Consider the following 54909-nt stretch of genomic DNA (forward strand, 5'->3'; position numbering starts at 1 on the left):
CCCGCTCCCACATCTGGATTGTGCTCACTTGAGAAAAATGATTATTTCATGCTGGTAAAGGCCAGTTTCACCCCGATGGCAATCAACACCGCGCCCATGGTCCGATCAAACCAATGACCCATCTTTGCAAACCCGGCGCGCACGCGCTGCTGGCTGAACAACATGGCCACCAGGCAAAACCACAACGCAGTCGCCACCGCCAGGTACACCCCATAACCGGCCTGCACTGCCAGCGGCGTGTGCGGGTTGATCACTACGGTGAACAGCGACAGAAAGAACAGCGTGGCCTTGGGGTTCAAGCCATTGGTCACAAAACCTGCGGTAAACGCGCCGCGTGGGGTGCGCTCGCCCGCTTCACGGTGCAACTCGCCCTCGGCCGCAGGCTTGGCCGGCTGGGCGCGCAGGGCCTTGAAGCCAATGTAAAGCAGGTACGCGGCTGCGGCCCACTTCAACGCATTGAACAACACAATGGACTGGGACACGATCAAGCCGATACCCAGCAACGAGTAACCCACATGCAGGAAAATCGCCGAACCGACGCCCAAGGCCGTCCATGTGCCAGCACGGCGGCCATGGGTCACGCTTTCACGCACCACCACGGCGAAATCCGGGCCGGGGCTCGCCACTGCCAACAAGTGAATCAAGGCTACGGTCAAAAACTCGGCGACGTACATGCTCACTCCATTAAGTAACTGATTATTTCATCTGATAGGCTCGGCAGATTACGCCTTCGAACCTCGTCGCAAAAGGTACAGTTGATCATGAACAATCGTCGCGCCGTCTTCCTCGACCACCCTTCCCTGGACTTGGGCGACCTCGACCTCAGCGGTTTGCATGAGTGCTTCAGCCAGTTGCAGTTGTTTGAACAGACCACGCCCGAGAATGTGCTGGAGCGCTTGCAGGGCGCCCAAGTCGCCATCAGCAACAAAATCCCGCTCACGGCGCAAACCCTGGCGGCCTGCCCCGAGCTCAAGCTGATCCTGGTGTCGGCCACCGGCACCAACAATATCGACCTTGAAGCGGCCCGCGCCCAGGGGATTACCGTGAGCAACTGCCAGGGTTACGGCACGCCGTCGGTGGCGCAACATACGATCATGCTGTTGCTCAACCTCGCCACGCGCTTGAAGGATTACCAACAGGATGTGGCCGCTGGCAAATGGCAGCATGCCAAACAGTTTTGCCTGCTGGACCATCCGATCGTCGAACTGGAAGGCAAAACCCTCGGCCTGCTCGGCCATGGTGAATTGGGCAGTGCCGTGGCACGCCTGGCCGAAGCGTTCGGCATGCGCGTGATGCTCGGCGCGATACCTGGGCGCCCTGCCCGCGCCGACCGTGTGCCGCTGGACGAATTGCTGACCCAGGTCGATGCGCTGACCCTGCATTGCCCACTCAATGAACACACCCGCGACTTTATCGGCGCCCGTGAACTGGCCTTGCTCAAGCCCGGCGCATTTGTGGTCAATACTGCGCGCGGTGGTTTGATCAATGAACAGGCCCTGGCCGACGCGCTGCGAAGTGGTCACCTTGGCGGCGCGGCGACTGATGTGCTGAGTGTCGAGCCGCCAGTCAATGACAACCCGCTGCTGGCTGGAGACATTCCACGCTTGATCGTCACGCCCCACAACGCCTGGGGCAGTCGCGAAGCACGGCAGCGCATCGTCGGCCAGCTCACGGAAAACGCCCAGGGCTTTTTCAACGGCGCCCCACTGCGCGTCGTCAGTTGATAAACTGCGCTCCTTTTCAAGGAGCAGACTATGGATCCGCGCAGTGAAGTACTGCTTCGCCAGGCCGAACTTTTTCAAGGCAACCTGCTGCTCGTAGGTTTGCCTGCCGACGATTTGCTTGGGCGCCTGCCCAATGCCCACGGCTGGTGCTGGCATGCCGGTGACCAGGCGGCGCTCGATGCGCGCTTCGCCGAACGCAGCCAGTTTGGCGTGACAGTGCCCGAGCGCGCCTTTGATGCGGCGGTGATTTTCCTGCCCAAGTCCAAAGACCTCACCGACTACCTGCTCAACGCCGTGGCCGCGCGCCTGCCTGGCGCCGAGCTGTTTCTGGTGGGCGAGAAAAAGGGGGGTATCGAAAGTGCCGCCAAGCAGATGGTTCCGTTCGGCAAACCGCGCAAGCTCGATAGCGCACGGCATTGCCAACTATGGCAGGTCACTGTCGCTAACGCGCCGCAAGCCGTGGAGCTTGAGAGCCTGGCGCAGGTCTTCGACGTACCCCTGGCCGAAGGTCCGCTGAAGGTGGTGAGCTTGCCAGGGGTGTTCAGCCATGGCCGCCTGGACCGCGGCACCGAGTTGTTGCTGGAGCACTTGGACAAGCTGCCCAGCGGCAACCTGCTCGATTTCGGTTGCGGCGCTGGCGTACTGGGGGCTGCGGTCAAGCGCCGCTACCCGCATAACACCGTGACGATGCTGGATGTGGATGCCTTCGCCGCTGCCAGCAGTCGCCTGACACTGGCAGCGAACGGCCTGGAAGCCGACGTGTTGACCGGCGACGGAATCGACGCGGCGCCCATGGGTTTGAACGCGATTTTGAGCAACCCGCCGTTCCATGTCGGCGTGCATACCGATTATTTCGCCACGGAGAACCTGCTGCGAAAAGCAGCGAAACATCTGGCAAAAGGTGGCGAACTTCGCCTGGTTGCCAATAGCTTCCTGAAGTACCAGCCACTGATCGAAGAGCATTTGGGCATCTGCGCAATCAAGGCCGAAGGCAATGGTTTTCGCATTTACCGCGCCAAGCGCCCCTGACGGACGTTTGAAAAAGAACGCTTGCCGAATGGATTTTGCCTAGGCAGAATCCGCAGCGTCCTAGGGGAGTAGTCTCCCACGAGCCCATGCTCGTCCGGCATACGTCAACATACTTGGTCAGCAGACCATGGCGTATGCGACCCAGGAGTCCGCACAGACGGACCGGGGTTTGACAAGACCTATGACACGCACACCTTACCCGGGGCGGGAAGGCTGTACGTGTCATAGCCGTGTCGACCCGCCCCTGGAAACTACCTGATGCTGGATTCACTACTCGTTCCTACCGCAATCGTTGCCTTGGCCGAAATCGGCGACAAGACGCAACTGCTCGCACTCATCCTTGCTGCTCGCTTTCGCAAGCCCTGGCCGATCATCGCCGGCATCGTTGCCGCGACCCTGGCCAACCATGCGGCGGCCGGTGCCGTGGGCGCCTGGTTCGGGAGTTTCTTCTCGGATGCGGTGCTGCACTGGATCCTCGCCGCGAGCTTCTGCGCCACGGCGCTTTGGACCCTGGTGCCGGACAAACTCGATGATGACGAAGCCAGTACCACCCGTAAGTTCGGGCCCTTCCTGACCACCTTGATTGCGTTCTTCCTCGCCGAAATCGGTGACAAAACCCAGATCGCCACGGTGATGCTGGCGGCGCAATACCCGGAACTGTGGCTGGTGATTATCGGTACCACCCTGGGCATGTTGATTGCCAACGTGCCGGTGGTGCTGGCGGGGAATTTTGCCGCGGAGAAACTGCCGCTGACCTTGATTCGTCGCTTGGCGGCTACGGCGTTCTTCGTGCTGGCGATTATTGCAGTGTACAAGGCCATGCAGAGCAGCGGCTGGATCTAAGGCAAACACGGAAGATGGTTTGCCCTGATGCCTGTAGGAGCGAGCTTGCTCGCGAAAAACTCACCGGCGCCGCGTTTATTCAGGCAAGACGCGTTATCGTTGACGTTTTTCGCGAGCGAGCTCGCTCCTACACGGCGTCGATCAGGACTTCTTGGCCTGCTGGTAGAGCGGCATCACCTTCGGAATCGCCGCCTGCAAGGACGCGATGCGGCTGTCCGAAGCCGGGTGCGTGCTCATGAATTCCGGCGGTGCGCCTTCCGAAGCCTTGGCCATCTTGTTCCACAACGTGATGGCCGCGTTCGGGTTGTAGCCAGCGCGGGCGGCCAGCTCCAGGCCGATCAGGTCGGCTTCGTTTTCGTTGCTGCGGCTGTTGGGCAAGGTCATGCCGTAGTTGGCGACGGTATCGGCCAGTGCCAGGCTGTCCTGGCCGAGACCGAATATTGCCCCGGCGCCCTGCTTGGCCATCTGGATACCGTAGGCCTTGGACATCGCTTCGCGGCCGTGTTCACGCAGGGCGTGGGCGATTTCATGACCCATCACGGCAGCCAGCTCGTCATCGGTGAGCTTGAGGTTGTCGATCAAGCCGCTGTACACCAGGATCTTGCCGCCAGGCCCGCAGTTGGCGTTCATCTCATCGCTTTTGATCAGGTTCACGTCCCAGTTCCACTGGGCCGCATCCGCGCGGAAAGTCGGAGCCTGGGCGATCAGGCGCTTGGCAATGGCCTGCACGCGCTTGGCGTTGGCGCTGGTCTTGTCCAGCACCCCTTTGCTGCTGGCTTCACCCAGGGTCTGCTGATAAGACTGGGCATACATCTGGTCGACTTCCTGGCTCGACAGCATGCTGAACATGTACTGCTTGCGCTCTACCCCAACGGCGCCGCCGCTGGTGGTATTGACCGACTGGCAACCCGCCAGCAGCATTGCTGCAACCAAACCACTTACCACCAATGACTTCTTCATGAACACGCTCCCTGAAAACATGGCGCGTATCGTAGGCGGTCATTTGTATCTGCGCCAGATACCCTGGACGTTTAACCGCTGAATTTAAGATACATCCGAACGCGGCTCGACGGACAAAGCTCATGCCGGGGTCAGGCACTCCGGCCCATTGAGCTTCGGATCGTTGACCATATTGGCCAGCACCCGCTCGCGCAGCACGGCAGGCTCAGCCGCCAGCAGGCCCTGTAGCGCCTGCAGCGGAGTCTCGGGGTCGAGCCAGGCGGCCTGCCCTGCCGCGTCCAGGATCAATGGCCGCCGCTGACTTTGCGCCGCTTGGGTAACCACCGCCGTGCTCAGCCACACCTGCTCCTGCACCGGATACGCTTCCCACACTGCGGCAAAGAACAACGTGGAGCCCTCCCCCGGCGTGAGCCAGTACGGGCGCTTGCGCTGGGTGCCGCGCCACTCATAAAAGCCATTGGCGGGCAGCAGGCAACGGCGCAAGCGGAAGGCTTCACGAAACATCGGTTGTTCGGCCAGGGTTTCTGCGCGAGCGTGGGCCGGGGTGCGCGACAGGTCTGTCAGCCAGGGCGGTGTGAGGCCCCAACGGGCACGCGCCAGGGTGAGTTGGCCCTCGCTCAGGCGCTGGATCAGCACCGAATCATTCGGGGAGATGTTCCACTGGGCCTGCTGGTCGGCGGGGAAGCCGGGCAAGGCAGCAAAGGCAGGGTTCCAGCGAAACAGGGCATAACGTCCACACATGGGGCAACACGACTCTTGGGTAAACCGACCGACAGCCTAACAGACCAACACGTCAGGGAAGCTGTCGGGTTCGTCGCCGGGCAAGGGTTGGGCGCCGATATAGGCGGTGATCAGTTCGCGGGCGCAGGCGGCCTGGTCGTTGTCGACCTCCAGCCCCAGCAAGCCGAATATCGGCAACTCGCCCGTGCCGCCGAGCAAATGGCGCCCCACCAGGTGCGCCTCGATACCTTCACTGGCAAGCATCTGCTGCAACAACTCGCCCTCCATCAGATTTTCCGGTTCGTAGATTCGCTGCATGGGCGTACCTTTTTATTCGTTCTCGCTGCGCATTATTCATTTTCGCTGCGGGTTTCAAGCATCCACTCTTCACCATGAACTTGCAGGTCGAACGTGATCGGCCGGCAACACACTTGGCAGTCTTCTATATAGGTCTGGTCCCCGCCAGACAAATCCACCGTCGTCTCGACCGCTTCGCCACAATAAGGACAATCGTACAGCGCAGTTTCGAGCATCGCAGTCTCCTAGGTGACTTGTGCGTATAATCGCCGGTCTATTTACAGGGCTATTCTTGGCCGGCCCCTTATTCGGACCGCACCCTGACATTTCCTTTTACTTACCCTAGCCGTTTCTAACAAGAGAGCATGATGGGCGAATTCGATACCATCCGACCTTACAACGACAGCGAAGTCCCGGCAGTGCTGGCGCGCCTGTTCAGTGACAAGGCCTTTCTGGACATCCTGACCCACTTCCGCTTCCCGCGCTTTGCAGGCGCCCTGGGCTGGCTGCTCAAGCCAATGATTGCGCGCAAACTGCGCCGCGAGTTCGCTGGCGTCACCACCGTGGCCACGCTGCAGGACAAGGTCGAGTACTACGTTGACCACACCATTGACCGGGCGACCGACGGCGTGACCTATACCGGCGTCGAGCAACTGAAATCCGGCACTGCCTATCTGTTCCTGGCCAACCACCGCGACATCGTGATGGACCCGGCCTTCGTCAACTACGCCGTGTACCACGCCGGCCTGCCGACGCCGCGCATCGCCATCGGCGACAACCTGCTGCAAAAGCCGTTTGTCAGCGACCTGATGCGCCTGAACAAGAGCTTCATCGTGCACCGTTCGATTACCGGGCGAAAGGAGAAGATGGCGGCCTACAACCTGCTGTCGGCCTACATCAACCATTCGATCCGCAACGACTGCCAGTCGATCTGGATTGCCCAGGCTGAAGGCCGGGCCAAGGATGGTGATGACCGTACCGAATCGGCGATCCTCAAGATGTTCCACGTCAGCCGCAAGGACGAGCCATTTGCCGAGGTCATCCAGTCGTTGAACCTGACGCCTGTGTCCATCAGCTACGAGTACGACCCCTGCGATGCCGCCAAGGCCCGCGAGCTGTATATCCGCGCCACCACCGGCACCTACACCAAGGCACCGGGAGAGGATGATGTGAGCATTGCCTTGGGCATTACCGGCTATAAAGGCCGAGTGCACGTGAACTTTGCGCCGCCGATCACCGAGCGTTTCGAAGACACCAAGCTGCTGGCCGCGGAAATGGACCGGCAGATCCTCGGTGGCTACCGCTTGTTTCCGGTGCACTACCTGGCGTACGCGCAGTGGAGTGATGCCGACCCGCAATTGCAGGTGCCCAAGGCGGCGGACGTGTTCCCGGCCGATGAGCTGGCCAAGGCGAAGGCGGAATGGGAGCGGCGCTTGAACGAGTGCCCGGCGGAGCACCGGCCTTATCTGGTGGTGCAGTATGCGACGCCGGTACGCAACCAATACCGAGTCAAGGCTGGGATCCCCCTGTAATAGTGAGCCCACAGGGGATATGTGGCAGGCGCTGACTCTGCGGGCAGTACATGGCCAGTGTGGGAGCTGGCTTGCCTGCGATAGCGTTGGTTCAGTTAAAGATTCAGTGGCTGATACACCGCCTTCGCGGGCAAGCCCGCTCCCACATTTGGTTTCGCAGTGGAATTATAAGCGGGTGCTGAGCCAGGAGATGGCCAGGGCCAAGCCAAGGCAGGCGAACCCGACGCGGTACGCCAGGCGATGCGCCCGTTCGGTGCGTGTATCCAGAAACAGCATCGGTTGGTCGATAGCGCGCTCTTCGCTGCGCAGGGCCAGGTCAGCTATCGCACGCTGTGCATGCAGACGGGTGATGAACAGCACCCAGGCGCCCGAGCAGGCAACCAACAGGGCAACAATATTAATGAGCAGTGCGGGCAGCGCCATCGCAAACCTCGGTAAATCAATCTTCGGGTATCAGTCCAGATACACACCTGAACGACAGTCGCCTCCTGCGCATTTAATGCTCCTTCCCCATTGACGGCTAATGTATCCAGTAATTTACGCCGTCACCTGAACGTCACCTTAACAAGCCACTCTGTTGCCCTTCGACGCTTGAGGAGCTTGTCATGTTGCATGCGCAAAACCAGGATCGGCTGTATTTGATCGCCCAGAGCGAGGAACAGGAGGCGCTGATCGGCAGTCTCGCGTTCAACGTTCAGGACCGCCATTGGCTGGTGTATTGCGCCCTCGGCGGGCACCAGCATGCCGATCTGCCGGAGCTGGATCTGCTCACCGGTGTGAGCATGCTGGACTTTTATGTCGATACGGCCGCATGACAAAAACCACGGGCACAAAAAAACCGGGCTCAGCGATGAGCCCGGTTTTTTGTGAGCGGCTTATTGCGCGCTGAGCAGTTGACCGATGCTTGGGTCCTTGAACAGGCGGGTCAAGGCATCACTGAGCACGTCGCTGACCAGCTTGGTGTTGGTTTCCTGGTTGGGCGACATGCCGAACCGCTGGTTGAGCGAGGCTGCGTAGCGGCCACTGTAGCGGCGGGTACCGGCACTGACGTCAGACTTGAAGGTAGCGCCGATGGAAGCCTCGGTCACATACAGGCCGTCTTTGGGCGACTGGTATTTCAGCTCGGCCAGGGTCACGGTCAGTTGCGGCACGCCTGGCGAGTTGGTCGGCGTAAAGCCCAGCAAACGCACAGCGGCTTCAGCCTGGGCCTGCAACTTGGGCAGCACATCCTGGCCGTTCACCGAAATCAACGCGGTCTCAGGATACAGGCCGCCACGCGAACCCAGGGTTGGCGACGGGCGACCGTCAACCACGCGTACCGAAACCGGCTGGCCGTGGCCTACCGCCGCCAACTGCGCGGTGACTTTAGGTTGCGGGCTGAGTTGTTGCGGGCTGTTGGCGCAGCCGACAAGGGTCAAACTGGTCACAGTGATCAAACCGAACAACAGGCGTTGCAACATCGTATTTCTCCAGGACTAGGTGCAGACAGGTCGCCAGTATAACGGTGCACGCGCGCCACTCACCAGCGATCCTGAACGACGGCTGAAGCCCCGGTGCAAATTACAAATTCGCATAAATTCGTCACCCCAGTGTCATGCCACACTGGCAACCTTCAAGCATGTAACACACCAGGTACACAGCCATGCGCCTTCTCAAGACCCTGTTCATGTCCCACGCTCGTCATCGCCACTTTGCCCTGCTTGATGCCCACGGTCATTGTCTGGCCTTCAAGCAGTGCAGCCTGCCGCCCGTCGGTGAAGGCTGGGTGGAAGTGACCGAGACTCACCTGGGCTGGATGCACCGCCCACTGCCGGCCAGCGCCCGGGTCAGCCCAAAGGTTTTTCGCCCACGACACCGGCAAGCGTTGGCCTCCTGACCAGGCCCCTAATAAAAGTCATAAAACACGCCCATTTCACTGACGTTCTTCGCTACAATCTCCCCCCGATTATAAGGACGTCTCCTGATCGGGCCTCGCAGCATCGTTAATGCCCAGGCATTAGCCCCAAAATCGCCCACAGAGAGCCGCCCACACAGATCGAGTGAAGCTGGCGTGCTTGCTGTTTCCTTTGCAAACCACCCCGTCTTTTATCGAATCTGCCAGAGCTGCCATTGCGCTCGGCCACTTGAGTTGTTTGCCCGTTTTGCCGCGTGTCGGCAGAGGTTTACGGGCCAGGTGCCAGGCTGGGGCAGCCCTTTTTTGAGGTTCACGTCTTCAAAAGAGCGTGAAAAAACGGGTTTTCACAACTTCACAAGAGTGTGGCGAGCAAATGAATAGTTTGGCGTTTGTACAAGCACCATCAGCGTCTGGGTCAGCCCAATTACACAGGATCGAGCCTTCCTCAAAAACCGGAGCTTGAGCCTGTCCGCTACGGATTGGTTGCACGAATCGCACGCTTTGACCATAAGTCGAATTGCCACAGGCGCCCATGAATGCGTTCATAGGCAGATTAGCCCGGCAGGAAGCGTGTGCTGAAGTTGCAAAGAATTGCGAATCGGACATGGCGATCCTGGCCATGGGTAACCTGGGGCAACACGTGAACCGCCCCATCACTCCTGGCAGCCATGCCGTCAATTTGGTGCTGCAGATTTTGGAGACGCGTTAAATGGCGCATAACGAAGCAGTCGACGTAGTACTGGTAGGGGCCGGCATCATGAGTGCCACCCTGGCCGTACTGCTCAAAGAGCTCGACCCCGGCCTCACGCTGGAAGTCGTTGAGCTGATGGATTCGGGTGCCGCGGAGAGTTCCAACCCGTGGAACAACGCCGGTACCGGCCACGCCGGGCTGTGTGAGCTGAACTACACGCCGCAGGCCGCCGATGGCTCCATCGACATCAAGAAAGCCGTGCACATCAACACCCAGTTCGAGGTGTCGAAGCAGTTCTGGGCTTACCTGACCAAGAAGGGCACCTTTGGCTCGTCCAGGTCGTTCATCAGCCCGGTGCCCCACCTGAGCTTCGTGCAGGGCGACAAAGGCGTGTCCTTCCTCAAGAAGCGCTTTGAGACCCTCAGCCAGCACCACGCCTTTTCGGACATGCACTACACCGAAGACCGCAGCGAAATGGCCGAGTGGATGCCGCTGATGATGCCGGGCCGCCCGCTCGATGAAAAAATCGCCGCCACCCGTGTGATGAACGGCACAGACGTCAACTTTGGCGCCCTGACCAATCAGTTGCTCAGCCACCTGACCAGCTCGCCGGACGCCCAGGTCAAGTACTGCAAACGCGTGACCGGCCTCAAGCGCAACGGCGCGGGCTGGACCGTGAGCATCAAGGACGTCAATAGCGGTAACAGCCGCGACGTCGATGCCAAGTTCGTATTCCTCGGCGCTGGCGGTGCGGCGCTGCCATTGCTGCAGGCCTCGGGCATCGAAGAGAGCAAAGGCTTCGGCGGCTTCCCGGTGAGCGGCCAGTGGCTGCGTTGCGACAACCCGGAAGTGGTCAAGCAGCACCAGGCCAAGGTCTACAGCCAGGCTGCCGTGGGCTCGCCGCCGATGTCCGTGCCGCACCTGGACACCCGCGTAGTGGATGGCAAGAAATCCCTGCTGTTCGGGCCATACGCCGGTTTCACCACCAAGTTCCTCAAACACGGCTCGTTCCTTGACCTGCCGATGTCGATTCGCGCCGGCAACATCGGCCCGATGCTGGCCGTGGCCCGCGACAACATGGACCTGACCAAGTACCTGGTCAGCGAAGTGCGCCAGTCCATGGAACAGCGCCTGGAATCCCTGCGTCGCTTCTACCCCGAGGCGAAAGCCGAAGACTGGCGCCTGGAAGTGGCCGGCCAGCGCGTGCAAATCATCAAGAAAGATCCGAAGAAAGGCGGCGTGCTGCAGTTCGGCACCGAACTGGTTGCTGCCAAGGACGGTTCGCTTGCGGCGCTGCTGGGCGCGTCTCCTGGTGCTTCGGTCACCGTCTCGATCATGCTGGAGCTGATCGAGCGCTGCTTCCCGCAGAAAGCCGCCGGTGAATGGGCCACCAAGCTGCACGAGATCTTCCCGGCGCGCGAGAAAGTGCTGGAGACGGACGCCGAGCTGTATCGCAAGATCAACACGCAGAACAACATCAGCCTGGAGCTGGTGGAACCTGTAGGAGCGAGCTCGCTCGCGAAAAACGTCAACGATAACGCGGCGCAAGTGGATTAAGGCGCCGCTCTCAGGTTCTTCGCGAGCAAGCTCGCTCCTACCGTTAAAAGCAAAACGCCCCGGACTCTGAAGCCGGGGCGTTTTTTTTGCTCGGACAATCAGCCGCGGGCGTTGTCGATCAGTTCGATGTACTCGGCGGCGTTGCGCTGGTCCTTGATCAGGTCGACGAAGGTCTGGCCATGCTCGTCCTTACCGTCCAGGTCCAGGCCTGCTTCTTTGAAAAAGCCCAGGAAACGCTCGAAGTCGTCGATACGCAGGCCGCGATAGGCCTTGATCAGTTTGTGCAGGGACGGCGATGTCGCATCAACCGGCTCGAAGTCCAGGAACAACTTGATCTGGTCGTCACCGATTTCGTCGCCAATCACCTGTTTCTTATCTTTACGCATTACCGACTCCAGCCTGCAGACATTTACACGGGGTTTGAAGTCTACCTGCGCGACGCCGGATGTGGGAGGGGGCTCGCTCCTACAGACGCCCACATTTGGATGTCAGTGTTCAGTCGAACTGAGCAAGCATCCAGCGCTGGTAGTCAGCCACACCTGCATCACCTTCTCGCGGCGCCCAATCAGCCAGTTCGCCCTCACCCACCGGTCGATAAGGCCCGGCCTTGCATTCGAACATCACCGTGTCAGGCTCCAGCACCACCAGGCCATGAAACACTCCCGGTGGCAGATCGACGCCTGCGCACTCGCCACCCGCCTGCATCACGCGTTTGGCGATCACTTCACCCGCATCGGTGAATATCAGCAGACCGAGGCGCCCCTGAAGCACCAGCAAAGTCTCGGCCTTGTCGGCGCTCAGGTGCCGATGAGGCGGCACATAGGTACTCGGCTGCAGCGCCACCGCGAGGCGATGACACGGCTCCTCCATCTGGTGGAAATTATGGTGGTATCGGCCACGGGGGCTATCGCCCGCTTTCTCGGCCAACTCTGCAAATAAGGTCTGATCAAGAAAGCGGGCCATCGATTACATCCCTTTAACGGCGTAGATGCCATTGGCGTTACGCCAGTAGCCCTTGTAGTCCATGCCATACCCGAAGATATAACGGTCAACGCACGGCAATCCGACGAAATCGGCTTTGAGCTCAGGACGAGCCTTGCGGTCGTGGTCTTTGTCGATCAGTACGGCGGTGTGCACTTTGCGTGCGCCGGCATGTTTGCAGAAGTCGATGATCGCACCCAGGGTGTGACCCTCATCGAGAATGTCATCGATGATCAGCACATCACGGTCGATGAAAGACACTTCCGGCTTGGCCTTCCAGAACAAGTCGCCGCCGCTGGTTTCATTGCGATAGCGGGTGGCATGCAGGTAAGAGGCTTCCAATGGGAACTGCAGGTGAGTCAGCAATTTGCCGGCGAAGATCAGGCCACCGTTCATCACGCAGAAGACCACCGGGTTGGTGTCGGCCATTTCACGAGTAATGTGCGCGCCGACCTTGGCGATCGCTGCTTCGACTTGCGCTTCGGTGTACAGGCAGTCAGCCTCGTGCATGATTTGACGGATATGCTCGAGATCAGCAGACATGGCGCTCTCCAAGGGGGTGCTGTGGCAAGAAAAGCGGGCGAAGGTACGCTTCTCGTGCGCTCCAATCAAGCCTTTATGGACTAACGTACTTGATGTCTATAGGACAACACCCTCGGATAGATTAATCTAGGCCGGTTTTTTTGCCCGCCGCCGGAGCCTTTCCTATGCCCACTCGCGAGATCCGCCACCCGCTGATCCGACACAAACTCGGCCTTATGCGCCGTGCCGACATTAGCACGAAGAACTTCCGTGAGCTTGCTCAGGAAGTCGGAGCGTTGCTCACTTACGAAGCCACCAAGGATTTGCCCCTGGAAACCTACGAGATCCCCGGTTGGGCCGGTCCCGTACAGGTGGAGAAAATCGCCGGTAAGAAAATTACCGTGGTACCGATCCTGCGCGCCGGTATCGGCATGCTTGAAGGCGTACTCAGCCTGATTCCGGGCGCCAAGGTCAGCGCCGTGGGCGTGGCCCGCAATGAAGAAACGCTGCAGGCCCACACCTACCTGGAAAAACTCGTCCCGGAAATCAACGAGCGCCTGGCCATGATCATCGACCCGATGCTCGCCACCGGCAGTTCCATGGTCGCCACCATCGACCTGCTGAAAAAAGCCGGTTGCCGTGACATCCGCGCCATGGTGCTGGTGGCCGCGCCCGAAGGCATCGCAGCCGTCGAGAAGGCCCACCCGGACGTGCAGATCTACACCGCATCCATCGATGAGCGCCTGAATGAACACGGCTACATTATCCCGGGCCTGGGCGATGCCGGTGACAAGATCTTCGGCACCAAGCAGAAGGACGCGTGAACATGCAGGATGAATTCAACGACCCGCTTTGGCGCCAGATCCTGTCTGGCGCACAAATGCTCTTCGTAGCATTTGGCGCGTTGGTGTTGATGCCGCTGATCACAGGTCTTGATCCAAACGTCGCGCTGTTTACCGCAGGCCTTGGCACGTTGCTATTCCAGGTGGTGACAGGGCGGCAGGTGCCGGTATTTTTGGCATCGAGCTTCGCGTTCATCACCCCGATCATTCTCGCCAAGGGCCAGTTCGGCCTCGCAGCGACCATGGGTGGGGTGATGGCAGCAGGTTTCGTCTATACGTTCCTGGGCCTGGCCGTGAAGGTCAAGGGCACCGGTTTTATCGACCGGCTGCTGCCGCCCGTGGTGATCGGCCCGGTGATCATCTCGATCGGCCTGGCCATGGCGCCGATTGCCGCCAACATGGCCATGGGCAAGTCCGGCGACGGTGCAGAGCTGATCCACTACCAGACGGCGATGCTGATTTCGATGCCAGCGCTGCTCACCACCTTGATCGTGGCGGTGTTCGGCAAGGGCATTTTCCGCCTGGTGCCGATCATTTCCGGGGTGCTGGTGGGTTTTGCCATGTCGTTCTATTTTGGCGTGGTCGACACGGCGAAAATCGCCGCTGCGCCGTGGTTCGCCCTGCCCCACTTCACCGCGCCGGAGTTCAACTGGCAGGCGATCCTGTTTATCGTCCCGGTAGCACTGGCCCCGGCGATCGAGCATATCGGTGGTGTGATTGCGGTAGGCAGCGTGACTGGCCGCGATTACCTGAAAAAGCCTGGCCTGCATCGCACGCTGCTGGGTGACGGTATCGCCACCACGGCTGCCGGCATGTTTGGCGGCCCGCCGAACACCACCTACGCCGAAGTGACCGGCGCCGTGATGCTGACCAAGAACTACAACCCGAAAATCATGACCTGGGCGGCAGTGTTTGCCATCAGCCTGGCATTCATCGGCAAGTTCGGCGCGCTGCTGCAGAGCATCCCGGTGCCGGTGATGGGCGGGATTCTGTGCCTGCTGTTCGGCTCGATTGCCGCGGTGGGGATGAACACGCTGATTCGCCACAAGATCGACCTGGGCGAGGCGCGCAACCTGGTGATTGTGTCGGTAACGTTGGTGTTCGGGATTGGCGGTGTGCTGGTGGGTACCGGCACCGGCCCGGATGATTTCGGCCTCAAGGGCATCGCCCTGTGTGCTGTGGTGGCAATTGGTTTGAACTTGCTGCTACCGGGCAATGATGGCTGGAAGAACAAGAAGCCGGATGAGCCGCTGCTGTAACTGACTAAACGCAAATCAGTGTGGGAGCTGGCTTGCCTGCGATAGCNAGATAGGTCGACTGTTACACCGTCATCGCAGGCAAGCCAGCTCCCACATTTGATTTTCAACGTCTGTTAGAGCTCACCGAGCCCGTCGATCAGCGCCTGGTTCTGCTCCGGCGTCCCGATGCTGATGCGCAGGAACTGAGCAATCCGCTCCTGCTTGAAGTGCCGCACGATCACCCCTTGCTCACGCAACTTGGCGGCCAGCCCTGCAGCGTCATGCCGCGGGTGACGCGCAAAGATGAAGTTCGCTGCCGACGGCAACACCTCAAACCCCTTGCCCTGCAATTGCGCGACGACCTGGTTGCGGCTGTCGATCACCCACTGGCAGGTCTTCTCGAAGTATTCACGGTCGTCAAACGCGGCCGCCGCACCAACAATCGCCAACCGATCCAGCGGGTAGGAGTTGAAGCTGTTCTTGACCCGCTCCAGCGCTTCGATCAGGTCTGGGTGACCCACGGCCAGGCCCACACGCAAACCGGCCAGTGAGCGCGATTTGGAGAGAGTCTGGGTCACCAGCAGGTTCGGGTAACGGTCGACCAGGCTGATGGCAGTTTCGCCACCGAAGTCGATATAGGCTTCATCGACCACCACCACCGAATCCGGGCTGGCCTTGAGGATCTGCTCCACCGCGTCCAGCGCCAGTACGCAGCCGGTGGGCGCGTTAGGGTTGGGGAAGATGATCCCGCCGTTGGGCCTGGCATAGTCAGCGGCCCGAATCTGGAACTGTTCGTCCAGCGGCACCGCATCGAACGTGATGCCATACAGGCCGCAGTACACCGGGTAGAAGCTGTAGCTGATGTCCGGAAACAGCAGCGGCAGATCGTGCTGGAACAGACCATGGAAGATGTGCGCCAAGACTTCGTCGGAACCGTTGCCGAGGAACACCTTGCCGGCATCGATCCCGTAATACCTGGCCACGGCCTGCTTGAGCAGGTCGCTGTTGGGGTCCGGGTACAGGCGCAAGTTGTCGTTCAACTCGGCCTGCATTGCCGTCAGCGCCTTGGGCGATGGGCCGTAGGGGTTTTCGTTGGTGTTGAGCTTGACCAGCTTGGTCAGCTTCGGTTGCTCACCGGGTACGTAAGGCACCAGGTCTTTGACGAAAGGGCTCCAGAATTTGCTCATGCCTTACTCTCCCTTGACGATGCGGTATTCAGCGCTGCGTGCGTGCGCGCTGAGGGATTCACCACGGGCCAGCACCGAGGCGGTCTTGCCCAGTTCGGAAGCGCCTTGTGGCGAGCAGAAGATAATCGACGAGCGCTTCTGGAAGTCGTACACCCCCAGCGGCGACGAGAAACGCGCAGTACCGGAGGTTGGCAACACGTGATTGGGGCCGGCGCAATAGTCGCCCAAGGCTTCGCTGGTGTGGCGGCCCATGAAGATCGCCCCAGCGTGACGGATCGATGGCAACCAGGCCTGTGGGTCCGCTACGGACAGCTCAAGGTGCTCCGGTGCGATGCGATTGGCCACTTCAATGGCCTGCTCCATGTCACGCACCAGAATCAGCGCACCACGGCCGTTGATCGACTTCTCGATAATCTCGGCACGCTCCATGGTCGGCAGCAGCTTATTGATGCTGGCGGCGACCTTGTCGAGGAACTCGGCATCGGGGCTGACCAGGATCGCCTGGGCGTCTTCATCGTGCTCCGCCTGGGAGAACAGGTCCATGGCGATCCAGTCCGGGTCGGTCTGGCCGTCACACACCACGAGGATTTCGGAAGGACCGGCAATCATGTCGATACCGACCTGGCCGAACACATGGCGTTTGGCGGTGGCGACGTAGATATTGCCGGGGCCGACCACTTTGTCGACCTTCGGCACGCTTTCGGTGCCATAAGCCAGCGCTGCGACGGCCTGGGCGCCACCGATGGTGAACACACGGTCCACACCGGCGATGCAGGCGGCAGCCAGCACCAGCTCGTTGATGTCGCCACGGGGGGTTGGAACCACCATGACCACTTCGGTCACACCTGCGACTTTGGCCGGGATCGCATTCATCAACACCGACGATGGATACGACGCCTTACCGCCCGGCACGTACAGACCGGCGCGGTCCAGTGGCGTGACCTTCTGGCCCAGCACAGTGCCGTCGGCCTCGGTGTAGCTCCAGGAGTCCTGCTTCTGCTTTTCGTGATAGCTGCGTACCCGCGCCGCAGCGACTTCGAGGGCTTCGCGCTGCGGTGCGGTGATGCGCGTCAGCGCCAGCTCCAGGCGTTCACGCGGCAGGATCAGGTCAGCCATGGACTGCACGTCCAGGCCGTCGAACTGGCGGGTGAAGTCCACCAGCGCTGCATCACCGCGCTCACGCACGGCCTTGATGATGTCGAGCACCCGCTGGTTGACCGAGTCGTCGGACACGCTTTCCCAGCTCAGCAGATGATCCAGATGATGGGCGAAATCCGGGTCGGCAGCGTTGAGTCGGGCAATTGCAGTGGACGTGGTCATAGCGAGGGCCTCAATAGAATTGGCAAAAACTCAGGCGCCCTAAACTAGCAGTCGTTTCCGCTTGGGCACCTGAGAATTCTGGCTATGAGGCGGATAGACGGGCGTAGCTCTTCAGCTACGCGGGGGAGTCAACCGCGGTGTCGAGACTCCACTGCCTTGCGCAGGGTGTCGATCAACGCCTGGATACGGGCGTGCTGCATCTTCATCGATGCTTTGTTGACGATCAGGCGGGAGCTGATGTCAGCGATAAAATCCTGGGGCTCCAAACCGTTGGCGCGCAGGGTGTTGCCGGTGTCGACCACGTCGATGATCTTGTCCGCCAGGCCGATCAGCGGTGCCAGCTCCATGGAGCCGTAGAGCTTGATGATATCGACCTGACGGCCTTGTTCGGCGTAATAGCGCTTGGCAACGTTGACGAACTTGGTGGCGACCCGCAAGCGGCCCTTGGGTTCGACATCACCGACGCGGCCGGCGGTCATCAGCTTGCACAGTGCGATGCGCAGGTCCAGGGGCTCGTACAGGCCCTGGCCGCCGTATTCCATCAGCACATCCTTGCCGGCAACACCCAGGTCGGCGGCGCCATGTTCAACGTAGGTCGGCACGTCGGTAGCCCGCACGATCAGCAGGCGCACGTCGTCCTGGGTCGTGGGGATGATCAGCTTGCGGCTCTTGTCCGGATTCTCGGTCGGCACGATGCCCGCTTCAGCCAGAAGCGGCAACGTGTCGTCAAGGATGCGGCCCTTGGACAGTGCGATGGTCAACATGGGAAATGTCAGTCCTTCATCAGGCTATTGCTGTCCGGTCGCAAACGGCGCCAGACACAGATCGAGGCCATGACAGCCTCGATTTGAAACAAACCAGTCAACAACAAACTGTGGCGAGGGAGCTTGCTCCCGCNGCGAAGCGGCCCTCGAAGAGCGGGACTGCTACGCAGTCCAGCGGGAGCAAGCTCCCTCGCCACAAACAGGGACTAGCCCGGTACGCGGCGAATCTTCGCGCCGAGCATCTGCAGTTTCTCTTCGATGCACTCGTAACCACGGTCTATGTGGTAGATGCGGTCGATCAGGGTGTCACCTTCGGCGCACAGTGCCGATATTACCAGGCTGGCCGAGGCACGCAGGTCGGTTGCCATTACTGGCGCGCCCTTGAGCTTGTCGATCCCGGTGACGATGGCGGTGTTGCCTTCGACCTGGATCTTGGCGCCCATGCGGTGCAGTTCATACACGTGCATGAAGCGGTTTTCGAAGATGGTCTCGATCACGGCACCGGTGCCTTCGGCAATCGCGTTCAAGGAGATGAACTGCGCTTGCATGTCGGTCGGGAACGCCGGGTACGGAGCGGTACGCACGTTGACGGCTTTTGGCCGCTTGCCGTGCATGTTCAGCTCGATCCAGTCTTCGCCGGTGGTGATCTCTGCGCCGGCTTCCTTGAGTTTTTCCAGGACGGCTTCCAGGATGGTCGGATCGGTGTCCTTGACCTTCACACGGCCACCGGTCACGGCAGCTGCAACCAGGTAGGTACCGGTCTCGATGCGGTCAGGCATGACTTTGTAGGTGGCGGTGTGCAGACGCTCTACACCATCAATAGTGATGGTGTCGGTGCCAGCACCGGAAACCTTCGCGCCCATGGCGTTGAGGAAGTTGGCCAGGTCGACCACTTCCGGCTCGCGTGCGGCGTTCTGCAACACGCTGCGACCGTTGGCCAGAGCAGCGGCCATCATGATGTTCTCGGTACCGGTGACGCTGACGGTATCAAAGAAGAAGTTCGCGCCGCGCAGGCCGCCTTCCGGCGCCTTGGCCTTGATGTAGCCGCCTTCGACGTCGATGACTGCGCCCATGGCCTCAAGGCCACGGATGTGCAGGTCGACCGGACGCGAACCAATGGCGCAACCGCCAGGCAAGGCTACTTCGGCTTCGCCGAAACGGGCAACCATAGGGCCCAGCACCAGGATCGACGCACGCATGGTTTTCACCAGTTCGTACGGAGCGACCAGGGTCTTGATGGTGCGTGGGTCGATTTCGACGGCCAGCTTCTCGTCGATCACCGGCTCAATGCCCATGCGACCGAACAACTCGATCATGGTGGTGATGTCGTGCAGGTGCGGCAGGTTGGCCACAGTCACCGGGCCATCGCACAGCAGGGTCGCTGCCAGGATCGGCAAGGCGGAGTTTTTCGCACCGGAAATGCGAATCTCGCCATCAAGGCGGGCACCGCCGGTAATAATCAATTTATCCATAAGAATCTCGACGCCTTGGGGGCTCAGGTGCGCTCGGCCCAGGCCGCGCGGCTGAAAAATTTCATAGTGACCGCATGGATGCTGCCATCGGTGATCCATGGGTTCAAATGGGCATAGATCTGCTGCTGACGCTTGACCGGGCTCAATGCCGCCAGTTCATCGCTAATCACGTTCAGCTGGAAATTGCAGCCTTCGCCTTCGACTTCTACAGTCGTTTCAGGCAGCTTTCCTTCAAGGAAGCTCTTAACTTCTAGGGCCTGCATGCTCAACCTCTATCGGCGCCCAGTGCGCACGGGTCGCACATCATACAAAAAAGCCCCGCGCCTGCGAACCCCGCATAGCAGGACTCTGACGGGGGGCTTCTTTAATAATGTGTATCAGGGATGCGCCAGCAGCTCGGTCAAACCGGAAACTTCGGCAATTTCGCGCATGTCTTCTGGTAACGCACGGATGCTTACCGGCTTTTTCGCCGCCTCGGCATCACGCATGAAGCACAGCAACAACGACAAGCCGACGCTGCTGGACTTGGTCACCGCCGAGCAATCAAGCACCAGCTCTGGCGCCTTGCTGGCCTTGATCAGCGCCTGGCCCTGCTTGCGCAGGTCAGGCCCGGTGCGGTAATCCAGCACGCCGCTGAGGAACAGCTCGCCGGCGTCGCCGATACGAACAGCCGACTCGGTCATTGCGCAGGCTTCCCGGCAGCTTTATCGGTTTCTTCCTTGGCCTTGGCCACTTCACCGGCCCAACCATTGATGGTCTTGTCCAGATCGTTGCCATTGCGCTGCATCGCGTCGGCGAACTGATCACGGAACAGCTTGCCGATGTTGATACCATTGATGATCACGTTACGCAGTTTCCACTCACCGTTGATCTTCGTCAGGGTGTAGGACACAGGGTACACGGCGCCATTGCTGCCGGAGACTTTCATCCCGACTTCAGCACGGTCGCCCGACTCGTCCTTGGGCGCATCAACGATAATGCCCTGGTTGTTGTATTCCAGCAGAGCGTTACCGTAGAACTGGAACAGCCCCTTCTTGAAGTTTTCCTGGAACGTCTGCATTTGCGCAGGCGTAGCTTTGCGCGAATATTTGACCGTCATGATGCTTTTGGAGATGCCTTCAGCATCGACCACAGGGCCAACGATCGTGTTGAGCGCGTTATAGAACTTGGAAGGGTCTTGCTTGTACTGTTCTTTATTAGCCTTGAGGTCAGCCAGCATTTTGCTGGTGGTGTCCTGCACCAAATCGTGGGCAGAACCTGCCGCGTTGGCCATCATCGGCAATGCTGCAAGCAGTACCAGCAGGCCACGTCGCAAGGTAGAGATCATGAACAGATTCCTCATTTAGCGTCTTTATTGACCGTATTGAGCAAAAATTTCCCGATCAGGTCTTCAAGCACCAGCGACGACTGTGTGTCGTGGATGGTCGAACCATCCTTGAGCAGGGCTGTTTCCCCCCCCACGCTGACCCCGATGTACTTCTCGCCCAGCAAACCCGCAGTGAGGATAGATGCCGTGGAGTCAGTTGGCAGATTATCTACCTTCTTGTCCAGTTGCATCGTCACCCGACCGGTAAAGCTGTCGCGATCCAGATCGATTGCCGTGACCTTGCCGATGGTGACACCGGCCATGGTCACTTTGGATCTGACCGTCAAACCGGCGATATTGTCGAAGTACGCGTAAAGTTTATAGGTATCGGCGGTAGGGCTGGCCGAAAGGCCACTGACTCGCAGGGCCAGCAACAGTAAAGCCAGGATGCCAGCCAGCAAGAAAAGGCCGACACCGATTTCCACAGTGCGGTTTTGCATCAGAAATCTCCAAACATCAAGGCGGTCAAAATGAAGTCAAGGCCCAGTACCGCCAACGAAGCGTATACAACGGTCTTGGTAGTGGCACGGCTGATCCCCTCTGAAGTGGGCTCACAGTCATAGCCTTGGAATACGGCAATCCAGGTCACCACAAAGGCAAAGACGATGCTCTTTATGATGCCGTTGAGCACGTCACCGGTGAAGGTCACGCTGTTTTGCATGTTGGCCCAGTAGGAGCCGTCGTAGACGCCCAGCCAGTCAACCGCCACCCACGAACCACCCCAGATACCCACCACGCTGAAGATCATTGCCAGCAGTGGCAGGGAAATGAAGCCGGCCCACAGGCGCGGGGCAACAATGTACTTGAGCGGGTCCACGCCGATCATTTCCAGGCTGGACAGCTGCTCAGTGGATTTCATATTGCCGATTTCAGCGGTCAGCGCCGATCCTGCACGCCCTGCGAACAACAAGGCGGTAACCACCGGGCCAAGCTCACGCAACAGGGTCAGGGCCACCATCTGCCCTACCGCCTGCTCCGAGCCGTAGCTGGACAGGATATTGAAACCCTGCAGCGCCAGCACCATGCCGATGAATACGCCGGAGACCACGATGATCACCAGGGACATCACCCCCACCGAGTGCAGCTGCTTGACCAGCAGGCCAAAGCCGCCGCCGATACCGCCTCGCCCCAGCAAGGCGTGAAACAGGAAAATGGTCGAACGCCCCAGCACTTCGACGATGTCGATGCCCGAGCGACCGAAAAGGCGAACCTTCTCGATAAGAGATGTCTTGCGCATCAGCGCTTCCCCAGAAGATCTGAGCGGTAGTCCGCTGCCGGAAAGTGAAAAGGCACCGGGCCATCGGGGTTGCCGGTCATGAATTGGCGAATGCGCGGGTTATCGGCGTTCATCAGCTCTTCAGGCGTACCCTGCCCCAGCACCTGACCATCACCCACTACATACAGGTAGTCGGCGATGCTCGCGGTTTCGGCCAGGTCGTGGGAAACCACGATGCTGGTGATCCCCAATGCATCGTTGAGCAGGCGGATCAGGCGCACCAACACGCCCATGGCGATCGGATCCTGACCTACGAATGGCTCGTCATACATGAGGATCTGTGGGTCGAGGGCAATCGCCCGCGCCAAGGCAACACGGCGCTTCATGCCGCCAGACAACTCGTCCGGCATCAGGTCGATGGCGCCGCGAAGCCCTACGGCCTGCAGTTTCAACAACACGATGTCACGAATCATTTCATCGGACAGCTGGGTGTGCACCCGCAGCGGAAAGGCTACGTTTTCGAACACATCGAGGTCGGTGAACAGCGCGCCGCTCTGAAATAGCACGCCCATATGCTTGCGCGCATCGAACAGATCGCTACGCGACAGCGTTGGCAGGTTCTGGCCGTTGACCCACACTTCCCCGGCACTGGGGCGCAATTGCATGCCCATCAGGCGCAACAGGGTGGTCTTGCCGCAACCGGAAGGCCCCATGATGCCCGTGACCTTGCCGCGAGGAATGCGAATATCGACGTTATTGAAGATGCTGCGCGTACCGCGCTTGAAGGTAAGACCCTTCAGCTCGACCGCGTAGGCGTTATCGGCACTCATCTAATCTCCTTGGGATGCAGCCTTTCACTCAGACACCATGTGTGCGACTTTGGTTTTCAACAGATGCGCAATAGTTGAGCACATGGGTTGGGCGGACCGAACTGGCGGCGAACTATATCACTGCTGGTACAGAGCCCCCAAGGCCGGAACAGCGCTGGTTCAGATTTGAGACAGGGAAAAAACGTTGCTTGCTATGTTACCGACGGTGGTTTTCAGTTATTCCGCGCACAAAGCCTGACGAACTTGCGTGAGGGAATTGATCATTACCGCTATAATCGCCGACTTTTCGTCAGGCTATACGATTTCAGACATGAGCCAATCCAGCGACCTTATTCAATCCGCACAACGCACCATACGCCTTGAGCTTGAAGCCGTAGAGGGCTTGCTGGCGCATATCGACGCGGATTTCGTGCGCGCCTGCGAGATGATTCTGGCCAGCAAGGGCCGCGTTGTGGTGGTCGGCATGGGCAAGTCCGGCCACATTGGCAACAAGATCGCAGCGACCCTGGCGAGCACCGGGACCACCGCGTTTTTCGTGCACCCGGCCGAAGCCAGCCACGGCGACATGGGTATGATCACCAAGGACGACGTGATCCTCGCCCTGTCCAACTCCGGTACTACCAACGAAATCGTGACCCTGCTGCCGCTGATCAAGCGCCTGGGCATCCAGATGATCAGCCTCACTGGCAACCCTGAGTCAACGCTGGCCAAGGCCGCCGACGTCAACCTGAACGTGCACGTAGCCCATGAGGCCTGCCCGCTGAACCTGGCGCCCACCTCCTCCACTACCGCCGCGCTGGTAATGGGCGATGCCCTCGCGGTGGCACTGCTGGAGGCCCGCGGGTTTACGGCCGAGGACTTCGCATTTTCCCATCCGGGTGGCGCACTGGGCCGTCGCCTGCTGCTGAAAGTGGAAAATGTCATGCATCGCGGCGCCGAGCTGCCGAGCGTTCCACGCGGCACCCTGCTCAGGGATGCGCTGATGGAAATGACCCGCAAGGGCTTGGGCATGACTGCCATCGTCGAAACCGATGGCCGACTGGCAGGGATATTCACCGACGGTGACCTGCGTCGCACCCTGGACCGCACCATTGACATCCATACCGCGACCATCGACGCAGTGATGACCCCTCACGGTAAGACCGCGCGCGCCGAAATGCTCGCGGCCGAAGCGTTGAAAATCATGGAAGATCACCGCATAGGTGCTCTTATCGTGGTCGACGACGATGACCGGCCGATCGGGGCCCTTAACCTTGGCGACTTGCTGCGCGCAGGAGTGATGTAAATGAACAGCGACCTGTTGCAACGCGGTAAAGACATCAAGCTGGCGATTTTCGACGTTGACGGCGTGCTGACCGATGGCCGCCTGTACTTCCTCGAAGACGGCAGCGAATTCAAGACCTTCAACACCCTCGACGGCCAAGGCATCAAGATGCTGATGGCAGCGGGCGTGCAAACCGCAATTATCAGCGGTCGAAAAACACCGGTTGTGGAACGCCGTGCACAAAACCTCGGTATTCCTCACCTGTATCAGGGCCGCGAGGATAAACTGGTGGTGCTGGACGAGCTTCTTGGCCAACTCAACCTAAGCTATGAACAAGTCGCCTATCTGGGCGACGACCTGCCAGACCTGCCGGTGATTCGCCGGGTGGGCCTGGGCATGGCCGTCGCAAATGCCGCGGCGTTTGTCCGCGAACACGCCCATGGCATCACCACCGCCCGTGGCGGCGAGGGTGCCGCCCGCGAGTTCTGCGAGTTGATCCTGCGTGCCCAAGGCAGTCTTGAAGCGGCCCACGCCGCCTACCTATAGAGCGTTATATGCTGAGTAAAAAGATTCGCAACTTCCTGTTATTCGGGGTCATCGCCGCGCTGCTCCTGGCGGTGGGCTACTGGAATATCAGCCCGGAGCGCTTTCTCGACAAGCCTGTTGCACAGGTTGACGAAGGCCTTATCGACTATTACGCCACCAATGCCTACAGCATTCAGTATCTGCCCGACGGCAAGGTGCAGTATGAGATGACATCGGACAAGGTCGAGCACTTGAAGGCTTCCGAAGTCAGCCTGCTGACGAATCCGGACCTGAACCTGTATCGCGGCACCGAATTTCCCTGGCACGTGACCAGCAAGCGTGGCGAAGTCAACCCTGACGGCACCGAAGTTGAACTGATCGACTCGGTTCGCGTCGCACGTACAGACGCGCAGAACCGCGACACCATCATTACCAGCAGTCGCATGACCGTATTCCCACAGAAGCAATATGCGCAGACCGAGCAAGACGTTAGAATCGACGGCGCTGGCGGTGTATCGACTGGCAAGGGAATGAAAGCGTATTTGAAAGAAAGCAGGATACACCTGCTATCGAACGTAAGAGGACAGTATGAGGCTCGTTAAAACTCTCCCTATTTTGCTCGGTCTGGGCGCAGCACTGGGAAGCGTGAGCGCCTGGGCTCTGCCGAACGATAGCCAGCAACCGATCCACATCTCGGCTGACGATGCGCAGCTCGATGACAAGCAAGGTGTCGCCACCTACACCGGCGGCGTGATCATCACCCAAGGCTCGATGAAGATTACCGGCAACACGGTGACCCTGACTCGTACCAAGACCGGCGATATCGATGTGGTGACTTCGGTCGGCAACCTGGCTTATTTCGAGCAGAAGCAGTCCGCTACCGATACAGGCCCCATGAAAGGCTACGGCAAGACTATCCAGTATCACGCCCAGCAGAACCGCATCGTACTGATTGATCAGGCCAAGGTGCTGAGCCCGGACGGCAACTCCACGGAAGGTGAAAAAATCACCTATGACACCGTGAAGCAGATCGCTAACGCCGGTCGCGCCAACGGCAACAAGGTCACCGCACCCCGCCCACGCATCGACATGGTTATCCAGCCGAAGAAGAAGGCCGAGTAATGGCAACCCTGAAAGCCCAGCATCTGGCCAAGGCCTATAAAAGCCGCCAGGTGGTACGCGACGTCAGCCTGTCGATCGACAGCGGCCAGATCGTCGGCCTGCTCGGTCCTAACGGTGCCGGCAAAACCACCTGCTTCTATATGATCGTCGGGCTGGTCCAGGCGGACCAGGGTCGCGTATTGATCGACGACCTGGACGTCAGCCACCAACCCATGCACGGTCGTGCACGGGCAGGTATCGGCTATCTTCCGCAGGAGGCGTCGATCTTCCGTAAACTGTCGGTAGCCGACAACATCATGGCGATCCTCGAGACCCGCAAGGAACTCGATCGCGATGGCCGCCGCCAGGAGCTGGAAAGCCTGCTGCAGGAATTCCACATCAACCATATTCGCGACAACCTCGGCATGAGCTTGTCCGGTGGTGAACGTCGTCGCGTGGAAATCGCCCGCGCCCTGGCGACCGCGCCGAAATTCATCCTGCTGGATGAACCCTTTGCCGGCGTCGACCCGATTTCGGTGGGCGACATCAAGCAGATCATCCATCACCTCAAGGCCAAGGGCATTGGCGTGCTGATCACCGATCACAACGTGCGCGAAACCCTCGATATCTGCGAAACCGCGTATATCGTCAACGATGGTCAGCTGATTGCCGAAGGCGATGCCGAAACCATCCTGGCCAACGAGCTGGTGAAGGAAGTGTACCTGGGTCACGAGTTCCGCCTGTAAACACAGGGGTATCGCGCTCTTACCTGGAGCGTACGGGAGTCAATGGAAACCTCGGTTTTTTTATTGTTACCGCGCTCTAGGCAAAGGCCCCGAGATCAGGCATATAATTTGCTTATGTTTGGCGCTCACGCGCCCTGTCGTGGATGGCGCATTGCGCCGGCGAATAAGGTGTTAAGCCCCTGCCATGAAACCATCGCTAGTCCTGAGAATGGGCCAGCAGCTGACGATGACACCGCAGCTGCAACAGGCCATCCGCCTGCTCCAATTGTCAACCCTGGACCTGCAACAGGAGATCCAGGAGGCCCTGGAGTCCAATCCGATGCTCGAACGCCAGGAAGAAGGCGACGACTTCGATAACGCAGATCCTCTGGCCGATAACATCGAGCAAAAACCCAATTCCGACGTGCAGGAACCCTCCTATCAGGAAACCGCCCCGACGGTGGACAACCTGGAGGAAGGCGACTGGAACGAACGCATTCCCAACGAGCTTCCCGTGGACACCGCCTGGGAAGACGTCTACCAGACCAGCGCCAGCAGCCTGCCAAGCAGCGATGATGACGAGTGGGATTTCACTACCCGCACGTCGGCGGGCGAGAGCCTGCAGAGCCACTTGCTGTGGCAACTGAACCTGGCGCCGATGTCCGATACCGATCGCCTGATCGCGGTCACTCTGATCGATTGCATCAATAACCAGGGTTACCTGGACGAAACCCTCGACGAGATCCTCGAGGCCTTCGACCCGGAACTGGATATCGAACTGGACGAAATCGAAGCCGTCCTGCACCGCATCCAGCAATTCGAGCCCGCAGGCATCGGCGCACGCACACTCAGCGAGTGCCTGTTACTGCAACTGCGCCAATTACCGGCCAAGACGCCATGGCTCACCGAAGCGCAACGCTTGGTCAGTGACTACATCGACCTGCTGGGCAGTCGCGACTACAGCCAACTGATGCGCCGTATGAAGCTCAAGGAAGATGACTTGCGCCAGGTCATCGAACTGGTGCAAAGCCTCAACCCGCGTCCAGGCTCGCAGATCGAGTCCAGCGAAGCCGAATATGTGGTGCCCGACGTCATTGTGCGCAAGGACAACGAACGCTGGCTGGTGGAGCTGAACCAGGAGTCAGTACCGCGCCTGCGGGTCAACCCGCAATACGCAGGTTTTGTGCGCCGCGCCGACACCAGCGCCGATAACACCTTCATGCGCAACCAGTTGCAGGAAGCGCGGTGGTTCATCAAGAGCCTGCAAAGCCGCAACGAAACCCTGATGAAAGTCGCAACCCAGATCGTCGAACACCAGCGGGGTTTCCTGGAGTACGGCGACGAGGCCATGAAGCCTCTCGTGCTGCACGACATCGCCGAAGCCGTCGGCATGCATGAATCGACGATTTCCCGGGTTACCACGCAGAAATTCATGCATACCCCACGGGGTATTTATGAGCTGAAATACTTTTTCTCCAGCCACGTCAGCACCTCTGAAGGCGGTGAATGCTCGTCCACGGCGATCCGTGCGATCATCAAAAAACTGGTTGCCGCTGAAAATCAGAAAAAGCCGTTGAGTGACAGCAAGATCGCTGGTTTACTGGAGGCACAAGGCATTCAGGTCGCCCGTCGAACCGTCGCCAAGTACCGCGAGTCCCTAGGGATCGCGCCTTCCAGCGAGCGTAAGCGGTTGATGTGACGGGCGGGCCACAGCGTTCCAGTGGTGGGTATTCCTGCCCACCGCTTTATGCACTGGCAACGAAGGAGAAGCTGTATGCAAGTCAACATCAGTGGACACCAGCTGGAAGTCACCAAGCCCCTGCGTGAATACACCGAGAGCAAACTGAACAAGCTTGCGGGGCATTTTGACAAGATCACCAACGTGCAGGTCATCATGGAGGTCGATAAGCTCAAGCAGAAAATCGAGGCCACCCTGCACGTACCGAATGCCAAGCTCGTCGCCAATGCGGAACATGAAGATATGTACGCGGCCATTGACTCCCTCTACGACAAGCTCGACCGCCAACTCATAAAGCATAAGGAAAAGAATCTGCACCTGATGCAAGGTACAGGTCGTTAACTCTCCCCCCATGATCCGACTTGAAAACATCCTGACCCCCGGCCGTTCCCTCGTGAACGTGCCGGGCGGCAGTAAAAAGCGCGCCCTCGAACAAATTGCCAACCTGATCGCCCGGGAAATTCCGGATCTGGAGATGCAAGATGTCTTCGAAGCTCTGATTGCCCGTGAAAAACTCGGCTCCACCGGTTTTGGCAACGGCATTGCGATCCCGCACTGCCGCCTCAAAGGTTGTGATAAACCTGTGAGCGCGCTGATGCACCTGGACGCTCCGATTGATTTCGACGCCATCGACGGCGCCCCGGTCGACCTGCTGTTTGTGCTGCTGGTCCCGGAAGCCGCCACCGATGCGCACCTGGAACTGCTACGGCAGATTGCCAGCATGCTAGACCGCAAGGATGTACGCGACAAACTGCGCAGCGCCTCCAGCAATGAAGCGTTGTACCAAGTTGTCCTGGATGAACAAAACGGGCAGTAATCATGCGTTTGATCATCGTCAGCGGTCGCTCCGGCTCCGGTAAGAGCACCGCCCTCAATGTGCTTGAGGACAACGGCTTCTATTGCATCGACAACCTGCCTGCCGGCCTGCTGCCAGAGCTGGCGGAGCGTGCACTGATCCATACCGAATTGGCGCAGCCGCTCGTTGCGGTGTCGATTGATGCGCGCAACCTGCCCAGCCACCTCTCGCGCTTCCCGGAACTGTTGGAAGAAGTGCGTGCCAAGCACATTCATTGCGATGTGCTGTACCTGGATGCCGACGAAGAAACCTTGCTCAAGCGTTTCTCCGAAACCCGTCGACGCCACCCCCTCAGCAGCGCCAACCGTTCCCTGGCCGAAGCCATCGAGGACGAGACCAAGCTGCTCGGGCCGATCATTGACCTGGCCGACCTGAAGATCAACACCACCAACCTGAACCTGTATCAGTTGCGCGACGCGATCAAGCTGCGCCTGCTGAACCAGCCTGAGCCGGGCACAGCGTTCCTGGTCGAGTCGTTTGGCTTCAAGCGGGGCATGCCGGTAGATGCCGACCTTGTGTTCGATGTGCGCTGCCTGCCCAACCCTTACTGGAAACCGGAGTTACGCGACCAGTCCGGGCTGGATCAGCCCGTGATCGACTACCTGGCCGCACAACCGGACGTAGAAGAGATGTTCCTGGATATCTCCAGCTACCTGCTCAAATGGTTGCCGCGCTTTGCCGCCAGCAATCGAGCCTATGTCACCATTGCCATTGGCTGCACTGGCGGCCACCACCGCTCGGTCTATCTGACTGAGCGCCTGGGCCAGGTGCTGCAACAAACCCTCAAGAACGTCCAGGTTCGCCACCGCGACCTGAGTTGAAAGGAACACCTGCGCGATGCCTGCTCTGGAAATTGAAATCATCAACAAGCTGGGCCTGCACGCACGGGCGTCGGCTAAATTCGTCGGCGTGGCCGGCCAGTTCCCCTGCCAGATCCGTGCTGGGCGTACGCCAGAGTCCATGGTCGATGGCAAAAGCATCATGGCGATGATGATGTTGGCGGCCGGCAAAGGCACAAAAATTCATCTGAGCACCGAGGGCGAGCAAGAAGACGAAGCAATGGCCGCACTGGTCGAGTTGATCAACAACTACTTCGACGAAGGCGAATAACCCCCTTATGTAGGAGCGAGCTTGCTGGCGAAACGTCAACGATAACGCGGGCATCCTGGTTTAACGCAGTGTTCTCAGGTTTTTCGCGAGCAAGCTCGCTCCCACATGGAACCACCCTCAGCCCAACGCCGTATCCATCACCATCATCACGCAAAACCCGAGGCACAGCCCAAGGCTGGCAAGCTTTTCATGGCCATTGCGGCGCGACTCGGGGATGACTTCATGAGTCACGACCAGCAACATTGCCCCGGCGGCCAACGCCAAACCCAGCGGCAACAACACTTCGGCAAGGCTCACCAGCCATGCGCAGAGCACCGCAAATACCGGTTCAACCAAGCCCGATGCAGCGCCAATCAGGAAGGCTTTGATCCGCGACATTCCCGCCCCAGCCAATACCAACGCAATCACTAGCCCTTCAGGTACATCCTGCAAGGCAATGCCCATGGCGAGGCTGTCGGCATCCGCCATGCCTCCGCCCGCGGAAACACCTACAGCCATGCCTTCCGGGATGTTGTGCGCAATGATCGCAAACACGAATAACCAAATACGCGGCGGGATAACCGGTTTATCCGGTGTACCCACCAGCATTTCCGGGCTGGCGCCAGAAACCTTGCGATCTACGAGGTACAGGCCGAACGCCCCGAGCATGATGCCGAAGCTGATCAAGCCACCGGCACCCCAAGGTGAAAGCCCCAGGCTTTCAGCGGCGGCGATACCCGGCACGACCAGGGAAAAAGCGGTCGCCGCCAGCATCACACCGGCACCAAAGCCCAGCAGGGTATCGCTCAGCGCCATCGGCATGCGCCGAATCACCAACACCGGCACCGCGCCCAGCGCGGTGCCCAGCGCGCAGATCGCTCCACCCTGCAAAGCGCGCAGGATGCGCGGCTCCAGGTTCAACCAGGCCAGCCCATGGGCCACCAATAACGCAGTACCTGCCAATAGCAGCAGCGTGCCAAACGCATAACGAAACATTCGTACGCTACCGATCGCCAGTGTTTGAGTGCCCATAGTCGGCCTTAGATCTTGTTATGGAGTGAGTGTCAGGCCAAGGCCGCCTGATAACGCGCGGCAACTTCCGGCCAGTTGATGACGCTGTAAAAAGCATTGATGTACTCAGGTCGTCGGTTTTGATATTGCAAGTAGTAGGCGTGCTCCCAAACGTCCAGGCCCAGGACCGGTGTATTGCCGCTCATCAGCGGGCTGTCCTGGTTGCCGCTGCTTTCCACCACCAGCGTTTTCTGTGGCGTGACACTCAACCAGGCCCAGCCGCTACCGAAACGCGTCAACGCCGCCTTGGTGAAGGCCTCCTTGAAGCTGTCGAAACCACCCAATTGCTCGTCGATAGCCTTGCCCAGCGCGCCCTCGGGTTTGCCGCCCCCTGTCGGTGACATGACCGCCCAGAACAACGAGTGGTTCGCATGCCCGCCTCCTTGGTTGACCACGGCAGCGCGTAATTTCTCCGGCAATGTTTCGACGCTGGACACCAGCTTCTCCACGGGCCAGCCGGCGAACTCAGTGCCCTCGACCGCGGCATTGAGGTTATTGATGTAGGTCTGGTGGTGTTTGGTGTAGTGAATTTCCATGGTTTGCGCGTCGATATGCGGCTCGAGGGCATCGTAGGCGTAAGGCAAGGCCGGCAAGGTATAGGTCATATCAATGTGCTCCATAATGGGACGTGGACGTTGGCGTCGCAGCACTTCCCAGCAGCCGATGAGTGCGTGGGTATTCGCCGTGATCGCTGATGAAATTCAGCAGCTCGACGTAGGTCTTGCTGCTCTGGCGCAACGCGGCCTCGCGCAGTGACGGGCTGAGGCGTGGGTCCTGCATGGTCTGCAAGAGGCGCTGATGGATAGCGCAGAGGTATTCGGCGCTTTCCTCAGGCTGGTTCAGGCGCAAGTGCAGGTCCGCCAGGTTGTGATGGGAAATGACACAGGCCGCCACTGCTTCGTCAGCATCCGCCCAGCGTTCGAACAACACTTGGGCCAGGGCCAGGGCTTGCAGATAGGCCTCGCGAGCGTCAACCAACTCGCCTGCCATAAAGCAGCGATTGGCTTGTTCGATCGTGCGTTTCCAGTGCTCCATGGTGAGCCTCCAAAGCAGGGTCGTTGATTACACGCCGCCGGCGGTGAGCTTTTCCGGGTCCAGCAGGACTTCCAGTTGGCTGCGAGGCAGGTCGGTGTGTTCGAGGGCGACATCGATCACCGGGCGGCCTTGCTGATACGCCTTCTTGGCGATTTCAGCGGCTTTCTGGTAGCCGATGATCGGGTTAAGTGCGGTGACCAGAATCGGATTGCGCGACAGCGCTTCCTTGAGCTTGGGCTCATTGACCTTGAAGCTGGCAATGGCCTTGTCCGCCAGCAACCGGCTGGCATTGGCCAGCAATTCCAGGCTGCTGAGCAGGTTTTGGGCAATGATCGGCAGCATCACATTCAGCTCGAAGTTGCCCGATTGGCCGGCCACCGTGATCACTGTGTCATTGCCGATGACCTGGGCGGCCACCATGGCGGTCGCTTCCGGAATGACCGGGTTGACCTTGCCCGGCATGATCGAAGAGCCTGGCTGCAGCGCCTCCAGTTCGATTTCACCCAGGCCGGCCAATGGCCCGGAGTTCATCCAGCGCAGGTCATTGGCGATCTTCATCAGCGACACCGCCGTGGCTTTCAACTGGCCAGAGACTGCAACAGCGGTGTCCTGGGAGCCAATCAGCGCGAACAGGTTCTTGCCGGGCGTGAATTTCACCCCGGTCAAAAGGCTCAGTTGCTGGCTGAAGCGCCTGGCAAACTCGGGGTGTGCGTTGACCCCGGTACCGACCGCCGTGCCGCCCTGAGCCAATGCTTGCAGCGCCGGTAGCAGGTCCTGCAAGTGACCGATATTGGCCTTGAGCTGCTGCGCCCAGCCGTTCAGCACCTGGCTCATGCGCACCGGCATGGCGTCCATCAAATGCGTGCGGCCGGTCTTGATGAACGGGTGAACCGCCTCGGCTTTTTGCTCGATGACTTGCACCAGATGCAGCAGGGCCGGCAACGTTTGCTCGTGCAGCACCAACGCGGCACTGACGTGGATGGTGGTGGGGATGATGTCGTTGCTGCTCTGGCCGCAATTCACATGATCGTTGGGGTTGACCGCCTCGCCCAGCAAACGGCTGGCAAGGGTCGCGATCACTTCGTTGGCGTTCATGTTGGAACTGGTGCCGGAGCCGGTCTGGAAGATATCCACCGGGAAGTGCTGCATGTAGTCGCCTTCCAGCAAGCCTTGGGCGGCATCGACAATAGCCTTGCCCTGCCCTTCGCTGATTTGCTTGAGCTCGACGTTGACCTTGGCCGCGGCTGTCTTGGCCAGGATCAGGGCGCGGATGAATTGCGCCGGCATGGGTTGATGACTGATGGGAAAGTTGTTCACCGCACGCTGTGTTTGCGCGCCATACAACGCTTCTTGCGGCACATGCAGTTCGCCCATGCTGTCGCGTTCGATACGGGTGTCACTCATCATTAGATCCTTGCACCAAGTCAGAAACGGAAATCGAAGGCAGTAATTCGCAGCTCGCCAATTGCCAGGCAAAGGTCTGCCAGCGCTTGAGGCGGCAGGCACAGTGGGAGAGTTTTTCCAGGTCGCGCAGTGGCCGCCAGGCTTGGTCCAGGCACAGGGAGCGCCAATGCCAGGGCAAGGCGACATCAGCGGCGGTGTCGATCAACAAACGAAATGAGGTTTCAGCGATCGTCCATGGATGGGTTGCGGTGCAACACGCCAGATACCGACCTTCGTTCAGGTAGTGCTCAATCAGGCGGGGTTCATTGGGATCGAGGCCACAGCGAATCTGGCGGCTCATCCAACGCCAGCTTTCCAGATAGGGATCCTCATGCAGGAAAGAACTCATGAGCCACACTCATTCGGTAATGATATTTATTATTAAATGATATTGAGAATCAAAACAAGAGTAGCCCATTAATCCTGTCAAAAGAGGCGCAATAAAAAAGGCGCGCCATCTTTGCGATGGCGCGCCTTTCAGAACGTGCGGGAGGGATTAGCTGCCAGCGACCGTCATGCGTTCAATAAGCACCGAACCCGTGCGGATATTGCTGCGCAGTTCAAGGTCGTTACCCACGGCAACGATCTGCTTGAACATATCGCGCATATTGCCCGCGATGGTCACTTCCTGGACGGCGAACTGAATCTCGCCATTCTCCACCCAGAAGCCCGCCGCACCACGCGAGTAGTCACCGGTGACCATGTTCAGGCCATGGCCCATCAATTCAGTCACCAGCAACCCGCGCCCCATCCGCCGCAACAACGCCGCCTGGTCTTCATCACCGTGGGTCACGAACAGGTTATGCACACCGCCCGCGTTAGCGGTGCTTGGCAGGCCCAGCTTGCGACCGGCATAAGTGCCCAGCACATAGGACACCAGCTCACCCTTCTCGACAAACGGCTTGGCATAGGTCGCCAGGCCATCGCCGTCGAACGACGAACTGCCCATCGCGCGCATCAGATGCGGGCGCTCGTCAATGGTCAGCCACTCAGGGAACAGTTTCTGACCGATGGCGCCTTCCAGGAACGAAGACTTGCGATACAGGTTGCCACCGGAAATCGCGCCCAGGAAGCTGCCGAATAAACCACCGGCCAGCTCTGCGGAAAACAGCACTGGCACTTCGCAGGTCGGCACCGGGCGCGCACCCAGGCGGCTCGCAGCCCGTTGCGCCGCACGCTGGCCAATGCTTGCGGGGTCTGCCAGTAAATCGCCTTGGCGGTTTACGTCGTACCAGTAGTCACGCTGCATCTGCCCATTGGCTTCGGCGATCATCACGCAACTGAGGCTGTGACGCGTGGAGGCATAACCACCGATAAAGCCATGGCTGTTGCCGTAGACGCGGCAACCCTGATGGGTGCTCAAGGTAGTGCCGTCCGCATTCTTGATGCGGGCATCGGCATCGAACGCTGCCGCTTCGCAGGTCAGCGCCAGCTCGATGGCTTGCTCAGGGGTGATATCCCAGGCATGGAACAGGTCGAAATCCTGCACATCCTTGGCCATCAGCGCCTTGTCGGCCAGGCCCGAGCTTTCATCCTCGGAGGTGTGCTTGGCAATCGCCAGTGCTGCTGCGACGGTCTCGCGAATCGCCTCCGGACCACTGGCCGAGGTGCTGGCCGAGCCTTTGCGCTGGCCTGCATACAAGGTAATGCCAAACCCTTGGTCGCGATTGAATTCCACGGTTTCCACTTCCCGCTGGCGCACCGAAGTCGACAACCCTTGCTCCAGCGACACCGCCACTTCACAGGCGCTGGCCCCCTGGCGCTTGGCTTCGGCAAGGATCTGCTCGACTTGTTCCTGCAGTGCCGGTAACGCTTGTGGACCGACGCTTTGGGCTGCACTCATGGTTTTCTCCACTCAAATTCTGCTTTCGGTTAAGGCCATCGAGCGACCGGGCCGGACAAGCGGCCCCCGACTGGTTATCATGGCGGCGTTTCTTTGCGGACTGCCACCATGGTTGATTCTTACGACGACTCCCTCGATGGGGAGAAAAGCAAAACCCAGGTCAAACGTGAGCTGCATGCTCTGGTTGACCTTGGCGAGCGCCTTACAACGCTCAAAAAGGATTTGGTTGCCAAACTGCCACTGACGGACGAAATGCGCCGGGCCCTGGCCGATGCACCCAAGCACACCGCGAATATCGCGCGTAAACGGCACATCTCGTTTATCGGCAAACTGATGCGCGACCAAGACATTGACGCCATTCTGACTTTGCTCGATCAAACCGATGCCTCCACTCGCCAGTACAACGAACGCTTCCACAACCTGGAACGTTGGCGTGACCGCCTGATCTCGGGCGATGACGCGGTGCTGGAGAAATTCGTACTGGACTACCCGGACGCGGACCGCCAGCAATTGCGCTCCCTGATCCGTCAGGCCCAGCACGAGCTGGCGCATAACAAGGCGCCGGCCACCAGCCGTAAAATCTTCAAGTACATCCGTGAGCTGGACGAGACTCAACGCGGTCTGCGCTGATCCTCCTCCCCGGGTGGCGGTCTTCGCCACCCGAAGCTCCGGCTCCTACGATCCCGTGCCACCCACGGTAATCGCATCAATTTTCAAAGTTGGCTGGCCAACACCTACCGGCACCGACTGCCCATCCTTGCCGCACGTGCCCACGCCGCTGTCCAGCGACAGGTCGTTACCGACCATCGACACCTTGCTCATGGCTTCCGGCCCGTTACCAATCAGCGTCGCCCCTTTGACCGGCGCGGTAATCTTGCCGTCTTCGATCAGGTACGCCTCGCTGGTGGAGAACACGAACTTGCCGCTGGTGATGTCCACCTGGCCGCCGCCGAGGTTGGCGCAGTAGATACCGCGTTTTACCGAGGCAATGATTTCTGCCGGATCGCTTTGGCCACCGAGCATGTAGGTGTTGGTCATGCGCGGCATTGGTAGATGCGCATAGGATTCACGACGGCCGTTACCGGTGCGCGCCACGCCCATCAGGCGGGCGTTGAGCTTGTCTTGCATGTAGCCCTTGAGCACGCCGTTCTCGATCAGGGTGGTGCATTCGGTCGGCGTGCCTTCGTCATCGACGCTCAGCGAACCACGGCGGCCGGCCAGGGTGCCGTCATCGACAATGGTGCACAGCTTGGACGCAACCATTTCGCCCATGCGCCCGCTGTAGGCGGAACTGCCCTTGCGGTTGAAATCGCCTTCCAGGCCATGGCCCACGGCTTCGTGGAGCAACACGCCAGACCAACCCGAACCCAGTACCACCGGCAAGGTGCCGGCCGGCGCGGGAATCGCTTCCAGGTTGACCAATGCCTGGCGCAGCGCCTCACGGGCATAGCCCATGGCACGGTCGTCAGCAAGGAAATAACGGTAGTCGGTGCGCCCGCCGCCGCCATGCCCACCGCGCTCGCGGCGCCCGTTCTGTTCGACGATCACACTCACATTGAAACGCACCAGCGGCCGTACATCCGCCGCCAGCCCACCGTCGGTGGACGCCACGAGGATGCGCTCCCACACGCCAGCCATGCTCACGGTCACTTGCTGGATACGCGGGTCCAAGGCACGGGTAGCAGCGTCGATACGCTTGAGCAGCTCGACCTTTTCCGCACGACTGATCACTTCCAACGGGTTATCCGGCGCATACAACTGCGCCACGTCCTGGGTACTGAACGCCTGCACCGTGCCATTCTGCCCGGCACGGGAGATCGAACGGGCGGCACGCGCCGCCAGGCCCAGGGCCTCCAGGGTGATCGCATTGCTGTAGGCAAATCCGGTCTTCTCACCCGATTGCGCGCGAACGCCTACGCCCTGGTCAAGGTTGAAACTGCCTTCCTTGACGATCCCATCTTCCAACGCCCAGGACTCGGAAATCTGCCCCTGGAAATACAGGTCAGCCGCATCGATACCCGGCCCGGCCAGATCGCCGAGCACGGCTTGCAGGCTTTCGATGGTCACGCCACCGGGTGCCAGGAGGTGATCACTGACTGAGGACAACAACTCGCTCATAGGTTTGGCCTTAAATTCATCGTTCTGAAGCAGGCCGCTGCGCGCCCTGCGAGAAAAAGCGCCGGTGATTGGCCACCGGCATGCGCGTCCGTATCGACGCCTGTTCACTGCTATCGCGTTCGGCCAGTAACACCGCTTCGCCTTGATCCTGTTGCGCCAGCACTCGGCCCCAAGGGTCGACAATCGCCGCATGGCCAAACGTTTCCCGTGGGCCTGGGTGCACACCGCCCTGGGCGGCTGCCAGCAGGTAGCACTGGGTTTCGATGGCACGTGCGCGAATCAGCACATCCCAGTGTGCAGCCCCGGTCACCGCCGTGAAGGCCGAGGGCGCGGTAATCAGTTCAGCCCCCGCCGCACGTAACTCGCTGTACAGCTCGGGGAAACGCAGGTCGTAACACACCGTCAACCCCACACGGCCCACCGGCGTATCCGCCACCACCACATGGTTACCGAAAGCATAGTCGTCAGATTCGCGATAACGACCGCGAGCATCCGCCACGTCCACATCAAACAGATGGAGTTTGTCGTAGCGAGCGACGATTTCACCCTGATCATTGATCAGCAGCGAGCAAGCATTGGGTTTGGCGTGGGGCTGGTCCTTGGGCGGCAGCGGCAATGTGCCGGCCACTATCCATAAGGTGAGGTCGCGGGCGGCCTGTTTCAACCAGGGCAACACAGGCCCTTGGCCCAACGCCTCGGCGCGGCCAATGTCGGCCACGTCGCGGCGCCCCATTGCGGCGAAATTCTCTGGCAGCACCGCGAGTTTCGCACCATCGGCCGCCGCCTGCTCCAGCAGGCGACGCGCCTGGGCGAGGTTGGCCAGCACGTCACTCTGGCTGACCATTTGAATTACCGCAAAGGACATGGGCCGACACTCCAGACAGGGCATGGGGCCATGCTACTCCACAGGCTCTCAGTTTGGCTTTTCAAATGGCTTGTCGAAGGTGATTTTTGGATCCTTCCAGGGGCCTTGCACCTTGTATTGCACACTGGCGAAGCGCGAAACCCGGTCACCGATCAGCTTGTCGATCAAAAACAGCGCACCACCAATGGCCGGCGCACCGACAATCAGCGCCGCAATCGGCAGGTTATTGGTCACAGGCAAGGTGACCAGCAATTTGGCGTCGACGCGATCGGCCACCAGATCCAGGGTGCCGTTAAGCTCCAAGTTGGTGGAAGGCCCGGTCATGGTGATGGGCTCGCGGGTCACGAACACGCCATTACTGGCGGCCAACAAGCCTTTGACCCGGTCGTAGCTCAAGCCCTTGCCGAACAAGTCGGAAAAGTCCAAACGCAAACGCCGGCCAATGGAGTTGAAGTTAAGCAGGCCAAACACTCGCAACGCCTGGGCCCCGCCCTCCACTTCGACGAACTGACCTTTACGGAACGCGGCATCCAGGCTGCCGGAAAACCGCTTGGGCCCGACCCAGGCCGGCGACCCCGGCCAGCGGCCATCCACGTCCAGATGAAAGTCTTCGCTGGTCACCGTAGGCGCAAAACCCCAGCCTTTGAGCACGTCGGCAATGTTGCGGCCATCAAGGCGGCCCTTGTACCAACTGCTGCTGGCGCCTGGCGCACCTTCCCAACCCCCGGCGCCCTTGAGCAGCATGCCCTTGAGGCCAAGGTCGAGGTTATTGAAGGCCAGCCCTTTGGCGGTGGGGCGGATCCTCAGCGACCAGGCCCCGATCAGGTCCGAGCCCTGGAAAAGCTGGTCGACGGCAATATCCAGCGCCGGAATGCTTTTTGGGTCGATATCGGCCAGCGGGTCCGGCGCGTTTTCGTCCGCCTGCGCGGTCGGGTCTGGCGCAGGCAATTTCACATACTTGAGGTTGACCGCAATCGGCGCGCCTTTGGCGTCCGGCAGGTTCACCGCGCCCTTGGCTTGCTGGCTATCGAGTTGCAAGCCCCAGGCCGCTGGTTTGCGATCGAGCTGCAAGCTGACCTGATCAAACTGGGTACCAAACCCGGTCAGTTTGCCCACCTTGAAGTCCGCACCGCTGAGCAGCTGCTTGGCATTGCCACCTGGATCATTGCCCGCGTAGCGATCCACAAGTTTCTTCCAGGGATCGATATCCAGTTCCGACAGCACGCCACGAATGCGCAGGCCCTTGGCACCGGGCAACATGGCATCACCGTCGCCGAGGAACAGTTCGCCGCGGCCATCATTGAACTTGTCCGGCGGCGCGGCAAAAGTGAAATTCGCCAACTCGCCGTAATCAAACCAGTAACGGCGCTCAGCACCCTGCAAGGTCATGCGAAAGGTGCTGTCACGCCCCTGGCTGGCGGGCATGCCGAACGGTGCCGGCAGGTCCACCGCGACACCCTTGAGGTTGGAGTTGACCATCAACTGGCTGTCCGCGCCGTCCAGGATCACTTGCAACTGGTACGGAATATCGCCGGAGACCGGCAACGGCTGGCTGATTTTCAACCAGTCCGTAAGGCGCTTGACGGTGACCTGGCCATTGGCAGTCACCCGTGTGCTGATATTGCCCGGTTTGCCTTCGGCAAAGATCTGCGCCGTGATGGGGCGGTCGAACGCCTGGGCCGAGATCTTCTGCCCACTCAGGCCCTTGGCGCTGTCGAAGCGAAAATCACCCTTGAGCTGGGTCAGGTCCAGCGGCGGCTCGGCCAATTGCAGGCGCGCCTTGTCGGTCTTGAAGTCCACCACGATCTTGGGCTCAGTGCCTTTGGCCAGCGGTACGTCCAGGTCCAGGCTACCTTGCAGGTCGCCCTCGCCTTTCCAGCCGGCGAACGTAGACGCCGTGCCGATAGGGGCTTCTTGGAGGATCTTCAGGCCGTCGCCCAAACCGCCGGAGAACCCGCCCGTGAGCAGCAGATGACTGTCCCCGCCCGCTGGGGCGTGGGGGATATTGACGTAGACATCCTTGACCTGGGTGTCGAGCAACTGGCCCTTGCTCGCCAGAATGCGTACGCCGCTCTCCTCGACAAACACTTCGCCATTGACCTTGTTCACATGAGGCCAGCCCGGCTGGAAGGCGAGTTCGGCATCATGCACCTTGAAGAACAGGCTGATATTGCGCGACGCGGGCAGCGCATTGTGGCTGAGCGAGCCCTGGTACTGGAAGAAGCCTTCGTCCACCGCGCCCTTGAGGATCGCCGTGCGCAGCCATTCATCCAGCGCCGGGCTCAACACGGCCGGTAGGTACTTGGGGGTGAAACGGCCATCGCCATCGACCATGCCGACCCGCAGGTCCATGTAGTCTTCCTGGCTGTGGTCGAAATGCAGACGAATCAGGAAGTCCGCCGCCACCTTGCCTTCCTCCCCCAGGACCTTGATATACGGGGCGATCAGGGTGAAGCCTTGCTTGTCCAACTTCCAGGTCAGGCGCGCATTGGCCTGGATGTACTGCCACGGCTTGGCGAAGATCGGATACAGATGCAAGGAAAAGTCCTTGCTGTCCATGCGCAACTCACCTTGGCCCAGGTCGCCACTGATGCTGCCGGACACATTGCGTGCGGCCGGCGCGCCAAAGTAGGCATCGAAGCCGACACGCTCCAGGTTGGCGGCAAAACTGAGTTTGCGATCGGTGGTGTCTTGCGGTCGGAAGTCCACCAGCACATTGCGTAACAGGCCAGTGGCTTTGAGGTGTTCGACGGCCTTGGCGAAACCGTCCGGTAGCGGCGCCAAGGCGTTGAGCAACGGGGTAATGGGGGTCAGGTCGAGGCGGTCGGCCTGCAATTTCCACACTTCCTGTTCCTTGTCGGTCGCCAGGCTTTGCTGCAATTGCAGGCGCGACTCCCAGCGGGTTTCGCCAATGTTCATCGCCAGGGAATCAAACAGCACCTTGAGGCCAGCGTCACTGCGCTGCAGGTAGGCGGTCAGGGCCAGGTTTTCAAGGTGCACCGGCTTACGGTCGGCGTAACTGCCCTTCACTTGGGGCGAATTGAAGCGTACCGCCGCGCTTTGCACCGTGCCTTTGGCCCAACTGAGCCAAAACTCGCCGCCAGCCTTCAATTGCGTCAGCTTCCATTGCTGGGTCAGTTTGGCGGGAATCCACTTGGCCCAGTCGCTTTGCGGCAGGCTCAGGTAGGCATCGACCTCAGCGTCTTGCCACTGGCTGGCACGAATGCGGCTACGCAGGCTGACCGCCAACGGTTGGCCATCGGGCAATGTCAGGCGAGCGTCCAGACGCTGCTGGCTCATGCCGGTATGCAGGCTCAGGCCCACATAGGTCACGGTCACTGGTGCCTGGTCGAAGGGTTGCAGGGTCACCTGGCTGTCCAGCACCGACACGCGCTTGACCATTTGCATGCGCGTCAGCAGTTGTTGCGGGTCCAACGGCTGGTCGTCCTGCACCGGCAAGCCTTGCAGGGTCCAGCGGCCGTCCTGGTCTTCCTTGACACTCAGTTGCAAGCCACTGACTTGCAGATGGGCGATACGCACTTCGCGGGCCAACAGGCTGGCCCACATATCCGGCACCACTTGCACCTGGTCCAGGCGCAAGGCACTGCTGCCCTCGCCGACCATGACGTCGTGAGCCAGCAATACCGGGGCAAACCCGCTCCAGCGGCCTTCCAGGCTACCGATATGCAGCGGTGTATCCAGCGCAGCCTGGGCCTTGGCCTCGACTTCGGCGCGGTATTCGGCCACCAGCGGGGTGAGTTCGCGCCCCAGGCTCACGTACACCGCCGCCAATACCAGCAACAACGCACACAGGCCCAGACTCCAACGGGTCAAAGCGGCAAAAAAGCGTATCAGACGCTCCATGTCAGGCGACCCTCAAAAAACAGTTAGCGGACCGCAGATCAAGGTCTGCCGGTCTCGAAGAAAGTGCACAGTTGGGGATCAGAGCAACACCACGTCGTATTGTTCCTGGGAATACATGGTTTCGACCTGGAAGCGAATGGTGCGACCGATAAAACTTTCCAGTTCGGCGACGTTACCGGACTCTTCGTCCAGCAGGCGATCCACCACCTTCTGATTGGCAAGCACTCTATAACCTTCGGCCTGATAGGCGCGTGCCTCCCGCAGGATCTCACGGAAAATCTCGTAGCAAACCGTTTCCGGGGTCTTCAGTTTGCCGCGCCCCTGGCAACTGCTGCACGGCTCGCACAGTACCTGTTCCAGGCTCTCACGCGTGCGCTTGCGGGTCATCTGCACCAGGCCCAACTCGGTGATGCCGATGATGTTGGTCTTGGCGTGATCGCGCTCCAGTTGTTTTTCAAGCGTACGCAGCACCTGGCGCTGGTGCTCTTCATCTTCCATGTCGATGAAGTCGATGATGATGATGCCGCCCAGGTTACGCAGGCGCAGTTGACGAGCGATGGCCGTGGCCGCTTCGAGGTTGGTCTTGAAGATCGTCTCTTCAAGGTTGCGATGGCCCACGAAGGCACCGGTGTTGACGTCGATGGTGGTCATGGCTTCTGCCGGGTCCACCACCAGGTAGCCGCCGGACTTGAGTGGCACCTTGCGCTCCAGGGCTTTCTGGATTTCGTCTTCGACGCCATACAGGTCGAATATCGGCCGCTCGCCGGGGTAGTGCTCCAGGCGATCGGCGATTTCTGGCATCAACTCAGCAACAAATTGCGTGGTGCGCTGGAAGGTTTCCCGCGAATCGATGCGAATTTTCTCGATCTTCGGGCTGACCAGATCGCGCAACGTGCGCAACGCCAGGCCAAGGTCTTCATAAATGACGCTGGGCGCGCCAATGGTCTTGATCTGCGCGTCGATTTGGTCCCACAAGCGCCGCAGGTAGCGAATATCCATGAGGATCTCGTCAGCGCCTGCGCCTTCTGCGGCGGTGCGCAGGATAAACCCGCCCGCTTCCTTGATGCCCTCGGCGGCGACGCAGTCGCTGACCACCTTCTTCAGGCGCTCGCGCTCGGCTTCATCTTCGATCTTCAAGGAAATGCCCACATGGGCGGTGCGCGGCATGTACACCAGATAGCGCGAGGGAATCGACAGTTGGGTGGTCAAGCGGGCGCCCTTGGAACCGATGGGGTCCTTGGTGACTTGCACCACCAGGCTCTGGCCCTCGTGCACCAGAGCGCTGATGCTTTCCACCGCAGGGCCCTCGCGCAAGGAAATTTCCGAGGCATGGATAAACGCTGCACGGTCCAGGCCGATGTCGACGAAGGCCGCCTGCATGCCCGGCAATACGCGCACCACCTTGCCTTTGTAGATATTGCCGACGATCCCGCGCTTCTGGGTGCGCTCGACATGCACTTCTTGCAGAACACCGTTCTCTACCACCGCCACGCGCGATTCCATCGGCGTGATATTGATCAGAATCTCTTCACTCATGGCTGGGTCTCGTTCAGGCGTTTTCACAATAGTGACCGTTCGCTTAAGGCTTGGCGCTGGAATACGGCGTTCAGCACACGGTAAGGTTTTGCCAACAGGGTATGCCGAATTGGGCGAGCAGTTGCGCGGTTTCGCAGACTGGCAGGCCCACCACGGCGGAATAACTGCCATTCAGCCCGGCCACAAACACCGAGCCCAGCCCTTGGATAGCATAGCCGCCGGCCTTGTCCTGCGGTTCGCCACTGTGCCAGTAGGTGGTAGCCTCCCGCACAGAAACCTCGCGGAAACGTACACGGCTGCTGACACATTGGGTTTCACATTGCTGGCCGTCGGTCAGGGCGATGGCGGTGAGCACTTCATGCTCGCGGCCGGAAAGGGCCATCAGCATGGCCAGTGCATCAGCCTGGTCCACCGGCTTGCCCAGGATCCGCCCATCGACAATCACCGCCGTGTCGGCCCCCAGTACGCAGGTGCCCGAGGTGTGGCCAAGCGCGACAAAACCTGCCGTCGCCTTGCCCCGCGCAAGGCGCTCGACATAGGCAACGGCAGGTTCGTCGTTCAGGGGAGTTTCATCAATAGCGGCGCTGACCAGGATGAAGGGCACACCGATCTGGGCCAGCAGTTCACGTCGCCGCGGGGAGCCCGAGGCCAGATAAAGCGAATTCATTGCAGACTCTCCCTGTGGGGTTCGATAACCAGGCAGAGCCTCGCAATCCATTCAATTGATTTTATAGCGACGACGCAGCCCACGCAGGCCAAAACTGATCCAGGGCCATAACAAGGCGCTGACCAGCGCCGGCAGAACCAAGGCCAGGGTCGGCTGGCGGTTGCCGGTCAACGCGCTGAGCCATAGTTGCACCAACTGCGCCAGGCCGAATATCACCAGGATCACCAGGCACTGCTGCCACATCGGGAACATGCGCAAGCGCTGCTGCAGCGACAGCACCAGAAAGGTAATCAGGGTCAGGATCAACGCGTTCTGGCCTAGCAAGGTGCCATACAGCACATCTTCGGCCAACCCCAGGCACATGGCCGTGACCATGCCCACCTTGTGCGGCAGGTTCAATGACCAGAACGCCAGCAACAAGGCCAGCCAGAGCGGGCGAAGGATTTCCATGAACTGCGGCAGCGGCGAGACGCTGAGCAGCAAGCCGATGGCGAAGGTCAGCCAGACGATCCAGCCATTGCGTGAATGAGTACCCGCCATTAGTCCCCCCTCTGCGGTGTGGTGGCCGGAGCGGCGGTCGGTTTAGCCGGGCGCGCGTTATGCGCGGCAGGTTTGGCCGGCGTTGCCACAGGTGCTGCAGCTGCCGGTGCAGGTGACGTGGCTGGGGCGGGTGCAGGTGGGCCAACAAAAGCAGGTTTTGGCACCGTGGCCGGCACGATAGGCGCGGTGCCATTCTGCTGGTCCTCCGCTTCCTGGGCCTGGGCAGCGTCGTTAGCGCGCTCTTCCGGGGTGCGGTTGTCGCTGAACACCAGCAGCAGGTAACGGCTGCGGTTCAGCGCGGCAGTCGGTACCGCCCGAACGATAGCGAACGGCTGGCCGGAATCGTGGATCACCTCTTTGACCGTCGCCACCGGATAACCCGCCGGGAAGCGCTGGCCCAGGCCAGAGCTGACCAACAGGTCGCCTTCCTTAATGTCAGCGGTGTCCGCCACATGGCGCAGCTCCAGGCGTTCCGGGTTACCGGTGCCGCTGGCGATTGCGCGCAAGCCGTTACGGTTGACCTGCACCGGAATGCTGTGGGTCGTATCCGTCAGCAACAGTACCCGCGAGGTGTAGGGCATCAACTCCACCACCTGGCCCATCAGGCCACGGGCATCGAGCACCGGCTGGCCAAGCACCACACCGTCGCGCTCACCCTTGTTGATGATGATGCGGTGGGTAAAGGGGTTGGGGTCCATGCCGATCAGCTCGGCCACTTCGACCTTTTCGTTGACCAGCGCGGAAGAATTGAGCAACTCGCGCAGCCGAACGTTCTGCTCGGTGAGGGCCGCCAGCTTTTGCATGCGCCCCTGCAACAGCAGGTTTTCAGTCTTGAGTTTTTCGTTCTCGGCGACCAGTTCGGTGCGGCTGCCAAATTGGCTGGACACGCCCTGGAAGAGACGTTGCGGCAGGTCGGTGATCCAGTAGGTCTGCATCAACACCAGCGACATCTGGCTGCGCACCGGCTTGAGCAGTGCAAAGCGGGCATCGACCACCATCAGCGCGACCGAAAGCACGGTCAGCACCAATAAGCGCACACCCAATGAGGGGCCTTTGGCGAAAAGCGGTTTAATAAGCCGCTCCTCCCAGGCAAATGTTCTCTTTATTCATACGGCATCAAACCGGCCTGGATGCAGATTGAAGAAGATAAACGCCAACAGGCAGCACTGCAAAGTGCTGCCTGCCGACGAAGCATGAACCATCCAGGCAATCTTATTCGCTGGAGAGCAGATCCATGGTGTGTTTATCCATCATTTCCAGCGCACGACCACCACCACGAGCAACGCAGGTCAGCGGGTCTTCGGCGACGATCACCGGCAGACCGGTTTCCTGGGCCAGCAGCTTGTCGAGGTCACGCAGCAAGGCGCCACCACCGGTCAGCACCAGGCCACGCTCGGCGATATCGGAAGCCAGCTCCGGCGGCGATTGCTCCAGGGCGCTCTTCACGGCCTGAACGATGGTGGCCAGGGACTCTTGCAGAGCTTCCAGCACTTCATTGGAGTTCAGGGTAAAGGCACGTGGGACGCCTTCGGCCAGGTTACGACCGCGAACATCGACTTCGCGAACTTCGCCACCCGGGTAAGCGGTGCCGATTTCCTGCTTGATGCGCTCGGCGGTGGATTCGCCGATCAGGCTGCCGTAGTTACGACGCACATAAGTGATGATCGCTTCGTCGAAGCGGTCGCCGCCCACGCGCACGGATTCGGCATACACCACACCGTTCAGGGAAATCAGGGCGATTTCGGTAGTACCACCACCGATATCCACCACCATCGAACCGCGCGCTTCTTCCACCGGCAGGCCGGCACCGATCGCAGCCGCCATTGGCTCTTCGATCAGGAATACTTCACGGGCACCGGCGCCAAGGGCCGATTCACGGATGGCGCGACGCTCCACCTGGGTGGACTTGCACGGAACGCAGATCAGCACGCGAGGGCTGGGCTGCAGGAAACTGTTTTCGTGAACTTTGTTGATGAAGTACTGCAGCATCTTTTCGCAGACGCTGAAATCGGCGATCACGCCATCCTTCATCGGACGAATGGCAGCAATATTGCCTGGTGTACGGCCGAGCATGCGCTTGGCCTCGGTGCCAACGGCAACGACACTTTTCTGATTACCATGGGTCCGAATGGCCACAACTGATGGCTCATTCAGAACGATACCGCGCTCGCGCACGTAAATAAGGGTGTTGGCAGTGCCCAGGTCAATGGAGAGATCGCTGGAAAACATGCCACGCAGTTTCTTGAACATGGGGAAAGGACCCTAGGCAACGCGTGGGTAAAAAAGTGCGGCAAACTCTAACAACGACAGGGATTTTGGGCAAGGCGCCAATGTGCTAAATTGGCCGACTTTCTGTGCACCAACCCCCACAATCGCGGCCTTATGACCGTAGAAATGCGGTAGTGTTCCGACAATCTAACACACGGACGCCCTCCGTTCTGTTTTCCACTGGAGAATCCCATGGCGCTTGAACGCTCCGACGTGGAAAAAATCGCACATTTGGCCTCGCTTGGCCTTAATGATGCCGATCTTCCACAGACCACCGCAGCCCTGAACAGCATTCTCGGGCTGGTCGACCAAATGCAGGCCGTGAATACCGACGGCATCGAGCCCCTGGCTCACCCACTGGAAGCCAGCCAGCGCCTGCGCGCAGACGTCGTGACCGAACGCAATAATCGCGAGGCCTACCAGTCCATCGCGCCAGCGGTCGAAAACGGCCTGTACCTGGTTCCGAAAGTCATCGACTAAAGGGAAAGAGCCTTTCATGCATCACATGACTCTGGCCGAGATCGCCCGCGGTCTCGCCGACAAATCGTTTTCTTCCGAAGAGCTGACCCAGACCTTGCTGGCGCGTATCGCCGCGCTCGATCCGAAGGTCAACAGCTTCATCAGCCTCACCGAGGAGCTGGCCCTGAGCCAGGCCAAGGCCGCCGACGCCCGTCGCGCCAACGGTGAGAACGGCGCGCTGCTCGGCGCACCGATCGCCCACAAGGACCTGTTCTGCACCCAGGGCATTCGCACCAGCTGCGGCTCGAAGATGCTCGACAACTTCAAGGCGCCCTACGACGCCACTGTGGTCGCCAAGCTGGCCGCCGCCGGCGCCGTGACCCTTGGCAAGACCAACATGGACGAATTCGCCATGGGTTCGGCCAACGAGTCCAGCTACTACGGTGCGGTGAAAAACCCGTGGAACCTGGAACACGTCCCGGGTGGTTCGTCCGGTGGTTCGGCTGCGGCCGTGGCCGCACGCTTCCTGCCGGCCGCTACCGCCACCGATACCGGCGGTTCGATCCGCCAGCCAGCCGCCTTCACCAACCTCACCGGCCTGAAGCCGACCTACGGTCGCGTTTCCCGCTGGGGAATGATCGCCTACGCCTCAAGTCTCGATCAGGGCGGCCCTCTGGCACGCACGGCTGAAGACTGCGCAATATTGTTACAAGGCATGGCAGGCTTCGATAAACAGGACTCCACCAGCATCGACGAGCCAGTGCCGGACTACAGCGCCAGCCTGAACACCTCGATCAAGGGCCTGCGCATCGGCGTGCCGAAGGAATACTTCAGCGCTGGCCTCGACCCGCGTATCGCCGAACTGGTGCAAAACAGCATCAAAGAGCTGGAAAAGCTTGGCGCCGTGATCAAGGAAATCAGCCTGCCGAACAACCAGCACGCGATTCCCGCCTACTACGTGATCGCGCCAGCAGAGGCCTCTTCCAACCTGTCGCGTTTCGACGGCGTGCGCTTCGGCTACCGCTGCGAGAACCCGAAAGACCTCACCGACCTGTACAAACGCTCCCGCGGCGAAGGCTTCGGCAGTGAAGTGCAGCGCCGGATCATGGTCGGGGCCTACGCCCTGTCGGCCGGCTACTACGACGCGTACTACCTCAAGGCGCAAAAAATCCGTCGCCTGATCAAGAACGACTTCATGGCCGCCTTTGAAGAAGTCGATGTGATCCTCGGCCCGACCGCGCCGAACCTGGCGTGGAAGATCGGCGCCAAGACGGGCGACCCGATCGCCGAATACCTGGAAGACCTCTACACCATCACCGCCAACCTCGCGGGCTTGCCGGGCTTGTCCATGCCCGCAGGTTTCGTCGATGGCCTGCCGGTGGGCGTGCAACTGCTCGCCCCGTATTTCCAGGAAGGCCGCCTGCTCAATGTGGCGCACCAGTACCAGTTGAACACCGACTGGCACACCCGCACCCCTACCGGCTTCTGAGGAGAACACTATGCAATGGGAAGTTGTGATCGGGCTGGAGATTCATACCCAGCTCGCCACCCAATCGAAGATTTTCTCCGGTAGCGCCACTACGTTCGGCTCCGAGCCCAATACCCAGGCCAGCCTGGTAGACCTGGGCATGCCCGGCGTGCTGCCGGTGCTGAACCAGGAAGCGGTGCGCATGGCGGTGATGTTCGGCCTGGCGATTGACGCCGAGATCGGCCAGCACAACGTGTTTGCGCGCAAGAACTACTTCTACCCGGACCTGCCCAAGGGCTACCAGATCAGCCAGATGGAACTGCCGATTGTCGGCAAGGGCCACCTGGACATTCCCCTGGAAGACGGCACCATCAAGCGCGTCGGCGTCACCCGTGCACACCTGGAGGAAGACGCCGGCAAAAGCCTGCACGAAGAATTCCCGGGCGCCACCGGTATCGACCTGAACCGTGCCGGCACGCCGCTGCTGGAGATCGTGTCCGAGCCGGACATGCGCAGCGCCAAGGAAGCCGTGGCCTACGTCAAGACCATCCACGCGCTGGTGCGCTACCTGGGCATCTGCGACGGCAACATGGCCGAAGGCTCGCTGCGTTGCGATTGCAACGTGTCGATCCGCCCCAAGGGCCAGGTCGAGTTCGGCACCCGCTGCGAGATCAAGAACGTCAACTCGTTCCGCTTCATCGAGAAAGCGATCAACAGCGAAGTACGTCGCCAGATCGAGCTGATCGAAGACGGCGGCAAGGTGATCCAGCAAACGCGCCTGTACGACCCGAACAAAGACGAAACCCGCGCCATGCGCAGCAAAGAGGAAGCCAACGACTACCGTTACTTCCCCGACCCGGACCTGTTGCCGGTGGTGCTGGAGGATTCGTTCCTCAATGACATCCGCGCCACCCTGCCGGAACTGCCGCAGCAAAAACGCGAGCGCTTCCAGGAGCAGTTCGGCCTGTCGGTCTACGATGCCAGCGTATTGGCCTCCAGCCGTGAACAAGCCAACTACTTCGAAAAAGTCGTGAGCATTGCCGGCGACGCCAAGCTGGCGGCCAACTGGGTGATGGTCGAGCTGGGCAGCCTGTTGAACAAACAGGGCCTGGAAATCGACGACGCGCCGGTCACCGCCGAACAACTGGGTGGCATGCTGCTGCGCATCAAGGACAACACAATCTCCGGTAAAATTGCCAAGACCGTGTTCGAAGCGATGGCCGCCGGTGAAGGCAATGCCGACGAGATCATCGAGAAGCGTGGCCTCAAACAAGTCACCGACAGCGGCGCGATCTCGGCCGTGCTCGATGAAATGCTCGCGGCCAATGCCGAACAGGTCGAGCAATACCGCGCCGCGGACGAAGCCAAGCGCGGCAAGATGTTCGGCTTCTTTGTCGGCCAGGCGATGAAAGCCTCCAAGGGCAAAGCCAACCCGCAACAGGTGAACGAACTGCTCAAAAGCAAGCTCGAAGGCTGATCCATGATCGTTCCCACGCTCTGCGTGGGAACGCCTCACGGGACGCTCCGCGTCCGCTTTTGTGACGCGTAGCGTCACCAGCTGCATTCCCACGCAGAGCGTGGGAACGATCCAACGGGGACATCTTGAAATGAAGCGTCTACTCGGCCTCCTGGCCCTGTCCTCCCTGCTGGCCGGTTGCGCCAGCGGCCTCATCGACCCCAACGGCTACGACGAAACCGGCACCGCGTCCTATTACGGCGCCAAGCACCATGGCAAGAAAACCGCCAGCGGTGAACCTTTCAACCAGAACGCCTTGACCGCCGCCCATCGGCGCCTGCCCTTCGGTACGCAGGTCAAGGTGACCAACCTCGACAACAACCGTTCTGTCGTGGTGCGTATCACTGATCGCGGCCCGCATACCCGTGGCCGCCTGATCGACGTTTCACGCAGGGCTGCCGAGCAGTTGCGCATGCTGCGCAGCGGTACCGCACGGGTACGCGTGCAAGCCCTGAACAACTGATCGAGGCAGCCTTGAGCATTTTCGGATTGAACGCCCTCTCACCCTGGAGCCTGCTCGAACTGGTGGGCGGCCTGATCTTGCTGATCATCGGCGCTGAAATCCTGGTACGCGCCGCAGTACGCCTGGCGGCGAGTCTCAAGGTTCGGCCACTGATCATCGGCTTGAGCATCGTCGCCTTCGGCAGCAGTGCGCCGCAGATGACCGTCAGCCTTCAGGCCACGCTGGCCGGCAACACGGATATCGCTGTGGGCAGTGTCATCGGCAGCAGTATCTTCAACATCCTCGTGACCCTGGGCTTGTCCGCACTGATCATTCCGTTGCGGGTCTCGCGGCAACTAGTGCGCGTAGATATCCCGGTGATGATCGTCGCCGGCCTGCTGGTATTTATCCTGGCGGCTAACGAAATGCTGACGCCCTTCGATGGCGCCGTGCTGCTGGTGGCGCTGGTGGCCTACCTTGGCGTATTGCATTATCAGACGCGTCATTCCCGCCGCCCGCGCACTCTGGACACCGTGGCGAAGGCGCCATGGCTGAGCAGTGTGCTGCTGATGCTCGGCGGTTTGCTGGTGCTGGTGCTGGCCGGGCATTTGTTGCTCGGCGCAGCGGTGGATGTAGCGGGCGATCTCGGATTGTCGGAGCGCGTCATCGGCCTCACGTTGATCGGCGTCGGCACCTCGCTGCCGTGCCTTGCCACATCGCTGATCGCCGCGTTGCGTGGCGAACGGGAGATCGCCGTGGGCAACGTGATCGGCAGCAACCTGTTCAACCTGCTCGGAGTGCTGGGCTTTACCGCACTGGTGGCGCCGACGCCGCTGTCGGTCTCGCCCAACGCCCTGGACTTCGATTTACCGGTGATGCTCGGCGCCATCATCCTGTGCCTGCCGGTGTTCTATACCGGCTATCGGGTAACACGTATCGAAGGGCTGGTGCTGCTGGGGCTGTACCTGGCGTACGGGCTGCATGTCATGGCCTTCACCACTGGCATGCCGCTGGCCAACAAGCTTGAGCAATTGATGCTGTATTACGTCCTGCCAGCGTTAGGGGCTCTGCTGTTGTTCACCTCACTGCGCGCCTGGCACCGCCAACACAAGAGGGAATCGCAATGACCGAACAGAAAAAACCCGGGGTTGAAGTACGTCGCCAGGTCATGGGCGATGCGTTCGTCGACCGCGCCTTGGGTAATGCCACGGCGTTCACCCAACCGCTGCAGGACTTCGTCAATGAGCACGCGTGGGGCAGCGTCTGGAACCGCGAAGGGTTACCGCTCAAGACCCGCAGCCTGATCACCCTCGCCGCCCTCACCGCCCTCAAGTGCCCGCAGGAACTCAAGGGCCATGTGCGCGGTGCGCTGAATAATGGCTGTACGGTGGAGGAGATCCGCGAAGCGCTGCTGCATTGCGCGGTGTATGCAGGGGTGCCGGCGGCGATTGATGCGTTTCGGGCGGCGCAGGAAGTGATTGAGGCGTATCAGGCCGATCAGCAGTGACTGTCCTGTAGCTATCGCAGGCAAGCCAGCTCCCACACTTGAGGGTATTCACACGCCCACATGTGGGAGCTGGCTTGTCGGGTCGCCGCATCGCTGCGATGGGGCCTCAAGCTGCCCGCCGATTTCAGATCCAACCACCCGCCTGCAACACAAAAATCCCGATATTCGTGGTCACCGCCGCCATCAGCGTGGTGATCACGATAATCGCGGCCGCCAGCTCATGATTACCCTGCGCCGCTCGGGCCATCACAAAGCTTGCGGCGGCGGTCGGCGCGCCGAAATACAGGAACAGAATCCCCAACTCCGGCCCTCGGAACCCCAGCAACCACGCGCCCAGGGTGGCGATCACCGGTAGCCAGATCATCTTCATCAGGCTCGCGCTCAACGCCATGTTGCCGCTCTTGCGCAGCGCGGCCATGGACAAGGTGCCACCGATGCAAATCAGCGCCAGCGGCAGCGTGGTATCGGACAGGTACTGCAAGGATTTCTCAAGCCAACCGGGCACGCCGATCTGGAAGTACGCGAACGGCGTAGCGACGATCACGCTGATAATCAGCGGGTTGGCCAATACGCTTTTGAAGATGCTCCACGGGTCGGACTTGATCACCGGGCTATAGACCGCCAGCACAATGGTCGACAGCGTGTTGTAAAAGAGGATCACCAGCGCGGCGAGGATCGCGCCCAGGGATATGCCGTAATCGCCGTACATACTGGCCGCCAGTGCCAGGCCGATGACCCCGTTATTGCCACGAAACGCGCCTTGGGCGTAGATGCCTCGGTCTTCGCGCTTGCAGCGAAAGATCGCCCAACCCCAGGCCACGGCAAAGCTCACCAGGGTGGCGACGCAGAAGTAGATGAGCAGGCCCGGCTTGAGCGCCGAGTGCAGGTCGGCATGCAGAATGCCAAGGAACAGCAGCGCCGGCATGGCGACGTTGAACACCAGGGACGATGCGGTGTGGATAAAGTTGTCGTTGATCCAATTGATGCGCTTTAGAAACACGCCCAGGAACAGCATGGCAAACACCGGCGCGGTGATGGTGAGGGTGGTGAGGAAGATTGCCAGCATGCCGGGGAGAACCTTGGTGGGCGTCGTTAGTTGGCTAATGATAAGCCAGTACGAGCGGGTTCGTGTGGGCAACGCCATTCAAATGTGGGAGCTGGCTTGCCGTCGTAGGAGCGAGCTTGCTCGCGAGAAACTCCCAGGCGCCGCGTTCATTCAGTTAACACGCGTTATCGTTGGCGTCTTTCGCGAGCAAGCTCGCTCCTACAGGGTTAGCGCCTGGTCTCAGGTAATCGGCGCCGGGTTGAACAGCGTGATGTCGTTATGCAGCTTATGCCGCTCTGCCCAGGTCTGCTTCTTGCCGCTGGCCACATCCAGATAGAAGTGGAATAGCTCCCAACCCAGCTCCTCGATACTCGCACGCCCCGTCGCAATGCGCCCGGCGTCGATATCGATCAGGTCCGGCCAACGCTGGGCAAGCTCGGTGCGGGTGGAGACCTTCACCACCGGCGCCATCGCCAGCCCATACGGCGTGCCGCGCCCGGTGGTGAACACGTGCAGGTTCATCCCCGCTGCCAGTTGCAAGGTGCCGCAGACAAAATCACTGGCCGGTGTGGCGCAGAAGATCAGGCCCTTTTCCTTGAAGCGCTCGCCAGGGCCAAGTACACCGTTGATTGCACTGCTGCCGGATTTGACGATGGAGCCCAACGACTTCTCGACAATATTCGACAGCCCGCCCTTCTTGTTACCCGGCGTGGTATTGGCGCTGCGGTCTGCCTCGCCCTTGGCCAGGTAACGGTCATACCAGTCCATTTCCCGGACCAGCTCGCGGGCGACGTCCGGGTTCTTCGCGCGTGAGGTCAGCAGGTAAATCGCATCGCGCACTTCAGTCACTTCGGAAAACATCACCGTCGCGCCGGCGCGCAGTAACAGGTCCGAGGCATACCCCAGCGCCGGGTTGGCGGTGATGCCGGAGAACGCATC

At 60.2% G+C, this 54909-nt stretch carries 62 protein-coding genes and 1 riboswitch (1 of these 63 running past the window's edge); of the genes, 26 read left to right on the top strand and 36 right to left on the bottom strand.

What is annotated here, in order from left to right; translation table 11 throughout:
- Positions 1 to 41: 41 nt before the first annotated feature.
- Entirely contained in the window at positions 42 to 674 is a 633-nt protein-coding gene (locus tag ACTJLA_RS02405; RefSeq protein WP_014716957.1) for a LysE family translocator, read from the bottom strand.
- A gap of 84 nt (positions 675 to 758) precedes the next feature.
- On the opposite strand from ACTJLA_RS02405, the gene ACTJLA_RS02410 reads away from it, so the two are divergent.
- The 3 genes from ACTJLA_RS02410 to ACTJLA_RS02420 all read left to right on the top strand — a co-directional run bounded on the left by ACTJLA_RS02410 (position 759) and on the right by ACTJLA_RS02420 (position 3596).
- Positions 759 to 1724 carry a 2-hydroxyacid dehydrogenase gene (locus ACTJLA_RS02410; protein ID WP_252950782.1) on the top strand — a complete coding sequence of 322 codons (966 nt, stop codon included), beginning with the start codon at positions 759 to 761 and terminating at the stop codon, positions 1722 to 1724.
- Between the two features lie 30 nt (positions 1725 to 1754).
- Positions 1755 to 2753 (top strand): class I SAM-dependent methyltransferase, encoded by a 999-nt coding sequence (locus ACTJLA_RS02415; RefSeq protein ID WP_034126326.1) that lies wholly within the window; start codon positions 1755 to 1757, stop codon positions 2751 to 2753.
- 50 nt (positions 2754 to 2803) lie between these two features.
- A riboswitch (yybP-ykoY riboswitch) is annotated at positions 2804 to 2924 on the top strand.
- An 87-nt stretch (positions 2925 to 3011) separates the two neighbouring features.
- On the top strand, positions 3012 to 3596 hold the full coding sequence (locus tag ACTJLA_RS02420) for a TMEM165/GDT1 family protein (RefSeq protein ID WP_054897011.1): 585 nt from the start codon (positions 3012 to 3014) through the stop codon (positions 3594 to 3596).
- A 141-nt stretch (positions 3597 to 3737) separates the two neighbouring features.
- On the opposite strand, the gene ACTJLA_RS02425 is transcribed toward ACTJLA_RS02420, so the two are convergent.
- From ACTJLA_RS02425 to ACTJLA_RS02440, 4 genes are all read right to left on the bottom strand, one after another.
- Positions 3738 to 4556 (bottom strand): M48 family metallopeptidase, encoded by an 819-nt coding sequence (locus ACTJLA_RS02425; protein WP_014716953.1) that lies wholly within the window; start codon positions 4554 to 4556, stop codon positions 3738 to 3740.
- A gap of 120 nt (positions 4557 to 4676) precedes the next feature.
- Positions 4677 to 5297, bottom strand: coding sequence for an SOS response-associated peptidase (locus ACTJLA_RS02430; RefSeq protein WP_440840636.1), 621 nt, complete (start codon positions 5295 to 5297; stop codon positions 4677 to 4679).
- A gap of 36 nt (positions 5298 to 5333) precedes the next feature.
- Entirely contained in the window at positions 5334 to 5594 is a 261-nt protein-coding gene (locus ACTJLA_RS02435; RefSeq protein WP_032893538.1) for a putative signal transducing protein, read from the bottom strand.
- Positions 5595 to 5626: 32 nt separating this feature from the next.
- Complete coding sequence (locus tag ACTJLA_RS02440; protein WP_034126324.1) at positions 5627 to 5809, bottom strand: CPXCG motif-containing cysteine-rich protein; 183 nt, start codon at positions 5807 to 5809, stop codon at positions 5627 to 5629.
- 132 nt (positions 5810 to 5941) lie between these two features.
- Between ACTJLA_RS02440 and ACTJLA_RS02445 the strand changes: the two genes are divergently transcribed.
- Positions 5942 to 7105, top strand: coding sequence for a 1-acyl-sn-glycerol-3-phosphate acyltransferase (locus ACTJLA_RS02445; RefSeq protein ID WP_169918829.1), 1164 nt, complete (start codon positions 5942 to 5944; stop codon positions 7103 to 7105).
- A 165-nt stretch (positions 7106 to 7270) separates the two neighbouring features.
- On the opposite strand, the gene ACTJLA_RS02450 is transcribed toward ACTJLA_RS02445, so the two are convergent.
- Complete coding sequence (locus ACTJLA_RS02450) at positions 7271 to 7528, bottom strand: hypothetical protein (RefSeq protein ID WP_034126322.1); 258 nt, start codon at positions 7526 to 7528, stop codon at positions 7271 to 7273.
- A gap of 182 nt (positions 7529 to 7710) precedes the next feature.
- On the opposite strand from ACTJLA_RS02450, the gene ACTJLA_RS02455 reads away from it, so the two are divergent.
- Positions 7711 to 7920 carry a hypothetical protein gene (locus ACTJLA_RS02455; RefSeq protein WP_003188620.1) on the top strand — a complete coding sequence of 70 codons (210 nt, stop codon included), beginning with the start codon at positions 7711 to 7713 and terminating at the stop codon, positions 7918 to 7920.
- 60 nt (positions 7921 to 7980) lie between these two features.
- Here the strand turns inward: ACTJLA_RS02455 and ACTJLA_RS02460 are convergent, their stop codons facing one another.
- Positions 7981 to 8565, bottom strand: coding sequence for a YajG family lipoprotein (locus ACTJLA_RS02460; protein WP_034126321.1), 585 nt, complete (start codon positions 8563 to 8565; stop codon positions 7981 to 7983).
- Between the two features lie 182 nt (positions 8566 to 8747).
- On the opposite strand from ACTJLA_RS02460, the gene ACTJLA_RS02465 reads away from it, so the two are divergent.
- Complete coding sequence (locus ACTJLA_RS02465; RefSeq protein ID WP_034126320.1) at positions 8748 to 8981, top strand: hypothetical protein; 234 nt, start codon at positions 8748 to 8750, stop codon at positions 8979 to 8981.
- 727 nt (positions 8982 to 9708) lie between these two features.
- Entirely contained in the window at positions 9709 to 11247 is a 1539-nt protein-coding gene (gene mqo / locus ACTJLA_RS02470; RefSeq protein ID WP_034126319.1) for a malate dehydrogenase (quinone), read from the top strand.
- A 98-nt stretch (positions 11248 to 11345) separates the two neighbouring features.
- Here the strand turns inward: mqo and ACTJLA_RS02475 are convergent, their stop codons facing one another.
- The 3 genes from ACTJLA_RS02475 to ACTJLA_RS02485 form a co-directional block, all read right to left on the bottom strand.
- On the bottom strand, positions 11346 to 11633 hold the full coding sequence (locus tag ACTJLA_RS02475) for a PA4642 family protein (protein WP_003188614.1): 288 nt from the start codon (positions 11631 to 11633) through the stop codon (positions 11346 to 11348).
- Positions 11634 to 11742: 109 nt separating this feature from the next.
- Positions 11743 to 12210: a WbuC family cupin fold metalloprotein gene (locus ACTJLA_RS02480; protein ID WP_034126318.1), complete on the bottom strand. Its 468-nt coding sequence runs from the start codon at positions 12208 to 12210 to the stop codon at positions 11743 to 11745.
- 3 nt (positions 12211 to 12213) lie between these two features.
- Positions 12214 to 12771, bottom strand: a complete 558-nt coding sequence (locus ACTJLA_RS02485) for a hypoxanthine-guanine phosphoribosyltransferase (RefSeq protein WP_003188610.1) — start codon at positions 12769 to 12771, stop codon at positions 12214 to 12216.
- 164 nt (positions 12772 to 12935) lie between these two features.
- On the opposite strand from ACTJLA_RS02485, the gene upp reads away from it, so the two are divergent.
- Both upp and ACTJLA_RS02495 read left to right on the top strand, forming a co-directional pair.
- Positions 12936 to 13574, top strand: coding sequence for a uracil phosphoribosyltransferase (upp, locus tag ACTJLA_RS02490; protein ID WP_003188608.1), 639 nt, complete (start codon positions 12936 to 12938; stop codon positions 13572 to 13574).
- Between the two features lie 2 nt (positions 13575 to 13576).
- Positions 13577 to 14851, top strand: coding sequence for a uracil-xanthine permease family protein (locus ACTJLA_RS02495; RefSeq protein ID WP_003188606.1), 1275 nt, complete (start codon positions 13577 to 13579; stop codon positions 14849 to 14851).
- 113 nt (positions 14852 to 14964) lie between these two features.
- Here the strand turns inward: ACTJLA_RS02495 and hisC are convergent, their stop codons facing one another.
- The 10 genes from hisC to ACTJLA_RS02545 form a co-directional block, all read right to left on the bottom strand.
- Complete coding sequence (gene hisC / locus ACTJLA_RS02500) at positions 14965 to 16017, bottom strand: histidinol-phosphate transaminase (protein ID WP_440840637.1); 1053 nt, start codon at positions 16015 to 16017, stop codon at positions 14965 to 14967.
- A gap of 3 nt (positions 16018 to 16020) precedes the next feature.
- Positions 16021 to 17337 carry a histidinol dehydrogenase gene (hisD, locus tag ACTJLA_RS02505; RefSeq protein WP_054897014.1) on the bottom strand — a complete coding sequence of 439 codons (1317 nt, stop codon included), beginning with the start codon at positions 17335 to 17337 and terminating at the stop codon, positions 16021 to 16023.
- A gap of 128 nt (positions 17338 to 17465) precedes the next feature.
- Positions 17466 to 18101, bottom strand: coding sequence for an ATP phosphoribosyltransferase (gene hisG, locus ACTJLA_RS02510; protein WP_003188599.1), 636 nt, complete (start codon positions 18099 to 18101; stop codon positions 17466 to 17468).
- A gap of 206 nt (positions 18102 to 18307) precedes the next feature.
- On the bottom strand, positions 18308 to 19573 hold the full coding sequence (gene murA, locus ACTJLA_RS02515; protein ID WP_034126315.1) for a UDP-N-acetylglucosamine 1-carboxyvinyltransferase: 1266 nt from the start codon (positions 19571 to 19573) through the stop codon (positions 18308 to 18310).
- Between the two features lie 23 nt (positions 19574 to 19596).
- Entirely contained in the window at positions 19597 to 19836 is a 240-nt protein-coding gene (locus ACTJLA_RS02520) for a BolA family protein (RefSeq protein ID WP_003188597.1), read from the bottom strand.
- Positions 19837 to 19950: 114 nt separating this feature from the next.
- Positions 19951 to 20256, bottom strand: a complete 306-nt coding sequence (locus tag ACTJLA_RS02525; protein ID WP_003188596.1) for an STAS domain-containing protein — start codon at positions 20254 to 20256, stop codon at positions 19951 to 19953.
- The gene (locus ACTJLA_RS02530; RefSeq protein WP_014716940.1) at positions 20253 to 20900 is read right to left on the bottom strand and encodes an MlaC/ttg2D family ABC transporter substrate-binding protein; all 648 of its coding nucleotides are present in this window, start codon (positions 20898 to 20900) and stop codon (positions 20253 to 20255) included. Before ACTJLA_RS02530 ends, ACTJLA_RS02525 begins: the two co-directional genes overlap by 4 nt.
- A gap of 11 nt (positions 20901 to 20911) precedes the next feature.
- Positions 20912 to 21379, bottom strand: a complete 468-nt coding sequence (gene mlaD, locus ACTJLA_RS02535; RefSeq protein ID WP_003188593.1) for an outer membrane lipid asymmetry maintenance protein MlaD — start codon at positions 21377 to 21379, stop codon at positions 20912 to 20914.
- Entirely contained in the window at positions 21379 to 22176 is a 798-nt protein-coding gene (gene mlaE, locus ACTJLA_RS02540; protein WP_003188592.1) for a lipid asymmetry maintenance ABC transporter permease subunit MlaE, read from the bottom strand. The genes mlaD and mlaE overlap by 1 nt, the downstream gene beginning before the upstream one ends.
- Positions 22176 to 22985, bottom strand: a complete 810-nt coding sequence (locus ACTJLA_RS02545) for an ATP-binding cassette domain-containing protein (protein WP_003188590.1) — start codon at positions 22983 to 22985, stop codon at positions 22176 to 22178. The genes mlaE and ACTJLA_RS02545 overlap by 1 nt, the downstream gene beginning before the upstream one ends.
- 310 nt (positions 22986 to 23295) lie before the next feature.
- On the opposite strand from ACTJLA_RS02545, the gene ACTJLA_RS02550 reads away from it, so the two are divergent.
- The 10 genes from ACTJLA_RS02550 (at position 23296) to ACTJLA_RS02595 (ending at position 30304) form a co-directional block, all read left to right on the top strand.
- Positions 23296 to 24270, top strand: coding sequence for a KpsF/GutQ family sugar-phosphate isomerase (locus tag ACTJLA_RS02550; protein WP_034126314.1), 975 nt, complete (start codon positions 23296 to 23298; stop codon positions 24268 to 24270).
- Positions 24271 to 24795: a KdsC family phosphatase gene (locus ACTJLA_RS02555; RefSeq protein ID WP_054897015.1), complete on the top strand. Its 525-nt coding sequence runs from the start codon at positions 24271 to 24273 to the stop codon at positions 24793 to 24795.
- Between the two features lie 8 nt (positions 24796 to 24803).
- Entirely contained in the window at positions 24804 to 25376 is a 573-nt protein-coding gene (lptC, locus tag ACTJLA_RS02560; RefSeq protein ID WP_014716937.1) for an LPS export ABC transporter periplasmic protein LptC, read from the top strand.
- Positions 25363 to 25896, top strand: coding sequence for a lipopolysaccharide transport periplasmic protein LptA (lptA, locus tag ACTJLA_RS02565; protein WP_032893554.1), 534 nt, complete (start codon positions 25363 to 25365; stop codon positions 25894 to 25896). The genes lptC and lptA overlap by 14 nt, the downstream gene beginning before the upstream one ends.
- On the top strand, positions 25896 to 26621 hold the full coding sequence (lptB, locus tag ACTJLA_RS02570) for an LPS export ABC transporter ATP-binding protein (protein ID WP_003188582.1): 726 nt from the start codon (positions 25896 to 25898) through the stop codon (positions 26619 to 26621). The genes lptA and lptB overlap by 1 nt, the downstream gene beginning before the upstream one ends.
- Before the next feature lie 184 nt (positions 26622 to 26805).
- Positions 26806 to 28299 (top strand): RNA polymerase factor sigma-54, encoded by a 1494-nt coding sequence (locus ACTJLA_RS02575; protein WP_034126312.1) that lies wholly within the window; start codon positions 26806 to 26808, stop codon positions 28297 to 28299.
- 75 nt (positions 28300 to 28374) lie between these two features.
- Positions 28375 to 28680 (top strand): ribosome hibernation-promoting factor, HPF/YfiA family, encoded by a 306-nt coding sequence (gene hpf / locus ACTJLA_RS02580; protein WP_003171804.1) that lies wholly within the window; start codon positions 28375 to 28377, stop codon positions 28678 to 28680.
- A 10-nt stretch (positions 28681 to 28690) separates the two neighbouring features.
- Entirely contained in the window at positions 28691 to 29155 is a 465-nt protein-coding gene (gene ptsN, locus ACTJLA_RS02585; RefSeq protein ID WP_034126311.1) for a PTS IIA-like nitrogen regulatory protein PtsN, read from the top strand.
- Positions 29156 to 29157: 2 nt separating this feature from the next.
- Positions 29158 to 30015, top strand: a complete 858-nt coding sequence (gene rapZ / locus ACTJLA_RS02590; protein WP_034126310.1) for an RNase adapter RapZ — start codon at positions 29158 to 29160, stop codon at positions 30013 to 30015.
- Between the two features lie 16 nt (positions 30016 to 30031).
- Positions 30032 to 30304, top strand: a complete 273-nt coding sequence (locus tag ACTJLA_RS02595) for an HPr family phosphocarrier protein (protein WP_003188577.1) — start codon at positions 30032 to 30034, stop codon at positions 30302 to 30304.
- 117 nt (positions 30305 to 30421) lie between these two features.
- Here the strand turns inward: ACTJLA_RS02595 and ACTJLA_RS02600 are convergent, their stop codons facing one another.
- The 6 genes from ACTJLA_RS02600 to pmbA form a co-directional block, all read right to left on the bottom strand.
- Positions 30422 to 31315 (bottom strand): ZIP family metal transporter, encoded by an 894-nt coding sequence (locus tag ACTJLA_RS02600; RefSeq protein WP_259038629.1) that lies wholly within the window; start codon positions 31313 to 31315, stop codon positions 30422 to 30424.
- Positions 31316 to 31347: 32 nt separating this feature from the next.
- Positions 31348 to 31959, bottom strand: a complete 612-nt coding sequence (locus ACTJLA_RS02605) for a superoxide dismutase (RefSeq protein WP_034126308.1) — start codon at positions 31957 to 31959, stop codon at positions 31348 to 31350.
- 1 nt (position 31960) lies between these two features.
- Positions 31961 to 32389 (bottom strand): hypothetical protein, encoded by a 429-nt coding sequence (locus tag ACTJLA_RS02610; protein WP_259038631.1) that lies wholly within the window; start codon positions 32387 to 32389, stop codon positions 31961 to 31963.
- A gap of 27 nt (positions 32390 to 32416) precedes the next feature.
- On the bottom strand, positions 32417 to 33793 hold the full coding sequence (locus ACTJLA_RS02615) for a class II fumarate hydratase (protein WP_054897019.1): 1377 nt from the start codon (positions 33791 to 33793) through the stop codon (positions 32417 to 32419).
- On the bottom strand, positions 33786 to 34181 hold the full coding sequence (locus ACTJLA_RS02620; protein ID WP_259038632.1) for a FagA protein: 396 nt from the start codon (positions 34179 to 34181) through the stop codon (positions 33786 to 33788). The genes ACTJLA_RS02615 and ACTJLA_RS02620 overlap by 8 nt, the downstream gene beginning before the upstream one ends.
- A 147-nt stretch (positions 34182 to 34328) precedes the next feature.
- A complete protein-coding gene (gene pmbA, locus ACTJLA_RS02625; protein WP_034126305.1) occupies positions 34329 to 35675 on the bottom strand; it encodes a metalloprotease PmbA in 1347 nt (448 codons plus the stop codon).
- A 108-nt stretch (positions 35676 to 35783) separates the two neighbouring features.
- On the opposite strand from pmbA, the gene yjgA reads away from it, so the two are divergent.
- On the top strand, positions 35784 to 36305 hold the full coding sequence (gene yjgA, locus ACTJLA_RS02630; protein ID WP_003188568.1) for a ribosome biogenesis factor YjgA: 522 nt from the start codon (positions 35784 to 35786) through the stop codon (positions 36303 to 36305).
- A 45-nt stretch (positions 36306 to 36350) separates the two neighbouring features.
- Here yjgA and tldD read toward each other — a convergent pair whose 3' ends face one another.
- The 8 genes from tldD to mreB form a co-directional block, all read right to left on the bottom strand.
- The gene (gene tldD, locus ACTJLA_RS02635; RefSeq protein ID WP_034126304.1) at positions 36351 to 37793 is read right to left on the bottom strand and encodes a metalloprotease TldD; all 1443 of its coding nucleotides are present in this window, start codon (positions 37791 to 37793) and stop codon (positions 36351 to 36353) included.
- A gap of 16 nt (positions 37794 to 37809) precedes the next feature.
- Positions 37810 to 38658: a carbon-nitrogen hydrolase family protein gene (locus ACTJLA_RS02640; RefSeq protein WP_259038634.1), complete on the bottom strand. Its 849-nt coding sequence runs from the start codon at positions 38656 to 38658 to the stop codon at positions 37810 to 37812.
- Between the two features lie 48 nt (positions 38659 to 38706).
- Positions 38707 to 42522, bottom strand: a complete 3816-nt coding sequence (locus tag ACTJLA_RS02645; protein WP_314547686.1) for a YhdP family protein — start codon at positions 42520 to 42522, stop codon at positions 38707 to 38709.
- Positions 42523 to 42600: 78 nt separating this feature from the next.
- Positions 42601 to 44058 (bottom strand): ribonuclease G, encoded by a 1458-nt coding sequence (gene rng, locus ACTJLA_RS02650; protein ID WP_003188562.1) that lies wholly within the window; start codon positions 44056 to 44058, stop codon positions 42601 to 42603.
- A gap of 70 nt (positions 44059 to 44128) precedes the next feature.
- Entirely contained in the window at positions 44129 to 44725 is a 597-nt protein-coding gene (locus ACTJLA_RS02655) for a Maf family protein (RefSeq protein ID WP_314547684.1), read from the bottom strand.
- A gap of 51 nt (positions 44726 to 44776) precedes the next feature.
- Complete coding sequence (mreD, locus tag ACTJLA_RS02660) at positions 44777 to 45265, bottom strand: rod shape-determining protein MreD (RefSeq protein ID WP_003188558.1); 489 nt, start codon at positions 45263 to 45265, stop codon at positions 44777 to 44779.
- Positions 45265 to 46338, bottom strand: coding sequence for a rod shape-determining protein MreC (mreC, locus tag ACTJLA_RS02665; protein ID WP_072447076.1), 1074 nt, complete (start codon positions 46336 to 46338; stop codon positions 45265 to 45267). The genes mreD and mreC overlap by 1 nt, the downstream gene beginning before the upstream one ends.
- A 139-nt stretch (positions 46339 to 46477) precedes the next feature.
- On the bottom strand, positions 46478 to 47515 hold the full coding sequence (mreB, locus tag ACTJLA_RS02670) for a rod shape-determining protein MreB (protein WP_002555108.1): 1038 nt from the start codon (positions 47513 to 47515) through the stop codon (positions 46478 to 46480).
- Positions 47516 to 47725: 210 nt separating this feature from the next.
- On the opposite strand from mreB, the gene gatC reads away from it, so the two are divergent.
- From gatC to ACTJLA_RS02700, 6 genes are all read left to right on the top strand, one after another.
- Positions 47726 to 48013, top strand: coding sequence for an Asp-tRNA(Asn)/Glu-tRNA(Gln) amidotransferase subunit GatC (gatC, locus tag ACTJLA_RS02675; RefSeq protein WP_003188556.1), 288 nt, complete (start codon positions 47726 to 47728; stop codon positions 48011 to 48013).
- 16 nt (positions 48014 to 48029) lie between these two features.
- Entirely contained in the window at positions 48030 to 49481 is a 1452-nt protein-coding gene (gene gatA / locus ACTJLA_RS02680; RefSeq protein ID WP_014716920.1) for an Asp-tRNA(Asn)/Glu-tRNA(Gln) amidotransferase subunit GatA, read from the top strand.
- Positions 49482 to 49491: 10 nt separating this feature from the next.
- Entirely contained in the window at positions 49492 to 50937 is a 1446-nt protein-coding gene (gene gatB / locus ACTJLA_RS02685; protein ID WP_054897023.1) for an Asp-tRNA(Asn)/Glu-tRNA(Gln) amidotransferase subunit GatB, read from the top strand.
- A gap of 130 nt (positions 50938 to 51067) precedes the next feature.
- A complete protein-coding gene (locus ACTJLA_RS02690) occupies positions 51068 to 51439 on the top strand; it encodes a septal ring lytic transglycosylase RlpA family protein (RefSeq protein WP_060764722.1) in 372 nt (123 codons plus the stop codon).
- A gap of 26 nt (positions 51440 to 51465) precedes the next feature.
- Positions 51466 to 52545 carry a calcium/sodium antiporter gene (locus tag ACTJLA_RS02695; RefSeq protein ID WP_054897025.1) on the top strand — a complete coding sequence of 360 codons (1080 nt, stop codon included), beginning with the start codon at positions 51466 to 51468 and terminating at the stop codon, positions 52543 to 52545.
- Positions 52542 to 52925 carry a carboxymuconolactone decarboxylase family protein gene (locus ACTJLA_RS02700; RefSeq protein WP_034126296.1) on the top strand — a complete coding sequence of 128 codons (384 nt, stop codon included), beginning with the start codon at positions 52542 to 52544 and terminating at the stop codon, positions 52923 to 52925. Before ACTJLA_RS02695 ends, ACTJLA_RS02700 begins: the two co-directional genes overlap by 4 nt.
- A gap of 124 nt (positions 52926 to 53049) precedes the next feature.
- On the opposite strand, the gene ACTJLA_RS02705 is transcribed toward ACTJLA_RS02700, so the two are convergent.
- The gene (locus ACTJLA_RS02705; RefSeq protein WP_034126295.1) at positions 53050 to 53991 is read right to left on the bottom strand and encodes an AEC family transporter; all 942 of its coding nucleotides are present in this window, start codon (positions 53989 to 53991) and stop codon (positions 53050 to 53052) included.
- Between the two features lie 219 nt (positions 53992 to 54210).
- Positions 54211 to 54909, bottom strand: partial view of a galactarate dehydratase gene (gene garD, locus ACTJLA_RS02710; protein ID WP_127880805.1) — the end only. The gene runs 855 nt beyond the window's last position; the window shows 699 of its 1554 coding nt (coding positions 856–1554); the start codon falls outside the window, past its right edge; its stop codon occupies positions 54211 to 54213.

Source organism: Pseudomonas sp. 22072 (assembly GCF_052046095.1).
GTDB lineage: Bacteria > Pseudomonadota > Gammaproteobacteria > Pseudomonadales > Pseudomonadaceae > Aquipseudomonas > Aquipseudomonas paracarnis.

Bases quoted from the DNA above. Each gene is read 5' to 3' on its own strand.
- ACTJLA_RS02405 (WP_014716957.1), bottom strand. From the start codon at position 674: ATGTACGTCGCCGAGTTTTTGACCGTAGCCTTGATTCACTTGTTGGCA.
- ACTJLA_RS02415 (WP_034126326.1), top strand. From the start codon at position 1,755: ATGGATCCGCGCAGTGAAGTACTGCTTCGCCAGGCCGAACTTTTTCAA.
- ACTJLA_RS02420 (WP_054897011.1), top strand. From the start codon at position 3,012: ATGCTGGATTCACTACTCGTTCCTACCGCAATCGTTGCCTTGGCCGAA.
- ACTJLA_RS02425 (WP_014716953.1), bottom strand. From the start codon at position 4,556: ATGAAGAAGTCATTGGTGGTAAGTGGTTTGGTTGCAGCAATGCTGCTG.
- ACTJLA_RS02430 (WP_440840636.1), bottom strand. From the start codon at position 5,297: ATGTGTGGACGTTATGCCCTGTTTCGCTGGAACCCTGCCTTTGCTGCC.
- ACTJLA_RS02435 (WP_032893538.1), bottom strand. From the start codon at position 5,594: ATGCAGCGAATCTACGAACCGGAAAATCTGATGGAGGGCGAGTTGTTG.
- ACTJLA_RS02440 (WP_034126324.1), bottom strand. From the start codon at position 5,809: ATGCTCGAAACTGCGCTGTACGATTGTCCTTATTGTGGCGAAGCGGTC.
- ACTJLA_RS02445 (WP_169918829.1), top strand. From the start codon at position 5,942: ATGGGCGAATTCGATACCATCCGACCTTACAACGACAGCGAAGTCCCG.
- ACTJLA_RS02450 (WP_034126322.1), bottom strand. From the start codon at position 7,528: ATGGCGCTGCCCGCACTGCTCATTAATATTGTTGCCCTGTTGGTTGCC.
- ACTJLA_RS02455 (WP_003188620.1), top strand. From the start codon at position 7,711: ATGTTGCATGCGCAAAACCAGGATCGGCTGTATTTGATCGCCCAGAGC.
- ACTJLA_RS02460 (WP_034126321.1), bottom strand. From the start codon at position 8,565: ATGTTGCAACGCCTGTTGTTCGGTTTGATCACTGTGACCAGTTTGACC.
- ACTJLA_RS02465 (WP_034126320.1), top strand. From the start codon at position 8,748: ATGCGCCTTCTCAAGACCCTGTTCATGTCCCACGCTCGTCATCGCCAC.
- mqo (WP_034126319.1), top strand. From the start codon at position 9,709: ATGGCGCATAACGAAGCAGTCGACGTAGTACTGGTAGGGGCCGGCATC.
- ACTJLA_RS02475 (WP_003188614.1), bottom strand. From the start codon at position 11,633: ATGCGTAAAGATAAGAAACAGGTGATTGGCGACGAAATCGGTGACGAC.
- ACTJLA_RS02480 (WP_034126318.1), bottom strand. From the start codon at position 12,210: ATGGCCCGCTTTCTTGATCAGACCTTATTTGCAGAGTTGGCCGAGAAA.
- ACTJLA_RS02485 (WP_003188610.1), bottom strand. From the start codon at position 12,771: ATGTCTGCTGATCTCGAGCATATCCGTCAAATCATGCACGAGGCTGAC.
- upp (WP_003188608.1), top strand. From the start codon at position 12,936: ATGCCCACTCGCGAGATCCGCCACCCGCTGATCCGACACAAACTCGGC.
- ACTJLA_RS02495 (WP_003188606.1), top strand. From the start codon at position 13,577: ATGCAGGATGAATTCAACGACCCGCTTTGGCGCCAGATCCTGTCTGGC.
- hisC (WP_440840637.1), bottom strand. From the start codon at position 16,017: ATGAGCAAATTCTGGAGCCCTTTCGTCAAAGACCTGGTGCCTTACGTA.
- hisD (WP_054897014.1), bottom strand. From the start codon at position 17,337: ATGACCACGTCCACTGCAATTGCCCGACTCAACGCTGCCGACCCGGAT.
- hisG (WP_003188599.1), bottom strand. From the start codon at position 18,101: ATGTTGACCATCGCACTGTCCAAGGGCCGCATCCTTGACGACACGTTG.
- murA (WP_034126315.1), bottom strand. From the start codon at position 19,573: ATGGATAAATTGATTATTACCGGCGGTGCCCGCCTTGATGGCGAGATT.
- ACTJLA_RS02520 (WP_003188597.1), bottom strand. From the start codon at position 19,836: ATGCAGGCCCTAGAAGTTAAGAGCTTCCTTGAAGGAAAGCTGCCTGAA.
- ACTJLA_RS02525 (WP_003188596.1), bottom strand. From the start codon at position 20,256: ATGACCGAGTCGGCTGTTCGTATCGGCGACGCCGGCGAGCTGTTCCTC.
- ACTJLA_RS02530 (WP_014716940.1), bottom strand. From the start codon at position 20,900: ATGATCTCTACCTTGCGACGTGGCCTGCTGGTACTGCTTGCAGCATTG.
- mlaD (WP_003188593.1), bottom strand. From the start codon at position 21,379: ATGCAAAACCGCACTGTGGAAATCGGTGTCGGCCTTTTCTTGCTGGCT.
- mlaE (WP_003188592.1), bottom strand. From the start codon at position 22,176: ATGCGCAAGACATCTCTTATCGAGAAGGTTCGCCTTTTCGGTCGCTCG.
- ACTJLA_RS02545 (WP_003188590.1), bottom strand. From the start codon at position 22,985: ATGAGTGCCGATAACGCCTACGCGGTCGAGCTGAAGGGTCTTACCTTC.
- ACTJLA_RS02550 (WP_034126314.1), top strand. From the start codon at position 23,296: ATGAGCCAATCCAGCGACCTTATTCAATCCGCACAACGCACCATACGC.
- ACTJLA_RS02555 (WP_054897015.1), top strand. From the start codon at position 24,271: ATGAACAGCGACCTGTTGCAACGCGGTAAAGACATCAAGCTGGCGATT.
- lptC (WP_014716937.1), top strand. From the start codon at position 24,804: ATGCTGAGTAAAAAGATTCGCAACTTCCTGTTATTCGGGGTCATCGCC.
- lptA (WP_032893554.1), top strand. From the start codon at position 25,363: ATGAGGCTCGTTAAAACTCTCCCTATTTTGCTCGGTCTGGGCGCAGCA.
- lptB (WP_003188582.1), top strand. From the start codon at position 25,896: ATGGCAACCCTGAAAGCCCAGCATCTGGCCAAGGCCTATAAAAGCCGC.
- ACTJLA_RS02575 (WP_034126312.1), top strand. From the start codon at position 26,806: ATGAAACCATCGCTAGTCCTGAGAATGGGCCAGCAGCTGACGATGACA.
- hpf (WP_003171804.1), top strand. From the start codon at position 28,375: ATGCAAGTCAACATCAGTGGACACCAGCTGGAAGTCACCAAGCCCCTG.
- ptsN (WP_034126311.1), top strand. From the start codon at position 28,691: ATGATCCGACTTGAAAACATCCTGACCCCCGGCCGTTCCCTCGTGAAC.
- rapZ (WP_034126310.1), top strand. From the start codon at position 29,158: ATGCGTTTGATCATCGTCAGCGGTCGCTCCGGCTCCGGTAAGAGCACC.
- ACTJLA_RS02595 (WP_003188577.1), top strand. From the start codon at position 30,032: ATGCCTGCTCTGGAAATTGAAATCATCAACAAGCTGGGCCTGCACGCA.
- ACTJLA_RS02600 (WP_259038629.1), bottom strand. From the start codon at position 31,315: ATGGGCACTCAAACACTGGCGATCGGTAGCGTACGAATGTTTCGTTAT.
- ACTJLA_RS02605 (WP_034126308.1), bottom strand. From the start codon at position 31,959: ATGACCTATACCTTGCCGGCCTTGCCTTACGCCTACGATGCCCTCGAG.
- ACTJLA_RS02610 (WP_259038631.1), bottom strand. From the start codon at position 32,389: ATGGAGCACTGGAAACGCACGATCGAACAAGCCAATCGCTGCTTTATG.
- ACTJLA_RS02615 (WP_054897019.1), bottom strand. From the start codon at position 33,793: ATGAGTGACACCCGTATCGAACGCGACAGCATGGGCGAACTGCATGTG.
- ACTJLA_RS02620 (WP_259038632.1), bottom strand. From the start codon at position 34,181: ATGAGTTCTTTCCTGCATGAGGATCCCTATCTGGAAAGCTGGCGTTGG.
- pmbA (WP_034126305.1), bottom strand. From the start codon at position 35,675: ATGAGTGCAGCCCAAAGCGTCGGTCCACAAGCGTTACCGGCACTGCAG.
- yjgA (WP_003188568.1), top strand. From the start codon at position 35,784: ATGGTTGATTCTTACGACGACTCCCTCGATGGGGAGAAAAGCAAAACC.
- tldD (WP_034126304.1), bottom strand. From the start codon at position 37,793: ATGAGCGAGTTGTTGTCCTCAGTCAGTGATCACCTCCTGGCACCCGGT.
- ACTJLA_RS02640 (WP_259038634.1), bottom strand. From the start codon at position 38,658: ATGTCCTTTGCGGTAATTCAAATGGTCAGCCAGAGTGACGTGCTGGCC.
- ACTJLA_RS02645 (WP_314547686.1), bottom strand. From the start codon at position 42,522: ATGGAGCGTCTGATACGCTTTTTTGCCGCTTTGACCCGTTGGAGTCTG.
- rng (WP_003188562.1), bottom strand. From the start codon at position 44,058: ATGAGTGAAGAGATTCTGATCAATATCACGCCGATGGAATCGCGCGTG.
- ACTJLA_RS02655 (WP_314547684.1), bottom strand. From the start codon at position 44,725: ATGAATTCGCTTTATCTGGCCTCGGGCTCCCCGCGGCGACGTGAACTG.
- mreD (WP_003188558.1), bottom strand. From the start codon at position 45,265: ATGGCGGGTACTCATTCACGCAATGGCTGGATCGTCTGGCTGACCTTC.
- mreB (WP_002555108.1), bottom strand. From the start codon at position 47,515: ATGTTCAAGAAACTGCGTGGCATGTTTTCCAGCGATCTCTCCATTGAC.
- gatC (WP_003188556.1), top strand. From the start codon at position 47,726: ATGGCGCTTGAACGCTCCGACGTGGAAAAAATCGCACATTTGGCCTCG.
- gatA (WP_014716920.1), top strand. From the start codon at position 48,030: ATGCATCACATGACTCTGGCCGAGATCGCCCGCGGTCTCGCCGACAAA.
- gatB (WP_054897023.1), top strand. From the start codon at position 49,492: ATGCAATGGGAAGTTGTGATCGGGCTGGAGATTCATACCCAGCTCGCC.
- ACTJLA_RS02690 (WP_060764722.1), top strand. From the start codon at position 51,068: ATGAAGCGTCTACTCGGCCTCCTGGCCCTGTCCTCCCTGCTGGCCGGT.
- ACTJLA_RS02700 (WP_034126296.1), top strand. From the start codon at position 52,542: ATGACCGAACAGAAAAAACCCGGGGTTGAAGTACGTCGCCAGGTCATG.
- ACTJLA_RS02705 (WP_034126295.1), bottom strand. From the start codon at position 53,991: ATGCTGGCAATCTTCCTCACCACCCTCACCATCACCGCGCCGGTGTTT.